The organism is Halolamina litorea (assembly GCF_026616205.1).
In the GTDB taxonomy this organism is placed as follows: domain Archaea; phylum Halobacteriota; class Halobacteria; order Halobacteriales; family Haloferacaceae; genus Halolamina; species Halolamina litorea.
In genome coordinates, this window is record NZ_JANHGR010000001.1 from 1493169 (window position 1) to 1550357 (window position 57189).

The 57189-nt window shown below is 61.0% G+C and carries 53 protein-coding genes and 1 tRNA gene (1 of these 54 cut by a window edge); 32 read left to right on the forward strand and 22 right to left on the reverse strand.

Going from position 1 to position 57189, the window contains the following annotated elements; genetic code table 11:
* Positions 1-335 precede the first annotated feature (335 nt).
* From NO998_RS07800 to NO998_RS07810, 3 genes are all read left to right on the forward strand, one after another.
* Positions 336-515 carry a hypothetical protein gene (locus tag NO998_RS07800; protein ID WP_267646545.1) on the forward strand — a complete coding sequence of 60 codons (180 nt, stop codon included), beginning with the start codon at positions 336-338 and terminating at the stop codon, positions 513-515.
* Positions 516-742: 227 nt separating this feature from the next.
* Positions 743-2527 carry a DUF7845 domain-containing protein gene (locus NO998_RS07805; RefSeq protein ID WP_267646546.1) on the forward strand — a complete coding sequence of 595 codons (1785 nt, stop codon included), beginning with the start codon at positions 743-745 and terminating at the stop codon, positions 2525-2527.
* A gap of 781 nt (positions 2528-3308) precedes the next feature.
* Entirely contained in the window at positions 3309-3923 is a 615-nt protein-coding gene (locus NO998_RS07810) for a hypothetical protein (RefSeq protein WP_267646547.1), read from the forward strand.
* Here the strand turns inward: NO998_RS07810 and NO998_RS07815 are convergent.
* The 5 genes from NO998_RS07815 to NO998_RS07835 all read right to left on the reverse strand — a co-directional run bounded on the left by NO998_RS07815 (position 3920) and on the right by NO998_RS07835 (position 15268).
* Positions 3920-7456 carry a helicase-related protein gene (locus NO998_RS07815; RefSeq protein WP_267646548.1) on the reverse strand — a complete coding sequence of 1179 codons (3537 nt, stop codon included), beginning with the start codon at positions 7454-7456 and terminating at the stop codon, positions 3920-3922. The genes NO998_RS07810 and NO998_RS07815 overlap by 4 nt on opposite strands.
* 92 nt (positions 7457-7548) lie before the next feature.
* Complete coding sequence (locus tag NO998_RS07820; protein WP_267646549.1) at positions 7549-10395, reverse strand: DUF1156 domain-containing protein; 2847 nt, start codon at positions 10393-10395, stop codon at positions 7549-7551.
* A 6-nt stretch (positions 10396-10401) separates the two neighbouring features.
* Entirely contained in the window at positions 10402-11034 is a 633-nt protein-coding gene (locus NO998_RS07825) for a DUF7680 family protein (protein ID WP_267646550.1), read from the reverse strand.
* Positions 11031-14357, reverse strand: a complete 3327-nt coding sequence (locus NO998_RS07830; RefSeq protein WP_267646551.1) for an ATP-binding protein — start codon at positions 14355-14357, stop codon at positions 11031-11033. Before NO998_RS07830 ends, NO998_RS07825 begins: the two co-directional genes overlap by 4 nt.
* Before the next feature lie 437 nt (positions 14358-14794).
* The gene (locus NO998_RS07835; RefSeq protein WP_267646552.1) at positions 14795-15268 is read right to left on the reverse strand and encodes a hypothetical protein; all 474 of its coding nucleotides are present in this window, start codon (positions 15266-15268) and stop codon (positions 14795-14797) included.
* A 266-nt stretch (positions 15269-15534) separates the two neighbouring features.
* Here NO998_RS07835 and NO998_RS07840 point away from each other — a divergent pair, with 266 nt between their 5' ends.
* The 6 genes from NO998_RS07840 to NO998_RS07865 all read left to right on the forward strand — a co-directional run bounded on the left by NO998_RS07840 (position 15535) and on the right by NO998_RS07865 (position 19120).
* Positions 15535-15918, forward strand: coding sequence for a hypothetical protein (locus NO998_RS07840; RefSeq protein ID WP_267646553.1), 384 nt, complete (start codon positions 15535-15537; stop codon positions 15916-15918).
* Positions 15919-16004: 86 nt separating this feature from the next.
* The gene (locus NO998_RS07845; protein WP_267646554.1) at positions 16005-16541 is read left to right on the forward strand and encodes a winged helix-turn-helix domain-containing protein; all 537 of its coding nucleotides are present in this window, start codon (positions 16005-16007) and stop codon (positions 16539-16541) included.
* A 250-nt stretch (positions 16542-16791) separates the two neighbouring features.
* On the forward strand, positions 16792-17046 hold the full coding sequence (locus NO998_RS07850; RefSeq protein ID WP_267646555.1) for a hypothetical protein: 255 nt from the start codon (positions 16792-16794) through the stop codon (positions 17044-17046).
* Positions 17047-17328: 282 nt separating this feature from the next.
* Positions 17329-17598, forward strand: coding sequence for a type II toxin-antitoxin system RelE family toxin (locus NO998_RS07855; RefSeq protein ID WP_267646556.1), 270 nt, complete (start codon positions 17329-17331; stop codon positions 17596-17598).
* A gap of 298 nt (positions 17599-17896) precedes the next feature.
* Entirely contained in the window at positions 17897-18532 is a 636-nt protein-coding gene (locus NO998_RS07860; protein WP_267646557.1) for a hypothetical protein, read from the forward strand.
* 12 nt (positions 18533-18544) lie between these two features.
* Positions 18545-19120 (forward strand): hypothetical protein, encoded by a 576-nt coding sequence (locus NO998_RS07865; protein WP_267646558.1) that lies wholly within the window; start codon positions 18545-18547, stop codon positions 19118-19120.
* A gap of 774 nt (positions 19121-19894) precedes the next feature.
* Here the strand turns inward: NO998_RS07865 and NO998_RS07870 are convergent.
* The 6 genes from NO998_RS07870 to NO998_RS07895 form a co-directional block, all read right to left on the reverse strand.
* Positions 19895-20596 carry a hypothetical protein gene (locus tag NO998_RS07870; RefSeq protein ID WP_267646559.1) on the reverse strand — a complete coding sequence of 234 codons (702 nt, stop codon included), beginning with the start codon at positions 20594-20596 and terminating at the stop codon, positions 19895-19897.
* Positions 20597-20808: 212 nt separating this feature from the next.
* Positions 20809-22689 (reverse strand): ATP-binding protein, encoded by a 1881-nt coding sequence (locus tag NO998_RS07875; protein WP_267646560.1) that lies wholly within the window; start codon positions 22687-22689, stop codon positions 20809-20811.
* Between the two features lie 75 nt (positions 22690-22764).
* A complete protein-coding gene (locus tag NO998_RS07880; protein ID WP_267646561.1) occupies positions 22765-24066 on the reverse strand; it encodes a DNA double-strand break repair nuclease NurA in 1302 nt (433 codons plus the stop codon).
* 39 nt (positions 24067-24105) lie between these two features.
* On the reverse strand, positions 24106-26841 hold the full coding sequence (locus NO998_RS07885; protein WP_267646562.1) for an AAA family ATPase: 2736 nt from the start codon (positions 26839-26841) through the stop codon (positions 24106-24108).
* The gene (locus NO998_RS07890; RefSeq protein ID WP_267646563.1) at positions 26842-28041 is read right to left on the reverse strand and encodes a metallophosphoesterase family protein; all 1200 of its coding nucleotides are present in this window, start codon (positions 28039-28041) and stop codon (positions 26842-26844) included. It abuts the gene before it with no gap.
* 118 nt (positions 28042-28159) lie between these two features.
* Positions 28160-28405, reverse strand: a complete 246-nt coding sequence (locus NO998_RS07895) for a hypothetical protein (RefSeq protein WP_267646564.1) — start codon at positions 28403-28405, stop codon at positions 28160-28162.
* A gap of 90 nt (positions 28406-28495) precedes the next feature.
* Here NO998_RS07895 and NO998_RS07900 point away from each other — a divergent pair, with 90 nt between their 5' ends.
* The gene (locus NO998_RS07900) at positions 28496-29320 is read left to right on the forward strand and encodes a TIR domain-containing protein (RefSeq protein WP_267646565.1); all 825 of its coding nucleotides are present in this window, start codon (positions 28496-28498) and stop codon (positions 29318-29320) included.
* A gap of 3 nt (positions 29321-29323) precedes the next feature.
* Here the strand turns inward: NO998_RS07900 and NO998_RS07905 are convergent, their stop codons facing one another.
* Together NO998_RS07905 and NO998_RS07910 are read right to left on the reverse strand one after the other, a co-directional pair.
* Positions 29324-29935 (reverse strand): RipA family octameric membrane protein, encoded by a 612-nt coding sequence (locus NO998_RS07905; RefSeq protein WP_267646566.1) that lies wholly within the window; start codon positions 29933-29935, stop codon positions 29324-29326.
* On the reverse strand, positions 29932-30390 hold the full coding sequence (locus NO998_RS07910) for a TIR domain-containing protein (protein WP_321169525.1): 459 nt from the start codon (positions 30388-30390) through the stop codon (positions 29932-29934). Before NO998_RS07910 ends, NO998_RS07905 begins: the two co-directional genes overlap by 4 nt.
* A gap of 147 nt (positions 30391-30537) precedes the next feature.
* Between NO998_RS07910 and NO998_RS07915 the strand changes: the two genes are divergently transcribed.
* Positions 30538-31281 (forward strand): hypothetical protein, encoded by a 744-nt coding sequence (locus tag NO998_RS07915; protein ID WP_267646568.1) that lies wholly within the window; start codon positions 30538-30540, stop codon positions 31279-31281.
* A gap of 216 nt (positions 31282-31497) precedes the next feature.
* Positions 31498-32100 carry a DUF7964 domain-containing protein gene (locus NO998_RS07920; protein WP_267646569.1) on the forward strand — a complete coding sequence of 201 codons (603 nt, stop codon included), beginning with the start codon at positions 31498-31500 and terminating at the stop codon, positions 32098-32100.
* 381 nt (positions 32101-32481) lie between these two features.
* Here NO998_RS07920 and NO998_RS07925 read toward each other — a convergent pair.
* Positions 32482-32556 (reverse strand) — tRNA-Arg (locus NO998_RS07925).
* Between the two features lie 214 nt (positions 32557-32770).
* Here NO998_RS07925 and NO998_RS07930 point away from each other — a divergent pair.
* On the forward strand, positions 32771-33379 hold the full coding sequence (locus NO998_RS07930; RefSeq protein WP_267646570.1) for an RAD55 family ATPase: 609 nt from the start codon (positions 32771-32773) through the stop codon (positions 33377-33379).
* A gap of 45 nt (positions 33380-33424) precedes the next feature.
* Positions 33425-33847, forward strand: coding sequence for a CoA-binding protein (locus NO998_RS07935; RefSeq protein ID WP_267646571.1), 423 nt, complete (start codon positions 33425-33427; stop codon positions 33845-33847).
* A gap of 23 nt (positions 33848-33870) precedes the next feature.
* Here the strand turns inward: NO998_RS07935 and NO998_RS07940 are convergent, their stop codons facing one another.
* Positions 33871-35262, reverse strand: coding sequence for a phosphohexomutase domain-containing protein (locus NO998_RS07940; protein WP_267646572.1), 1392 nt, complete (start codon positions 35260-35262; stop codon positions 33871-33873).
* Positions 35263-35354: 92 nt separating this feature from the next.
* Here NO998_RS07940 and NO998_RS07945 point away from each other — a divergent pair, with 92 nt between their 5' ends.
* The 4 genes from NO998_RS07945 to NO998_RS07960 all read left to right on the forward strand — a co-directional run bounded on the left by NO998_RS07945 (position 35355) and on the right by NO998_RS07960 (position 37322).
* Positions 35355-35642, forward strand: a complete 288-nt coding sequence (locus NO998_RS07945) for an acylphosphatase (RefSeq protein ID WP_267646573.1) — start codon at positions 35355-35357, stop codon at positions 35640-35642.
* A 96-nt stretch (positions 35643-35738) separates the two neighbouring features.
* Positions 35739-36467, forward strand: coding sequence for a fumarylacetoacetate hydrolase family protein (locus NO998_RS07950; protein ID WP_267646574.1), 729 nt, complete (start codon positions 35739-35741; stop codon positions 36465-36467).
* Positions 36464-36796, forward strand: a complete 333-nt coding sequence (locus NO998_RS07955) for an antibiotic biosynthesis monooxygenase (RefSeq protein WP_267646575.1) — start codon at positions 36464-36466, stop codon at positions 36794-36796. Before NO998_RS07950 ends, NO998_RS07955 begins: the two co-directional genes overlap by 4 nt.
* 82 nt (positions 36797-36878) lie before the next feature.
* The gene (locus tag NO998_RS07960) at positions 36879-37322 is read left to right on the forward strand and encodes a hypothetical protein (protein WP_267646576.1); all 444 of its coding nucleotides are present in this window, start codon (positions 36879-36881) and stop codon (positions 37320-37322) included.
* A 34-nt stretch (positions 37323-37356) separates the two neighbouring features.
* Here the strand turns inward: NO998_RS07960 and NO998_RS07965 are convergent, their stop codons facing one another.
* Positions 37357-37569 (reverse strand): DUF8007 family protein, encoded by a 213-nt coding sequence (locus NO998_RS07965; protein ID WP_267646577.1) that lies wholly within the window; start codon positions 37567-37569, stop codon positions 37357-37359.
* A gap of 82 nt (positions 37570-37651) precedes the next feature.
* Between NO998_RS07965 and NO998_RS07970 the strand changes: the two genes are divergently transcribed.
* A complete protein-coding gene (locus tag NO998_RS07970; RefSeq protein ID WP_267646578.1) occupies positions 37652-38308 on the forward strand; it encodes a DUF8052 family protein in 657 nt (218 codons plus the stop codon).
* A 47-nt stretch (positions 38309-38355) separates the two neighbouring features.
* On the opposite strand, the gene NO998_RS07975 is transcribed toward NO998_RS07970, so the two are convergent.
* The 3 genes from NO998_RS07975 to NO998_RS07985 form a co-directional block, all read right to left on the reverse strand.
* On the reverse strand, positions 38356-40230 hold the full coding sequence (locus tag NO998_RS07975) for a carbon starvation CstA family protein (protein ID WP_267646579.1): 1875 nt from the start codon (positions 40228-40230) through the stop codon (positions 38356-38358).
* Positions 40231-40329: 99 nt separating this feature from the next.
* A complete protein-coding gene (locus NO998_RS07980; RefSeq protein ID WP_267646580.1) occupies positions 40330-41304 on the reverse strand; it encodes an ArsA family ATPase in 975 nt (324 codons plus the stop codon).
* Positions 41304-41600, reverse strand: coding sequence for a DUF7990 family protein (locus NO998_RS07985; protein WP_267646581.1), 297 nt, complete (start codon positions 41598-41600; stop codon positions 41304-41306). The genes NO998_RS07980 and NO998_RS07985 overlap by 1 nt, the downstream gene beginning before the upstream one ends.
* An 88-nt stretch (positions 41601-41688) precedes the next feature.
* Here NO998_RS07985 and NO998_RS07990 point away from each other — a divergent pair, with 88 nt between their 5' ends.
* The 9 genes from NO998_RS07990 to NO998_RS08030 all read left to right on the forward strand — a co-directional run bounded on the left by NO998_RS07990 (position 41689) and on the right by NO998_RS08030 (position 51603).
* Positions 41689-42927 carry a CobW family GTP-binding protein gene (locus tag NO998_RS07990; protein WP_267646582.1) on the forward strand — a complete coding sequence of 413 codons (1239 nt, stop codon included), beginning with the start codon at positions 41689-41691 and terminating at the stop codon, positions 42925-42927.
* A 57-nt stretch (positions 42928-42984) separates the two neighbouring features.
* Positions 42985-43218 carry a DUF8107 family protein gene (locus NO998_RS07995; protein ID WP_267646583.1) on the forward strand — a complete coding sequence of 78 codons (234 nt, stop codon included), beginning with the start codon at positions 42985-42987 and terminating at the stop codon, positions 43216-43218.
* Positions 43219-43278: 60 nt separating this feature from the next.
* Positions 43279-43593 carry a DUF5798 family protein gene (locus tag NO998_RS08000; protein ID WP_267646584.1) on the forward strand — a complete coding sequence of 105 codons (315 nt, stop codon included), beginning with the start codon at positions 43279-43281 and terminating at the stop codon, positions 43591-43593.
* Between the two features lie 173 nt (positions 43594-43766).
* Positions 43767-44747: a PLP-dependent cysteine synthase family protein gene (locus tag NO998_RS08005; protein WP_267646585.1), complete on the forward strand. Its 981-nt coding sequence runs from the start codon at positions 43767-43769 to the stop codon at positions 44745-44747.
* Positions 44748-45086: 339 nt separating this feature from the next.
* Positions 45087-46163 carry a BMP family lipoprotein gene (locus tag NO998_RS08010; RefSeq protein ID WP_267647200.1) on the forward strand — a complete coding sequence of 359 codons (1077 nt, stop codon included), beginning with the start codon at positions 45087-45089 and terminating at the stop codon, positions 46161-46163.
* A 67-nt stretch (positions 46164-46230) separates the two neighbouring features.
* A complete protein-coding gene (locus NO998_RS08015) occupies positions 46231-47790 on the forward strand; it encodes an ABC transporter ATP-binding protein (protein ID WP_267646586.1) in 1560 nt (519 codons plus the stop codon).
* Positions 47787-48917 carry an ABC transporter permease gene (locus tag NO998_RS08020; RefSeq protein ID WP_267646587.1) on the forward strand — a complete coding sequence of 377 codons (1131 nt, stop codon included), beginning with the start codon at positions 47787-47789 and terminating at the stop codon, positions 48915-48917. The genes NO998_RS08015 and NO998_RS08020 overlap by 4 nt, the downstream gene beginning before the upstream one ends.
* A complete protein-coding gene (locus tag NO998_RS08025; RefSeq protein WP_267646588.1) occupies positions 48914-50143 on the forward strand; it encodes an ABC transporter permease in 1230 nt (409 codons plus the stop codon). The genes NO998_RS08020 and NO998_RS08025 overlap by 4 nt, the downstream gene beginning before the upstream one ends.
* 92 nt (positions 50144-50235) lie before the next feature.
* Positions 50236-51603: a geranylgeranyl reductase family protein gene (locus tag NO998_RS08030; RefSeq protein WP_267646589.1), complete on the forward strand. Its 1368-nt coding sequence runs from the start codon at positions 50236-50238 to the stop codon at positions 51601-51603.
* Between the two features lie 124 nt (positions 51604-51727).
* On the opposite strand, the gene NO998_RS08035 is transcribed toward NO998_RS08030, so the two are convergent.
* Positions 51728-53011, reverse strand: a complete 1284-nt coding sequence (locus NO998_RS08035) for an amidohydrolase (protein WP_267646590.1) — start codon at positions 53009-53011, stop codon at positions 51728-51730.
* Between the two features lie 130 nt (positions 53012-53141).
* On the opposite strand from NO998_RS08035, the gene NO998_RS08040 reads away from it, so the two are divergent.
* Together NO998_RS08040 and NO998_RS08045 are read left to right on the forward strand one after the other, a co-directional pair.
* Positions 53142-54677, forward strand: coding sequence for a Na+/H+ antiporter NhaC family protein (locus NO998_RS08040; RefSeq protein WP_267646591.1), 1536 nt, complete (start codon positions 53142-53144; stop codon positions 54675-54677).
* Positions 54674-54913 (forward strand): DUF7513 family protein, encoded by a 240-nt coding sequence (locus tag NO998_RS08045; protein WP_267646592.1) that lies wholly within the window; start codon positions 54674-54676, stop codon positions 54911-54913. Before NO998_RS08040 ends, NO998_RS08045 begins: the two co-directional genes overlap by 4 nt.
* 81 nt (positions 54914-54994) lie before the next feature.
* Here NO998_RS08045 and NO998_RS08050 read toward each other — a convergent pair whose 3' ends face one another.
* Positions 54995-55321, reverse strand: a complete 327-nt coding sequence (locus tag NO998_RS08050) for an uS10/mL48 family ribosomal protein (protein WP_267646593.1) — start codon at positions 55319-55321, stop codon at positions 54995-54997.
* Between the two features lie 132 nt (positions 55322-55453).
* Between NO998_RS08050 and NO998_RS08055 the strand changes: the two genes are divergently transcribed.
* On the forward strand, positions 55454-55912 hold the full coding sequence (locus NO998_RS08055) for a bis(5'-nucleosyl)-tetraphosphatase (protein WP_267646594.1): 459 nt from the start codon (positions 55454-55456) through the stop codon (positions 55910-55912).
* A 4-nt stretch (positions 55913-55916) separates the two neighbouring features.
* A complete protein-coding gene (locus NO998_RS08060; protein WP_267646595.1) occupies positions 55917-56975 on the forward strand; it encodes a DUF5787 family protein in 1059 nt (352 codons plus the stop codon).
* Positions 56976-57084: 109 nt separating this feature from the next.
* Here NO998_RS08060 and NO998_RS08065 read toward each other — a convergent pair whose 3' ends face one another.
* Positions 57085-57189, reverse strand: partial view of a hypothetical protein gene (locus NO998_RS08065; protein ID WP_267646596.1) — the end only. It continues 330 nt past the right edge of the window; only the last 105 of its 435 coding nucleotides appear in the window; its start codon lies off the right edge, out of view — the gene reads right to left on this strand; its stop codon occupies positions 57085-57087.

Consider the following 57189-nt stretch of genomic DNA (forward strand, 5'->3'; position numbering starts at 1 on the left):
GAACTGAGATGCATCGATAGGTTTGCCAGTTGCTAAGAGTAGCATGGTACTCATGTCGACGAGTCTGTCGAGTTGACGATGCTTGACAGTGGCAATAGTGAATATAGGAGGACTGTACCGATTGGTGGTTTCGCTGTACTTAGCGAGACAAGCAATATTCCTAGCAGCAGTTGGAAGATTCAATAACGATACATGTTCGGAGCTCAGGATAGCGAGGATTCACATCGAGTGAGTAGAATATTCATATGATGGGGGGTCAAGACCTCGTGTTTAAGCCGGTTCAGTACACCCTCAATCTACAAAGCACCAAAGCAGTCTAACCCCGTTTCCGTTGTATGATTCGACGGTCCCCGAACATCCGCAGCAAGCACTTCGAAGTTGACGAAGAGGAAGGCGAATACACCTGCAAGACGTGCGGTGACACCTACGAGGAAGTTGATGCCATAGTCCACCTCATGAAGGTCCATGGCTACGAGACAGTGGACATCATCCTTGATGAGCCACTGGACGACTAACACAATTTTCACCCGGCGAATTCCACCCTTTCACAGGATGCTTACTGGTTCTTTCAGATTTTTACTGGCGGCGTCGAGAAGCATCCGTGTTGACATCACGGCTTTAGTCGGACGTATCCTCGGCATAGGTTAGACCTCCCGGTCGGCAGCTCGTCGATGAGGAAGGAGAATCGAGGTATCAACTCGATTATCCCGAATCGGCACGGTCGCCGGTTGGTCAGAACAACATGAAAGAGAACGACTCGAACCCGCATAAGCGTAGCGGGAACACGCCTGAATCGCCCGAAAACAGGGAGAACACCCCAACCAAAGTTAGTGATTACACCCCCCAGACACACGGGGTGGATGTGTTTTTTCAGCTTCGGGACGACAACGAGCTCTACAACGCTCTAGCGGACTTACAGCGTCGACTCAACGAGAAGAACGGCTACCGTGGCCGAAGTGGCCACCCGCACCACGTCGGTGATATCAATCCGTCATGGACGCCCGGTGACGAAGAGCACCAAGTCGGCTTCTACTCCAGTTCGACAGGCATCGGCCACCTAAACGAGAATGGAGATTTCGTCTGTTACGAAGACCAGCGCCTGCGTCTCTTCGAGAACATCGACAACGGAAAAGCTGCGACCACCGCCGCGAAGTGTACTCTCACGCTCGAACCTCGTGGACCTCACCTTGTCAACAGGGAGAAAGAGCCCTTCGGATATCCAAAGGCCGTCGACGGTCAGCGCTACACTGGGACGTACATCAAAGCGCAAGTCTCCTACGCGACAGACCTCCGTGAGGCTCTCGGCTGGATTAGCGAATACTTCGAGCACCTCGACGATGAACTCGGAACGTCTCTCATGGCCTACTGGGACCCCATTCCGGAGACACTCTATTTCAGTGGTCTCGAACGCTACGTCCGACACGACCTCGCGTCGATGGGTCGCATCATCAGCACTCAAAGAAACACAGCGAGACTCATCCACACCGGGAACGAAGGCGAGGAGGGGACCGTCAAAGAAGACATCCGACACGGTGAACACTCGATTTTCTCCGTGAGCTCGACAGAGTTCGAGCACCTCGGATATACCGCCGGGCCTCGCGATGACAGCGGCCGACTCAGAATCAAGAAGGACAAAATCAAGACTTACAGAGCGAAGAACGCCGGCCGGTATACTGAGGAGAACTACCGCCACCACCCGAAGACCGAGTCGAAGGCAGTGAAAGGAAAACTCCATGTGAGCGTATGGGGAGAAGTCATCGACCGTCTCGACTCGATTCTCCTCCACCACCTCGAAATGGCCGCCATCGGCGAAGACGACCTCGTCTCTGACGACTACTTCCGGCCAGTCAACAAAGACGGTGAGCCCGAAGACGACGAAACCTTCGAGAGTCGCGAGTATCAAGCGCCAGAGGGTCGAATCGCTTCTCTCCGGAAGTCATGGGAGGGAGAAGATGCGCGACGCAAACTGGAAGGCTTCATTGTCCACTCGAATACTGAGTCGTATCGAGATATTCTGAACATCCTCATGTTCGACCCCGGTCACGGCGGACGGAGTGTCACATACGAGTATCTTCAAAAGAAGACTGGACTCTCCTACAGTGCCGTTCAGCGGAACGTTACCAAGCTCACTGACGCACGAATTCTCCACAAACTAAACGAAGGGTGCGTCTTCGTGAGTTGGGCCAGTCAAACTGCCTTCGAACGTGTCCGTGATTGGCTCAGAGACTACTTCGACCCGACGAGAGTCCTCAAGAAAATCGAAGAGCGCGCGGAAGAGAGAGTCTCTGCGCGCATTGGTAGGAATGGCGAGGCGGAAGAAGTCAAGCAAGAGTCTGACGAAGCAGCCGTTAAAGACGATGACATCGATGGTGACGACTTTGTCGACATCTCCGGCGGGAGCATGCTGGACGAGAATATTCAAGCCGAGCTCGACGAAGTCTTTGCCGAAGCCCGCGAGAAAATGGCGTCCGGAGAGTGGGACGACTTCGGACCCGGTCATGCTATGGCTGACGGCGGGCCCGACTAAGCCCAGCAGTCACCCACTGTGACTTCGGTCGACAGCGGTAGCTCTGGCATTTCTGGCACCTTTTCCGCGAATTGGCAGTCTCCAAGTGGGGTATCTCTCGCAAATTTCTAGACCACCCCTTAATCTCGACTGAACACTCCATTTCTCAGCCATCACCCACGACATCCCTCGCGCACAGTTGTTCAAAAATACAGTTAGCTACCTACAGTTACCTCTGGAGTCCGAGGGATATGCGCTTCCGTCTGTAGGATTCGGTCATTCTTGGGTCTATACACGGGTTCGCTCTTTTCGGTTGGGTTGCAATATCCCCTTAGTCGTTAAGCCGCTAACAGCAAAATCGGAACAGAACAATCGAGAGTCCGTTCTCAGTAAGGGAAGTGGCTATGACTCAGGTATAATCGGTGAAATTCGGGCACGTAGCGGTATTTTCTCTCCATTTAGTGATGTAGCTCCTTTCGTGACACGTTAAGATTACGTTCGGTTTGCAAAACCCTCTTAGCCACCAACACAATCTTCGAGCCGACCTACGAATCAGGATAGACAAGGTGGTCTTTCCATTGAAGAATCGCGCGACCGTACTTCTGGCCGAACGACTGACCACATCCGAGGCAGACCCAGCCGCTTGAGTGTTCTAACTGGAGTTGCGGCTTTTCGTCCTGCATTTCCGGGCAGTATGGATGCATGCCCTCTAGAGAGTACGAGACTGCAAAGGGATATCCCCGGGACGCTGGTCCAGTAACAACACGCCTACAACTATACCGGTTCCAGCAGAATAGCCGACGTGGATATCTCGCCATCAATCGACCGACTGGAACGTCGATTCGTAGAGCGACCGGCAAACTATCTCGTAGAGGCTGAGCTCACTTTCGAGCTGAAGGAGATTCTCAACGACCAACTCCAGCCAGCACGTCTCTCCGGAACTCACGATTCAGGCGGTTCCCGCGGAGACATACCGAACCATTCTGAGTACGCTGACGCAGTCATCTCCACAGAGAGTATCGACCGAGCCCACTGTGAAGTGAGCGGGACGAACTTCGGGCTCGGAAGCAGCCAAATGAAGCTTGACCTCGTACTCTTCGACGAAGAGGTCCACCTGTCCCTCGAAGGAGGGAGCAAGAAGTTCCGGGCCGAAGACCTCGTGACAGCTGTCGAAGTAAAGTTCATCAAGAACGCCAAGTACCTCCGAGAAGACTCCAAGCGGTTCAATCTCATTGCGGACGATATCGACCGGTTAGCCGGTCTCCCTGACTACGTCGACACTTACTGCCTCGCCTTTGGAAACTTCGACCTCACACGTCGGCCGGATACCGAGGAAGCTCTCACGAGCCTGCAGCAGAGGGGAGAGGGCGTCGAAGTGCGCCACACCCATCCGCGGAGTAGTGAGGGGTCGAACTAACTGTCGTATCGGCGTAACCAGTCGGTTACCTCTCTTCGGCCGACCGATTCGTCGGGGAGCGGAACGTCGAGAGTCAGTCGACGCTGGGTTTCCGTTGCGTACGTCGCAACATCAGCCTCTGAGACGGCAGACGGCTCCGTCCAAACACGCGGACCGGCTTCCCCGACTTTCCCAGCCACACGGGTCACTTCGTCCTCAATAGTCTCGCCCAGCTCGTCGATGAGGACGTTCAACAGATGGTCGAACAGTTCGTGCTGGGGAAGGGGAATGACGACCGAAGGGTACCACTCCAAGACCTCGGGGTCGAAGGAGACAAGCACCTCGTCGTCATCGGCGTACATCGACTGTACCGTGTCCTCCGGCGGGTCCGAAGATATCGGCGGGTCAGCGTTCTCAGGGATAGCCAGCCGGTAGAGCTTCTGGTAGGGGGCGTCCTCATCTTCGGTTAGCTGCCGGTCGAGCATTTCGAACGTCCAGCCCTCGTTCCGGAGAACCTGACTCTGCGTGAAGAGCCGCTTCACGACCTCCGAGTCGATGAGTGGGTCGAACGGCCGGTTCGGATAGCCAATCTCGCCAACGTCAGGGTGGGACTCGGCCCAGCCGTAGAGCTTGGCCTCTTCGATGATGTCCTCGGGCTGAATCTCGTCGAGGTCCTGTACCAACCCAACCTGCTTGGACTTCTGTTCGGCCTCCTTCGACTGTGCCTGCGCGCTGTCTGCGATGTCGGAACCGGACTTCGTCGATTCACCCATCGCGACACTCTCAACCTCTCCCTCAAGACCATCGAGAATCGGTCGGAGTGGACCCACGGCCTGCTCGAAGAGGTTGATTCGCTCACCCAGTCGCTCGTAGATGTCCTCCTCGACAGTGTCGTCGTAGATGTAGTTCCAGACGAGCACCTTCTCGTTCCGCTGGCCGATTCTGTCGATACGTCCGATTCGCTGCTCCACGACCTGCGGGTTCCATGGCATATCGTAGTTAATCATCGCGTCGCAGGTCTGGAGATTCAGTCCTTCGCTGGCGGAGTCCGTACAGACGAGGACGGAGAGGTCGCCGTCGGGGTCCGTGAACTCACGCTTGACGCGCTCTTTGCTCACGTTCTGCCACTCCCCATCGTCGGCGTCGAAGACCTCCCCACCGTCCCCGGAGTACGTGCCCACGTCGTTGTGGCTGACTTGGACTTTCTCCTTGATGGCGTCGAGCGTGTCTTTGTACTGGGTGAAGATGATGACCGTGTCACGGGCAAGGGCACTGAGTTCCGACAGGTCCTGCATCAACTGCTCCAGCTTGGGGTCCTCCGGCACGTCGTACAGCTGTGAGATGAACTCCTCCAGTTCACTCAGTTCGAACTCCCGAACACGCTCCCCATCGGAACTGTTCGCACCGATTTGGTCCACACGAAGCCCGTACTCACGCCGGAGCACTTCCTCCCGCTCGGAGATGGCCCCAGTCTGGAGGTCGCTTTCGGAGACCTCGGAAGCGTCGTTCAGCCCGCTACGGAGATTCTCGCGTCGACGTTTGAGGGACTGCTCGATTGCGTGGAGACTGGAGGTCAGACGCTGCCGATAGGTCGTCATCACAAAGCCGATGGCTGTCTTCTCCTTCCCCTCCAGCAGCTTCTTCGACTGGTCGTACACGTCGCTGATGTAGCTCTCTACTCGGTCGTAGAGCGGCTCCGCGTCCCCGAGGTCGACGGACCGAGTCTCGATATCCCTCCGGGGAATGTTCTCGTTGAGGAGCCCCGCACGCTTGCACATACGGAGAGTCTGACGCGTGTTGCGGAACACGCGGGACTTCACCGGTGTGGTCTCCTCACCGATATCGAGGAGGAAGCGCAGGCTCTCGACGGAGAGCTCCGAGAACTTGTCCTCCCATCCGCGGGTTCCGAGCTTCCCGATACCGAGAACCCGCTTGAGCCGTCTTCGTTCGCTCAGGGAGAACCCTTCGTCGTCGACGCGCTCCTCGACCCATCGGGCTACGTCGTCGTGAGACTGTACGAAGGACTGAATCATCCCTGCCCACGTCTGCAGATGTGTGATGCCCTCGTAGGGCTCGTAGTTCCACTTCGACGCGAGGTCTGGAAGAATCTCTTCGACGGTCAGTCTGTCCGCGGCGCCGATGTCGTCGAGCGCCTCGGCGAGCTCCTGCTGCATCTCGAAGTACGTATCGAACGACTCGCGCTCGTTCCAGCCCTCCGGAAGGTCGCACACTCTGAGGAGGTCGAACAGCTCGGTGATTTCGAGCTGCATCGGCGTCGCCGTCAGGACGTAGCTGCAGGCCGTATCGTTCTGGAGCTCCGTGAGCAGGTCGTAGAGGTTCGTCCCCTCGCGACCGTGGTGAGCTTCGTCGACGAGCGTCAGGTCCCACTCGAACTGGTCCTTCGGTGGGTGGCCGGGATGCTCCTCCTGCCAGTGGACGGAAGGTGAGAACATCCCCATGTTCCCCGTCCGTCGGGCCGTGTGCCACGAGGCGAGGACGACCGTCGGCTCGTCCCGGTCGTCGACGAACTCGCCGATGTGCGAGTCGTCCCACGCGTCGAGAGTCTCGTACTCCGAGAGGGAGTGCTCGACGCCGTAGGCGTCCCGCAGGACGCGCTGTGCGCCGCTGTACTCGTAGGAGTAGGCGTTGATGTTGAACTTCTCCAGCAGCTCCTCCTGCCACTGTGGCTGGACTGTCGCCGGGACGAGCAGCAGGGCGTCACTCACCTCGCCGATGGTGAGGAGTCGAGAGATGGTCAGCCCGGCCTCGATAGTCTTCCCGAGCCCGACCTCGTCACAGAACAGGAGGCTCTCGGGATAGATGCTCGCCGCGGTGTCGGCAATGACGCGCTGGTGGGGCCACGGCTCAATCGAACTGATGTCCTCGGCCATGTGCATCGCGCCGGGGAGTAGCCCGTGTTCATCGGCGATACGGGTGACCGTCGCCTCAGAGGCCGGCGGCTCGCTCGACTTCTTCAGGCGTTCGACGTGCTCTTCGACCTCGTCGTCGGATTCGGGCTGCCAGTCGAGGATGTCCTCCTCGATAGCGTCGTCGATGGCCGTAACCTCAACATCTTCGTGCTCCTCGTTCCAGAGTCGCTCGAAGGTAGCAACGTCTTCCTTGACGTACTCGTTCTCGACTTCATCCCACGAGCGGTGGACTTTGAACCGCTCGTAGTTCCGGTACCACGCGTTGTACGTCTCGTTGATGCTCCCCTCGAACGTGATTCGGTTCCCGTCGGCGTCGGTCGCGATGCCGAGCTTCGGGTGGAAGATGCCCGAGTCTGAGTTGTTCCGCGGCTCGCCGATTTTGAGCTGCAGCCGCCCCTCGTCCATCATCTGGGCGATGAGCGCGAGCCGTGACTCCCCTTCCTCCGAGAGCGGGACGTCGTCGGTGAGGACGGGTTTGTTCTCTCGGCTCAGCTGCTTCGAGGCGATGATACGGATTTCCCCGTCGGATTCGAACGCGGACTCGATGCCCTGCAGTGCATCGGCGAGATTCTGGAGACTCAGATAGCCGGCGAGGCGGTCGTACTGGACTGCCTCAGAGAGCATCGGTCGGTAGAACGACCCGACAAGCGTGTGTGTTCCCCCGAAGTCGCTCTCATACACACGATTCCAGTTACATTCACGGAGGGTCATTAAATTCAGAAATCTTGGAGCGTTGTTCTACTCTGTTCCTCTTCGTCACTGTCGCTCAGAAAGCCAACATCAATATCTAACAGCTCACCAGTCTCTCCAGAAGCCAGATTCACCAATAGCTCATAATCGTCATGCTCGTTGGGAAGAACCTGAATTAAGGTCTTGACTGTCCTCCTAAATGAAGAGTCGTTCTGGAGGTCTCTGTCTTTCAGCCAATTCCACGTGAAGTCACTTCCTTTTGTTTTCAATACGTTGAGGGTGGCGTGAACAGCATCGATATTATGGTTGAACGCTTCGTCTCGGGGGTCAATTGGGTAGCCCCGTTTCCGGCGCTTCTCGCCAGCTTCAAGCGCAGTGTAATCTCTCACACGGTACTCCTGTCCTTTCAACAATAGCTGGTCCCGACTTTTACCCCAAATCTTGGTGTCCTGTTTTATATCGTCGATTTGAACCCCGACCCCCAGACCCAATTGTCGAGCCTCGTCGTACGGGATGCTCTCGGCCTCATAAACCAGCCACGAAAGGATATACCACTTTGAGAGAGCGTCAACATTATCCAAGTTGTCACTGAGCTCTCGTTCGATTAATTCCTCCGTCACCGATTTCCTAGCCTCCTCCAATGCCTGCTTAGGCCGAACAGGATTGTCGTGTTTATCAAGAACGGGATATGCTTCTGTGAAAACTCGTAGAGTGGGTCCGAAGGCGCCAATTATCACGTCGGTTTTCGTAAGGTTCAGTCCCGAATCAAGCAGCTCTGCAGCCTTATCACGTGCGGCCTGTTGCGTTTGACTACGAATATCACTCCATAGAGTGGGCGTCGACTTCCCGTTCTCTGGCTCAGTCGGTTTACGGCAGGTTAGCAAGAGGGAGGAGTCAGCGGACGACTGCCCCTGAACCCCAATTCGACTCGGGCTCTCACTGGATATGGTATGTGTCGCTGTGATTGTGAAACCGGAGTCCATTATCGACATTGTGAGCGAATCCCAAGCTCCGATTTCCTTATCTGTGAAGTAGATAGTGATGACACCACCGGGCTCCAGTACCCGATAGGCTTCAGAGAAAATACTCCGCATCTTGTCTTCGTATCGTTGACGGGCAGACGTTTCCTCAGCGCTGCTTTGTTCGTCATCCAGTGCGGGGTTCTCTACTGCTTCGTCTTGCTTGTTCGTTTCAGACTGGGAGAATTTACCCGGGAAGATATCGTTCAGGTACTGCCGCTGCCACACGTAGAAAGCGTCCGATATCTCTGAGTAGATGATGTTATCGCCATACGGTGGGTCAATAACTACCGCCTGTATCGAGTCGGAATCCAGTGGGAGGTCACCGGCATCGCCCTGATGTAACTGAACGTCATTTCGGTCACCACGGACCGACTCCGGGTAGTATTCCACCACCCTCTCGTAATACTGTAGAACGTTCTCCGTCCAGCTCTGGTACGATTTCCCCCCCGCGAGCATATTACTCTCTCCAAATGTCCACTGGAATGAGAAATTATTGTTGCCCAGCATATTATCAACAAAGCCGAATTGAGTTCGGATAGGAGCTAGGCGTGAGTTATGATTGATTTGGCGTGAGCCGATGAGGGTCAATAAGACTAGTACGGCTTCAGCAGTCTCATCGTCATACTTGGATTTGATATCCTCTTCAACTTCTTTGAATGCATCTAGGTATGCAACATGGGAGAGGAGCTGGCGCGATGTGAAAAGGTCGCGCCACTGTGTAATGCCATAGGGGCCTGCTCTGTCATAGTAGCCAATATATCGGTCGTCACGAAGGAAGGTGCTTAGTCGAAGGTCGTTATCCACCTGACTTTCAGAGGCTTCTATTGCTTTGGCATCTTCCTCTGTCGGAGAATGATATTTCGTGCCATTCACCTTATCAACGTATTTAATCCCACATACCTCATACTCGTATTCCCCTGCTTGGAAGCGTTCAACGACTGAATCACGTTCAGTGACGACACCGCAATGAGGGCATTCAGCATCACCTCCCGAGATATTTCCGTTGTCCGGGTCAAATGAGGATTCGTCCGACGCCTCTACAATACGGTAGGATGGTTCTCCGGACTCATAGACTGGTTTAATTGCGATATCTTTGTTCTTGTCGAACCACCATCGATTCGCGAGGGGGAAACGGCTGCCACAACTTGGACAAGAGATACTGTACGTCCTAAAGTAGTAACTCGCCTCTACACCGTTCTTCGTGGGGAAGAACTCGGAGATGTTCTCGTGAACGATATCATCGATTTTCCCAGCCCACTCTTTCACTTCTGATTCCAGACTTCCGATGTTCCGTGCGTATTCTAGAATGACTTTGTTCAACAACCAAGCAACAGGGTTGAGCTCATTGGAGACTGTTGGGAACCCATATCGAGCAGATTCAAATGGGATGGTTCCTCCTCCCGCAGTCGGGTCGAGAACTGTGGGCAAATCCCCGTCCCAGTGATTCCGCAATTTATCATGCAAATCTGAAAGCTCGGACTCAGACGGGGTACGCCGGTGAGGATACTCGTATCCGAAATGTTCCTCAACAGAACCGTCACGCGAATCCTTAGTTGCTTCTTTACGAATAACGTAGTCTTCAATATCTCCTTCAATATCGGCCTTCGGCCCCACACACATCAATTTGAGAAGTTCGTTATTCGAGGTATCTGGCGGAAGAACTGATGCAAGAACAGCGAGCCGGGTGGTTGTGGTAGGCCTGCGAGCGAACCATTTGAAAATCCGCCGATGCGGAGACATGGAGTCGCTATATGACTCTTTGATACTTTCGATACCTGTGGCAGTCGAAGGGAGAGGACCTTCGATTTTCAACGGCTTGGGGGTCTTATCGGAATCCTCGTTCTGAGTCATAGTGGATTAAACGTGGTCCGCAAGCAGCACTCGCAGCGCTTTCACTCCGTTCGGACTGGATGGAGACCGGCACTTCGCGTGCCAGTAGTAGCACTCCTCCAAACTCATCCGGGCGATACTGTCCGCGACGGTCGTCAGCTTCTCGTACTTCTGAAGGCGCTTCATCGCGAGGAACGCGATGGTGAGTCGAACCCCACCACTCTCGGAGAGGACGACCGACCCCTCCCCGCGCATCACGAGGTCGGTGTCAATCCCGCTGTCGTTCAGCACGTCGCGGACCAGTCGGTGGACCGCCTGCTGACGGCTATCGGAGAGAGTGGTGATTTTCAGCGCGCACCAGTCGTCCCAGTTCCAGTCGTTGGGGGCACGGGCTGACGGTGCGCCGACGCCAGAGAGGTCGAGGACGCCGGTCGAGTCCTCCTCCGCGTCCGGAATCGCGTCGGTGATGCTGGTCCGCGTGAGCGTTCGGTTGCTGTTCGCTCGGCTGAACCGCTTCTGGCGTCCGTCGGCGAGGTCCTCGGGAATCAGCTCGTAGAGCGTGAGGCCGGCGTCGTCGCCCAGTCGACGCGTCAAGGCGAACGTCGGCCGACCGCCGTACATGCTGCTGCCGTAGGCGAACGACTCCGCCTCGACACTCATGCACTCACCTCGCCGCTCTGTTCTGACGCCTCTTTCACGATACCCGAGACCACCAGTTCGAGGTTGTTAATCCCACCGAGGGAATCGAGTGCTTCCTCCAGCGCGTTGAGGGTGGCCTCGCGGGAGTTGTCCTCCATCGACGCCGCGTCGACCATCAGGACGGCCTCGCCTTCCGAGTCGCCGCCGGCGCTGATGAAGCTCTCCGGGATGTGGTTCGTGCCGAAGTGGTTCGCGAACTCGTCGACGGAGCCCTCGAAGCCAGCCTCGAAGACGCTGCCCGCGGTGTCCGCACCTTCCGCGACGTACTCGAACACGATTGAGGTCGCGTCGCCGATACCCTCCAAGTCCTTGAGCTTGTTCGAGATGAACCACGCTCGCTCCCAGACTTGGTCGCCCTCCAGTTCGATTTCGATGGAGTCGACCTCGACGACGATGTCGCTGCTGGACACGTCGTAGTTGTCCCGAAGGCTCATCTTCCGCTGGTCGATGGCGCTGTTGACCTCCGAGAACGCCCCGGTGACAGCTTTCGGAGTATCCGTTCGAGCGTTGAACGAGAGCTCGGACCGCGTGGTCGGTTCACTGATTCCGCCGCCACCGCCGCCACCACCACCGCCCCCGCCGCCGATATCGTCTTCTTCCTCTTCTTCGCCGTCGTCGTCTTCCTCCTCCTCTACGGGGAAGGTGAGCTCCTGTGCACCGAGCAGCTTCTCACCATCGCCGTAGACGTGGTGCTCGTCGCTAATCAGGACACTCGACATCGGAAGGGACGTAGACATTTCCTCAGCATCGGCGAGTGTCTTCTCCCCTTCGGGGGTGCTGACCGTCATAATCTCCGAGCAGTACCCCTGCCTGTCGTCCTCGTCCCAGAAGACGAACGAAGACATGCTGGTCAAGTCCTCGTCGTCGCCGCCATCCTTCCCGACGGTGATGTCCCGGATGGTCGCGCGGAGCGGTCGCGGGTCGAGCAGAATACGGATGTCCGTTCGCTTGGAGACGAGCTTCCGGATTTCCAGCGTGGTCATCGAGTCCGGGTCCGACTGCCAGATTCGGGTCCGGAACCACGTCGTCCCCAGTGCGCCCTCGTCCTGCGTGATGAGCTTGTCGAGGCTTTCGAGGTTCTCGAAGACGATGTCGTGCAGGTCGGAACTGTCGTTGACGGAGTCGATGGTCTCGTTCGACAGGCCGCCGGAGTCGGGGTAGTAGAGGTGCCGGTAGGACTGCCGGACGGATTCCCCGAGGAGGGCAGACTCCTTCTGGAGACGCTCGTCAAGGTCGTCCCGCTGAGCACTGTTGAGTTCGGCCTCCCACGCTTCGCCGTTCAGAATCCGCTCCATCGCTTTCACGCGCCGGGCGTGGTTGAGCGCGCCATCCGTTTCCTGCTCGCCGGCGACGAGGAAGACGACGTTGTTGCGATAGACACGCTTCTTTTCCGAGCCCGGGGAGTTACCCGTCTTGTTGGCGAGCGTCTGCAGGAGTTCGGGCGGCTCATCGAGGTCGCCGGTGACGGTCACCGCGTCGAAGCCCATCACACAGAGCCGTACAGTGTCGTACTCATCCGGGACTTCGTACGGTGCCTGTGGGTCGTAGATTGTCTCGAAGACGCCACCGCCGAGCGCGCCCCGAATCGACTGTTCGAGTCGGTTCCGAGCGACTCCGGCCTCGATTTGCTGTGCCTCGTTCGTGATGAGCTTCGAAATCTTGGGTTCGCCCTTGAACCGGAGGAGACCGTTCTCCGTCTCGTACAGGAAGAACGCCTCCGTATCGGGGTTCGACCCCGTCTCGTTCAGGTTCTTCAGGGCGTCGCGGTAGTGGTCGAGTTCGACGCCGGGCTCCAGAATCATCTCCCAGAGCTTCCGGCGGTTCACCCCACGGCCACGATTACCCCCGGATACGATGCTCTTCCAGAGGATGCTCGTCCCGAGATGGGTCGCTATCGGGGGGTGACCCATCGGCGTCCAGTTCTCGTCCTCGTACTGGCAGGCTGCCTTGCCCTCCCTCGTGAACACGTCGGACTTGGAGGCTGTCCGGAGGTCTTGGTCGATGTGCTCGAAGAGTTCGATGAGCGTCGACCAGACGTACTCGTCGGACGGGTGCATGTCGAACGTACGGACGAAGTGACGCTGGTCGTTGGTCCCCTCGTCGTCGTTCCAAATTCGGTGGACTGCTCGTGAGACCAGCTTGAGTGCCCCGCGTGTCCGCTGGAAGTTCGGTAGCGTGTCTATCTCCTTCCCTAGCAGGTCGATGAGGGTTGGGTGGAACGGGTACGTCCGTTCGAGCTGGTCACGGAACTCTGCCTTCGTCACCCTGTCCGGGAGCTCGTCTTCGAACCGACGGTAGTAGTTCTGGTACTCCTCGGCGACCTCGGAAGCCACGCTATCGTCGACGGACTCGAATAGACGATGGCGGAGGACTGCTGCCACCTCGTCGTCTTCAGTCGGCGTGACGGAGTGCTCCGTACGCTCGGAGATGTCGTCGAGGTCGTCGATGAGCTCCTGAACTTCCTGCGCTCGCTCCTCGAACGCGGTGGCGGACACCGAGAGGATGACCGTCACTGCGTCACTGTTCTGGCTGGCACGCATCAGCGACCAGAGGAAGGAGTTCGTCTGGTCGGCCAGCGTCGACTCTTCGACGCCGACGGCCGCCGCCTGTTCGAAGTATTGCGCGACCTCGTCGATGAGGACCAGCCCCGGGTCGTCAAGCGTATCGAAGAGGTCGACGATGTCGGACTCACCGGGGGCGATTTGCTCGTCGTCGTACTCGCTGAATTTCGCGTATCCTTCTGCTCCCGCTAGCTGGTAGGCGAGCTCACCCCACATCGTCTGCGTGTTGGGGGCATTTTCGTCTTCCTTGTTGCACTTGGCGTTGGTCGCGCTGACGTAGCCCCCCTCGAACACGGCAGTCCGAACAGAGAGGTCGTCTTTGATGCTCTCGAACTCCTCCCGCACCTCTTCGTCGACGATGTACTTATCGAGGTTTTCGACTACTCCCGGGTTCCGAGAGAAGTGGTAGGCGGCTATCTGCGAGTGGGTCTTCCCCCCGCCAAACACGGTGTCAAGCGAGAGTAGCCCGTCCGCCCCGCTGAACTCACCAGCTTCCTTGCCGGCGTATCGCTTTGCGAGGAGGGTGAGCAAGTCCTGTAGACCGTCAGTCGCGTACGTTTTCGAGAAGAACGTTTCCGGGTCACCGTAGATGTCGGGTGCTTCGTCGGGCCTGAACACCACGTCCGAGAGCTTCGCAGCGAACTCGTTCTCCGAGAGCGTTCCCGAGAGCACGTCGTCGTGGGGAACACACGACTCGAAGAGGGTAGGAATTTCAGGAGCCATCTGGTGTTGGTAGTACCGATGTGGGGGGGTCAGTAAATTAGTTGCGTCTGTGAGATGAGCCCCGCCAATTACTGACCAACTTTGCTGTCAGAAATCCGTCCTACCAGTGTTGGCAGGTGGATTGCGAGGATAACCGACAGTGGGGCCCCCGTGGGACCCCCTGTAGGTAGTATACCCTCGGCTAACCGAGGTTGTGTAATAGGGAAGTACAGAGAGTGTCCGGCGTGATTGTTGCTTATTTTCTTTGTTTAGTACGCTGAACCGGGGGTCTACTACCAAAACTCCGCGAATCGGACCTGCCAACACTGGTAGGTCGGTAGTTCCCCGCAGTCGAAGGGGCCTCGGCTCCCTTTTCGGAGTCTCTACTGTGCTAATTCGTACGTTTCAGGCGTATATATCGTTCCCGGTCAAGCCAGAAGTTCCACGGTTTTAGCTTCTCAAACAGCGAGGACCTTCTCAATTCTCTTCTTCACCTCATCTGTGAGCTTTGATGTGGGAACAATCACGACGACTCCATTCTCACTTCGTCGATGAACCCTATCCCCGGGTTCCAACTCTAGCCGCTTCGCTGCGTCCGTAATAAGTATCCTGTGTCCGGCCTCTCCAAGAGGGGCCAGCGAAGTCACGCTTGACGGTCGTCGGCCGTCGTCGCCTTCGGTCGCAGCCAATAACTGGACAAGCTCAGCCGGGTTCATCTGCTCTACTGGCCTCCCCCGTGTTGCCGCGTTGTAAAGTTCAATCCACCGCTCGGTCGACATTTGCTCGTGCGTGATGAGGATGATGTCTGGGTCTACTGCCGTGATGCGGAGGGAATCTCCGTTCACCCATTTGGCGCGGTTGATGAGGGCTGCACTCATGTATACCCCGTATGAGCTTTTGGCGTTTCCTCCGACGCTGTGGATGCGTACCATCTACACCACCTCGACGTACGTGTCGGTGGGATTCTCCGGGAGGGATAGGCGACCGTCATAGCGACACGACTGGTGATACTGCATAGTAGCAGGAACTGCAGTCCCGACTTTATCCGTATGTACAGCACGGTGGTTCACGCACCTCATAGCAGATGCTGCTACGTGCCTCGCTATCTCCGAGAAGTATCGATACGGCCCAAAAGGAGAACTAATGACAGGAAAAACTAGTAATCGCTAATATACTACTAACCATCTTTTCAAGTGCAATGCTTACTGTACAAGAAGTAGATTCTGCTCTGGAAGCAGCAAGAGAGATGGCCGCTAGCAACGGAGAAACCCTTCAGGATTGGTATCGGTATGTTGGTCCGAATCAAGAACCGGTCCATCTCTACAGAGATGCTGAGGAGAAGCATCTGTTACAAGTAGCTCGTGGAGAAACACTAGTTGCACTTTGTAGACAAGTTGACGACCCAGAGAGTGATATTGGAGTGGAGGGTATCACATTCCACTACACCAAAAGAATCGAAATTCTTGAGGTCATCATCGCTTTCTTCCTCAAACCTGAAGGTGCTTTTGAGGCGCTACAGGATGCTGAGGGTGTAGAACGAATCGTGCTGTCCAAGTCAGAAGACGATGTTCCGTGGTCATAGAAGATACAGTCCAGCGAGCGACTCTCCATCCAATTATTTTGAGCAACCAAAATTATTTGAGTGGCGGCTGTCTAGCATGGCTAGAGATGGTGAAGGCACCCACCGGGTCGTGGGAGGACGACATGACCGGGCGTGAGCGGGTCCGTGCAGTCGTCGAAATACTCAACGGCGCTGCCACGGTCTCGGAAATCGCGGACCGTGCAGAGGTCTCTCCGACTACTGCGGGCGATGAGTTAGAGCAGCTCGAATCAGACAACCGGGTTCGAAAGACCCTCGTCAACGACCAGAAGGGCTACGAGTTGAATCCAACGCGGCTGTTCTTCGATGAACTGACGGAACTTATCGAGGGGAACACCCGCGACGAACTCGAAGCACGGCTTGAGCAGCTGAAGTCTGAAGAGGAGGAGCTGCACGAAGAGTTCGAAGCCGATTCACTCGGTGAGCTTCGCGAACGCTTGGCGGAGCAGGAGCTATCTGCGGACGAGACCAGAGAGATTCGAAACGTGGTCTCGACGTGGGAGGCCGTGAACACCGAGCTCACACTGGTCCGTCACGCCTTGCGGCTCTACGATGATGTAACGGAACTCGATACTGCCGCGGGGTCGTCAGCAGCGACAGTCTAACAGCAACGTGATTTTTCTCGCTAACCGCGCCAATCTCCAGCTTCGGCGACTACACAGGGAACGAATCGTCAACCGCTTCGAGTCGGACGGCCGGTTCGAGACCGTAGAGTTCTCTCGGGCGGGTATCCGCTCTCCGGGACAGTACCGAGTCATTTCGGAGGTCAACCCACGAGTCTTCCTCGATGAACCATCGTATCCGAGTGAAAATGCCCGAATCGAGGTAGGCTTCGACCGAGTCGGAAGCGCTGGTATGGAACACTACTGGATAAACTGGGTCGAACCCGAGCGGTCGTTGCTAGTTGGATGGCATCAGGACGATACCCACCCGGAGTTTGGAGAGGTGCATCTCCAAGTAAACGATGGAGACACGACGGTCGAGCATTCCGCGGCAGAGTTTATTGATTCACACCCGATGGATGTCTTGAGTCAGCGGCTGCACAAACTGGCAGACGTAGTTACTTCTGTCCAGTGGTCGGATAGCCGCCCGGTCGGGTTCGACTTGTGAAACAGGGGAGAGCCAGTTTCCAAGGTTCTAGCGTGGTTCTTTCTGAAACGACTATAGTTGGCCTGAGAGACACGGAAGCATGCTGGAAACCGTGAATCATTTCGATAGCTGATGTGTTGCTGCGGAGAAAATTATTTATATTCTGCTGATTTAGTAAAGCTCACCGAGTAGGCCATACCCAGACTCGCTCTGAAAATAGGCTGAGAGCCCAGAATCTGCGGCTTTTCAGCCTATATCCACTGGACTGGGGGGAGTCTGTCTCTCCAGTTCAGTGGAGAGAAAATGGCCTACGACATCACGTACACTGGTTCTGCGGAGGAGGCATTCGAGGGGCTTGAGAAGATAGAGCAGAGTTACATCCAGAAGAAGCTGAACCAGATTGCTACCTCAGAGTTCCGCCACCCCGCCCAGTGGGACTTCAAGCGTCTGGAAGGCCAAGCTGAAGGGCGATTCCGTATTGGGAACGGTCTCCGCGTCTTCGCGGATATCGACGACACAGAAAAGACAATCCGAATCTACCGAACCGACCGCCGGGAAAACCTGTATCGGTAGCTGAGAGAGCAGACAACACTCAGGCTTCCGTCTCAGCACTGTATTCCCCTGTATTCTCGTCTAGGAGACGAACGGCATCCCTGAATAACTCTCCCTCGGCAGTCCCTTCAAACTGCTCTAACGTTCCTTCCAGAACAACCTTCTCAGTCCCGAGCTCTTGTATTTCGTCGGTTAGAGCCCGGGCGTCATGCGGCCGCCTATAGTCCCCAACGAGACAACTCTAACGAGGAATGTTGGTTGGATATTCCGACTTCACTAAACAAACATATTCATCACGCAATGGGCCATCGTTGACGACATGATTGGCATCGAAATATGGCGCTATGAAACAGGGTGCTGGAAATGCAGCACCGATATCCCAGTAGTGTATCCACGCGGTCTCGGGGGATTCGGTGGTGGGACATGGGAACCAGCAGGAAGTATCCTCGTGGACAAGGACTACTGTAACGTTGAGCGAACGTACTCAAAGACACAAGGGCAAGAGGTCTATGGTAATATCTGTCCTTCGTGCGGGGCGTATCAGGGCAATCACTTCATACACGAACAAGTCTTTGACTCCGTCGCAGCCTACCAGAGTTGGGACCGTGCACGTGAGGACTACGAGGTAATCGACATTGTTGAGGTCCCGTATCCGTGTCAGGATTGTGGAACTGAGCTCACCTACAAACGCAGTCCACAAGTCTGTGATGAGTGTCTACATCATCGTGAGGTCGAGGACTCGCTCGGAGAGAGCGTTGAATTAGAATACTGCGAAGTCTGTGATGGCATACTTCACCCAGAGCATCGTGCTAACCACCATACTTCGTACGACCCTGAAGAGACGATGCTGGTGTGCGATACGTGCCACGCCAAGATACACCATAAGCCCGGATTCCGAGAGGACCTCGTCCCCGGAATGAGCCGGACCGAGGCTAAGCGGCAGGGTTTCATTTAACAGAAGAAACTAATGTCGATTACTGACTCCCTTTCAGAGAAAGAGGAGCAAGCAGCGGCACTCGTTCTGATTGCGTTTTTCGGTGTCATCGTACTCCGAAGCTACAGCTATTATGACGTTTCTGAGCTGATTGAGCTCCTTCTCTATGCTGTGGTTGTACAGGTCCTGACCCAGCACCTCTCGATTACTGATTTTCCGGGACTGAAAAGCCGTGTTAAGACTGTCATCGTATTTATCGCGATAAGTGCAGCTGCGGTCTTCTACGGGGAGATGCTTCGACAAGGTCTCCAAAGATTACTCGGGACGGTTTACGCTATTCAGGTACTTGGGGTGGTCTTCCTCTTGTCGAACGTGTATCTGGGCCTCATACGAAATCCCACGGGGTCAATCGGGAGTGTCCTTGGACTGGATGAAGATGTGAATTTGTATGGAATCGTCATCCCTGCAACGACGGCTGTGATTTTGCCGGCTCTGCACTATTCCCTCGGGTTGAATCTAGTGAACGTTGAGTCAATAGGGGGAATGCTCATCGTCGGTAGCCTGTGCGCTGCTACTGGCTACTTGAGTTACGATTACTGTGAAGAGTAAGACGTTCAGAGATGACTGTGGAAGTGTGGAATGTGCTTAAGATTCAAGATGATGAGTATAGGGAGATGACCAATTAAAGCTCGACGTGTCGTTCTCCAGTAAGAGGACAGTCCACCTCCACCTGTTTGACCTTGACGACCCGGGGACAGGGCCAATCTGTGGATATATTAGCTTTGATTAACCCAAAATGAGTGAGTTGGTATCCTACCGCTTCTGGAGCGGCCCTAACCCTCGAATTGGGGTCTCCACAGTGGACTAAACGGCGTTTCAAGCGTATCTAGAAACGACAACCAGTATCTGGGCTCGAGATATTCAGACCTTCTCGATTATAAGCCGGATTCACTATGTCAAAACTTCACAAATTTTGAGGTTTGTAGACTGCCCAAGAATTTCACAATAGAGTGCTTCCGTCACAGTCTACACACCAGATTGTATATCTGACGCGAGGCGGGCTGTTGTTGGCCGACCGCTCCGTCCTTCTGATGTCCACGTACGAATCATCAGGAAGGATATCAACCCCACACTTAGAACACTGAACCGCCGTTTGAGGTGCAGTAGTCTGGACAGGTCCGTAATCCCCGGTATAGACTTTTTCGCCGGGGTACCATCGAACCGAGTTGCCGTCAGAAACCAGCCATCCGTACTTTTCGATTGTACGTAGTACACGCCGTGCTGCGTGTTTCTCGCTATTGTTGAACTCAAGTTCCCCGAGTGTGAAGCTCTGTCCCCTATTAGCGAGCGAGAGAGCGGTGTCCCAGATTTGGTCTTGAAGAGTCATACTGAGTGCTCTGACTCATCGTATGGGATGATTCTCTCAGCGCCAATGATGCTCGGGACGTGGTCGGCCAGAATTACTGTAGGGATTCCGAAATGACGGAGAACGTCCTCCGGGCGGATAGTCCCCTCCACCGCACGAATTGACCAGCCTGATGGTATGATTTCGTCATCTTCCCACTCAGATAGCGTCTCGTGGGGGAATCCGCGTTCTGTATTTGAGAAGCCATCCCTGTCATGGTTTATAGCAATAATGACATTTGCTTTGTCGTCCTGTGGTTCCGAATTCAGGGCGTCGTCGATATGGCTCCACCTGTGACCCTTCTCACCGGACTTCTCTCTGATTGGTTTGAGATGCTGCAGAGCTACCGATGGCGTCGAATCGAGCTCGATAGTAACCCGTGAACCCGAATTGGTGGGGATGTCCGCACCGGGATGCTCTGGAAGACCGATTTCTACCAGCGTAGAGTTGACCAGTCGTACTCGGTAATCGCAGCGAAGGTCTTCACACTCTCCCTCTCGGAAATCGTCGATGCTCTCTAGCCAGTGAATCCCGAGGTTCTGCAGGTTCTCTGTCACAATCAGATGGCCAGCTAGCGTGTTGAGAGAGTAGTTACCCATCTTGCTTACCGGCTTCCTGAAACCAGTAAATGTGGAGGGGCAGTCTTCTGGTTGGTCAAGAAGGTAGTCGGGACTCATCATGAGTCAGCTTTCACCTCCGTTAATCGGTGAGCATCGTTGCATATTCGGGTATCGTAGCGCATACTCAATCTACGTTGTACGTTAACAAGAATATGTCGTCTTCCTTACTGTATTGTGAGGCCACTACTGCCCGTATATTCGATTAGGCCTTAACAAGCCAAATCCGAGAAGGAAGAGACCAAATAGGTCTGTTTGCGGGTGTGTAACCCCCCTCAGCTATCGTGCCGAGTCAAACAGACAGGTAGACCTACGAGCTCGACAGGCCGCACGTCAGGCTGTTTCACCACCATCTGCCCCTTGTTGAACTGGGTAACGGATTCTTGGAACTCCTTTGGAACGTACACGTCGTGGCTCTCGACCACGTCCCGTTCCAAGCCGAGATAGATTCGCGTGTTCATCTGCTTGCGAATCTCGCCGTTGATGTCCTGTGGCGTCTGCGTGATGATGTAGAGGCCGAATTTGTCTTTCCGACCTCGCTTCGCGGCCTGTTGGAAGTTGGAGACGAGGTAGCGTTCCCGCGGGTCACTTGCCTCCGAGATGTATTCGTGTGCCTCGTCCAGCGCCAGCAGCATCGGCGTTCCCTTGATGTGGGGGTAATCGACGTTGCTGCCGATTTTGTTCTGGACGATGTGTGCGAGCAGGCAGGACACGACGATTCGGTCCGTACTCCCGCGGAGATGGTCCGTCGGTATGACGGTAACCTGCCCCGGGGCGAACATCTGCTGAGTGAGGTCTGTCAGGCTGTCCGTCCCGTGGTCGAAGATTCGGTTGTACTCGTACTGGTCGACGATGCGCTCCCGGGCGGCAATCAAGACGCTCTCGTTCTGAGTGATGGGGGAACTGTCGGCGTCGGCGAGCAGCCTTTCGGCATACTGTGAGAACTCTCGGTAGGTTGGCTGAGGGTTTCCGTAGCTCGACTGGGGGTCGTTGCACTCTCGGAAGTACCGAGAGATGGTCTGGTTGATTGCTGACCGCGTTCGCTCCGGAGGTTCAGACGAGTAGAGGAGCTGGCGATTCGTTCGGACAATTTCGAACGGGATACCGAACGACCGAGCGTTGTTGTGCGTGATATTCGTGTCCTCAATCTGGGGCACGAAGACCTCGAAGTCGACATCAGGGTCCGGCTGAATACCTCCGTGGCGAATGTTCTGCGCGTCGAGGTCTTCTCGGAAATCGACCGTGTACCCGTCGTCTTCCGGGTCGTCACCCATCTCAACATACTCCCCTTCTGGGTCGATGATGGTGGTGTTGAGCCCGCGGACTCGTTCGTCCTGCACGTCGACGTTCTCCTCTTCTCGCTCCTCCGGTGGGACCTCGATAGTGTACTGCTTCTCGGTCGCTAGCTGCCGAAGGATGTTCTTCGAGGCGTGAGTCTTGCCCGACCCGGTACTCCCTGCGACCTGCGCGTGGCGGAAGATAGCGGGCTCGCCGAGGTCTTCGTTGCCGTCCGTGGCGTTCGGGTTGAACAGGTAGTAGGGAAGCGGTGACTCCTCACTCGGAATCCGGTCGCCGCTAACAGCCATGTGGCCGAGGAACGCTCCCTCGTGCGGGATACGGAGTGCTGTTCGGAGGAACTCCTCGTCCTCGACAAGATACACGTCACACCCGGGTTTGGGGGGTTTGTCGACGGTCACCTGCTCGAACGACGCATCGTCGTCTTCCGGGTCGAAGGTCACCGTGCTAATCGGCTCGATTTGGGCGACGTAGGAGAATGACTGCTCGCCCGGTTCGTGCCGATACCCACCGTCCTGTTTGTCGGTGATGTTCGCGACTGTCGCGTACTCCAGTCGATTGATGACGCCGACGAGCATCGAGGTCGGGTAGTCAGCCTCCTGTTCCTCACTCACGGGGTACGGGATTCGCAGATAGTTCCCGAGACGAACATCGTCACGGAAGTTGGAGTCGATGAACGCCCGGATGTAGGAGTCCTCCCTGTCGACGACAATTGGCTCGTCCTGCGCGGTGATGTGGCCTACACGGTGACCGTCATAGTCACCGAATGGTGCAGGAATCGTCCATGCGTCCGTCTCGTTCTGTTCGTCCTGTCCTCCATCGCGTTCCTGCCGGACTTCGTCGAGGATATCGTCGGTCATGTGTTGAGTGTCGAGGTCGTCTGTGAGTGGTGGTCGGGGTCGGTTCGCTGCTTGTTCGAAGGGTGGGTAGCCACGCTAGTCCTCCATATCTCGGAACCCCCGCTTCTCGTTGTAGTCCTCTATCGCCCGGACGGACCCGATGACTTGGCGGAGCTTGTTTCGGTCTACGCGAGTGATTCGGGCCATCTCGTCGGCATGAGTGATTGCCCGGGGTTCATTCTGCTGCTGGGCGAGCTCGACGAGGACCTTTCGCTGAATCTGGTCGCGTCGGTCAGCGTCGTCGACCAGTAAGTACGGAACTTCAATTCGCATCACGTTGTCTGTCATCGGCGTCCGCACGTAGAAGAACACGCGCTGGTACTCGCTGGCGTCACCGTGTTCGAGGTCGACATCGAACGACTCGAACGGAACTACGGGGTTGCTGCGGACGGTCTGTTTGGTCTGGCGCAGCCACGGAGTGTAGCTGATGATTGACCCGCGGTCACCGTGCTTGTCCTCCATAGTGAACAGGGCGTCGTCGAACAGTTGGTGGTCGTTCGTCCACGGGAGCGGAACGGACACGTCGACATCCGCGTCCTCTATCTTCGTTTCCAGCGCGTCGAGAGCGACTGCCGAGCCACTAGTTTTCGTGATGCCCACGACGGGCAGGTCGCGTCGGTGCATCGTCTCGACGGTATTGACGTAGTTCTGGAGAATGTCCGAGACCATCTCGGGCCAAATCTCGGTCATCCGTCGCGGTCCTTCGCCGACCTGCTCGAAGAGCATCCAGCCGAACGCGGGGTTCGGGTATATCGGACCGTCGATGAACAGCGGACCGTCGATTTCGCCCGCCATCTCGTACGCGTGCCGCCCTTCCGCGTACGTGCGCGAGACACCCACGACGTACTCCTCTAGCCGGCTCGTTCGCTCACACTGGGGAAACTGGAAGACGTGAGCCTCGATTCCGTCCGGTGTGTCGAACGCTGAGTCGTCAATATCGCCCAGCGAGAACTCGTCTTCGTTCAGGTGAGCGACGAGCGTCGTCGTCGCTCGGTTGGCGAGCCCAGCGTGTTCCGAGTCACCCGAGACACCGAGCTTGGCCACGCTGGCACCAGCCAGTAGACCGTTGCTGAACTGCAGCGAGCGAGTGGTCGAGCCGTCGATACCGTAGGAAACGGGCCACGGGTCGTCCCACTCGTACACGTCGGCGGTCGGTTCGTGGATGACCCCGAACTCCTCGTCGTCTGGAAGTAGTGGTTCGATGTATCCTCCCGGGAGACCAAAGTAGCTCAAGGCTTCTTCCGCCGTTATTCGGGACTCTTCTTCGAACTCGCTGACCGCGTGGTTGAGTTCGGTGAACATCCCTTCGAGGGCGGCGTAAGCCCCGAGGTCAGTCATCGACGACCACCTCGGAGTAGTGCTGTCTGGCCCCTCACGTCAGACCACCTGTTCCGCTTCATCAGGTCGGATGATTTTGCTCGTCTCCGTCGACGGGTTCTTCGCGACCTGAATCGCCCTGTCGCTGTTCTCGATGAGGTGTTCATCGTGGCTCACCACGAGGACCTGCGGAACGTCCCACTCGCTGATGGTGTCAATCATGGTCTGGAGTTCGCCGACGTGGTCTTCGTCGAGGAACGTCGTTGGCTCGTCAAGGATGAACGGCGGGAGCGCTGCACCGGCCACACCTTCGCGTTCGGCGATGATGCGATAGACGCCTGCGCGGAGGGCGAGGTTGAGGATTGTCGACTCTCCCCCGCTGGAGAGCTCTGGTTCGAGAAGTTCGTTATCCGAGGTCACGAGATGGATGTTGTACTTCTTGTCAATCCGAACCCCGCGGTACGACTGGCTCTGGTAGAGTTCGGAGAACATCTCGTTGGTGTACTTGTTGAGCTTCGCAAGGTTGCGTTTGCGAAGCTTGCCTCGAACCGTCTTGTAGGCCTCCTGCAACTGCTCGGCCTCTTCGACGTGTTCTGCGGCCCACGTGACCTGTTCGTCGAGCATTGCCTTGCGTTCCTTCTCCTCTCGTACCTGTTCCTTGGTCTGGCGATGCTCGACGATTTCTCCCTTCACGTCTTCGAGCCGCTCTTCAGCATCGGCTTTGTCGGACTCGTACTCATCGATGTATCCCTCGATTTCCGAAATCTCTTCCCGGAGTTCCTCCCCATCGAGGTCACCGAGTTCGTCTTCGAGCTCTTCTTTGTCTTCTTCGAGTTCATCCACCCGCTCCTCCGCCTGTTCAAGGAGCTTTGAGAGGTTCCCGATGTTCTCGTCGCACTGCTGGATATCATCACGGAGCTCCGAGACTTCCTCGAACCACTCAACTACCGTCTCTACCGCTGCTTCCTTCTCTTCTGCCTCATCGACGTGCTCCTCGGCTTCGCGGAGCCGCTCTTTCGCGTCACGAAGTTCGCTCTCTTTCTCCTCGCGTTCTGCCTTGTGCTTCGCGAGGTCCTCGCTGAGTGATTGAAGCTCTTCCTGCGCATCTTCGATATCCGCTTCAGCCTCTGCTACTGCGGATTCGCCGTCTTCTACCGCTTGCCGAGCATCATCGAGGTCGTTGTCTCTGAGTTCTCGTGCATCGTTGACTTTGGTTTCCAATTCCTCTAGAGAATCCTTTGTGGCGTCGAGTTCGGCAAGTTCGTCCTTCGCATCCTGCAGTTCGCTGCGGTGCTCTTCAGCTACGGATTCGGCATCGATGTCGTGTGCTTCCTCGTTGGCCTTGCACACGGGACAGCGACCAGATACAGTGAGTTGGTCTACCTGCTCTTCCAGCGTCTCAAGTTCCCCGATGGTCTGACGTACCTCTTCGCGCCGGTTACTCAGTTCCTCACGTTTCCCCGGTATACGGTCTTCCGCCACCGTATCGAGAGATTCGTCCGAAGGAATGTCGAGCTCTGACGCGAGTTCACCGATAGTCGCGCGCATCTCAGCCAGTTCGGCTTCGAGCTCGTCGACACGCTCCTCGGCTTCCTCGCGTTCCTCTTCGGCGTTCTCCTTCTCGTTCTGGCCCTTATTGATGGCTGACCAGCTTTCGCGAATTTCTCCGACGGTGCTTTCGATGTCCCGTTCGAGATGGTCGAGGTCGTTCTCAATATTGGATATCTCTCCCTGTTCAATCGACTGGACGGTAGAACGGGCATCCTCTGCCTCCTCACGAGCCTGCTGGAGTTGTTCTTCCGCAGACTCGTGGTCGGATAGGTCGATATCATCGACGACCTCGACGCTCCGGGCATCGACGAGTGACCCCTCCGCTTCGTCGAGTTTCGATTCTAACTCGGACCTCGTCGATTTCTCCTCAGTAAGGTCTCCCTCGTACTCGTCACGGTCGTCACGCGCTTGGCCGAGTTTTTTCTCTACTTCGTCGATTTCGCCTTCGAGTTCCTCGATACGCTCCAGTTTTTCTTCGTTATCCTCCTTCCTATCCTCTAGGCGTTCGAGCGTATCTTCGAGGTCCGCGATTTCGTCCTCCCGCTCGGACTCCTCCTCTTGCAGGTCTCCGATTTGTTCTTCGAGGTCATCGATGGCAGGGAGGTCGTCCAAGCGGTTCTGCGTCTCTTCTCTCCGAGACTTTGCGTGCCTCTTCGCCCGACCGTATTCGAGTCGAACGTCATCGGCTCTCTCGATGAGTTCGTCCATCCGGTCGAGGCCGAGCAGCCCATCGAGGATTCCTCGACGGGTCTCTGTATCGGCATGGATGAGGCGTGTAATGTCCCCTTGCTGGACGTAGACCGAGTTGACGAAGGAGATAGCATCCATCCCGACAATCTCCTGAATATCGCTCTGGACTGCCCTAAACCCAGAGATTGTCTCTTCCATTGCTGGAGAGGAGAGCTTCGGATAGCCACTTTTCGTCTTCGCGCCATCAACCTCTCCGTCATCGTCGTACGTCTTTTCGATGACCCACTCGACGGTGTACTCCTCACCGCCGACGACGAACGTGAGCTCGATACGGCCAGAATCTTCCTGCTTACGGACGAGTTCATCGAGGTTGAACTCACTATTCACCTTCTTCTTGGTTATGTTCGTCTGGAAAAGGCCGCCGAACAGGCCCTGCAGGATGGTTGACTTTCCCGCCCCATTGGGTCCAAAGATGAGGTTCTCCCCATCCGAGAATTCGACTGTTTCGTCGTCGTAACTCCGTATGTCTTCCAGCGTGAGTGACTTGAAGTGCATCTATCGTTCCTCCAGCGTAGCTTCCCCGAACTCCTCTTCCTGTGCCGCACGGATTCGATGGTTCATCTCGGTTCGGATGTCGCCGTCGTCGACGGATTCGTCGCGGACGAGGTCTTCCGCTTCAGTAGAGATTGAAGAGAGGGAGAGCTCCGAAAGTTCGTCGTCAATCATCTGGTCGATGTCGTCGATGTCCCCCTCGTCAAACTCGAAGTCGAACTCGGCATCGACCTGCCGCCTGTCGTCGACGTGCGGGACGGACACGTCTCTTTGGGAGAGTAGATTGTACACGTCGTTGGTCGTGACCGGAACGTCGACGCCACGGAGACGGACGACGATGACCTTCTCAGCGATGTCCTCCCCACCTGCCTCCTCGTTGATTCGGCGCTCAACGTGGTCGATTCCGTGCCCCTCCTCGAACTCCACGTTCACGACGAGGAAGTCTCTGGGGACGTTGTCTCGGCCTGCACTCTCTATCGTTCGCGTTCGGAGTTGGATGTCCTCATCCGCTATTTCCAGCACGTAGACACAGGGGTCGGTGCTTTCGGAGACCTTCGTCCGCTCGGTTGCCCCGGGATAGAACGCTTTCACACCGTTCACCTCGGTGTTGCAGGTCGAATGGTAGTCACCCAACGCTAGCCCGTCTGGCAGGAAGTTCAGGCGGTCGAGAAATTCATCGAGATGGTAGGGCTGTCCCCTGTGAGGGGGAACCAACGGTTCGAACAGCTCGTGCATGCAGAGGAGGTTTACCGCGTCTTCGTCGGCTCGCTCTTCTAGAGTGAAGTCGTAATTATCCCACTGCGGGTTACGAACCGCGTCGAACCCGAACACGTTGACAGGGTTGTCCCCCTCCGCTTCGGAGACTCGGGTTGGGGACGGCGAGAGACGCTCCGTGTTCCCGAACCGTTTGACGATATCCATCCACTGCTCGTCCCGCTTGCGCTCGTGATTCCCCACGATGGCGAGAAACGGGATGTCCTCAGAGTCCAAGCGCGAGACAGCGTCGAGACAGCGATTTACCGTTGGAACATTCGGAGAGGGGTCGTCGAAGAGGTCGCCAGTATGAACGACGGCTTCCACTTCTTCGTCGATGGCGATATCCACGGCGGCGTCGAACGCGTCCGCGAAATCGGACCGCCTGACGTTGCTTCTGTACTGTCGCAGTCCGAGATGGGTGTCGCTGACGTGGAGTATCTTGGTCATCTTTTCGTAGAAACCAGCACGGGATATTCTGGCATAAGTGTTGTTAAAGAGATAGTTGACTCACAATACCGTATTTTGGATGGGGAGCCGGAGCGGGGTTCTTTGAGTATCAGTTCCTTCAGTCGTTGACTGGCGAACCTTCCTTTCGATGGGTAACGTGGATGCCTCCATCGTCCGTTACGGTGAGGTCGTAGTGATGGTCTGGTTCGTTGGGGTCATCTGTGTATGCACAAATCCAGAGCCCATCGGAATTCATTCGCTCAATTCGGAAGTTACAGTCCTCGATGTACTGGTCAATGTCAGTATCTGGGGGGTGCTCGGTTACACGGTCCGTGTCTATATCAAGGTCATCGAAGTCGGTCATGTTCAAGAAATGGGAATTTTCTGAATGACTGTATTGAGGCTCTTTCTCTTCTTACCAAACTATACATCACCCGACGACAAGGATTAATATATGGACTTACCGGACCGCCCCGGTGATAGATGGCGGGACTTGCGTCAGGATGTTATACACAATAACTCCATTAAGTGGGTTCAACAGGATGAGGTTTCCCCTCTACCCCCAAATCTCGACGCCTACACAGATGTACTACCCGGCGTGCGAGTACATCACTCCAGTTGGGCTAACAAGGATGATATCGCAGTCTGGGAGCCCGGAAATACTAATCTATACTTGGTCACTCGATACGAACTCGTAGAGAAATTACTCGAAAGCAAGAGTGAAATCCCACAGAGGGTCATTGCGGTCCTTATTCTGGCGGGCGGCGCCGTTGTTTTCAAAGTTCTACTTGACCTTCTACAGGGACTGGCAGACAGTTCCACTAGCGAAACAACCTCGAAAACCGGAAGGCAATCTCAGCAGCGCCCAAACCCGAGGAATCGTCAGTATAATATATTCATCAGTCACGCTTGGGACTACACCGCAGAGTATGAGAGAGTGGTCGAATTCCTTGATGGGTTTGAAGAATTAGAATGGCAGAACCATAGTGTCCCTCTCGCTGACCCTCTCGATGTCGTGAACGGAGCTCACCTCCGGTCACGGCTCAAAGACCAAATTCGAACTACATCAATTGTTCTCGTACTTGCCGGAATGTATAGCGCTCATCGAAAGTGGATTCAAAACGAGATTGAGCTCGCTGAAGAATTCGATAAGCCGATTGTCGGCATCGAGCCTTATGGGTCGGAACAAACGCCAAACGTGGTTGAGGATGTAGCAGACGAGATGGTCGGATGGCGGCGGAACTCGATAGTACGAGCGATTGTGGACAACGCAGAATAACAGTCAGTTTCCCTCCCCCGTATAGTCCCAGTATTTTTGCGTGGGGCTTTTTCCTTTAATGACCAGCACAGCATACCCACTCCAGAGTAGAGATAGAGCGATTACCGCCGGCCAATAGAGGTTCAACCCTCCGATGAGGGAAAGTCCACCATATAGAATCAAAACTGCATAAAAGAACCCGAACACACGAGGCCACCACACTTCTACGGTTGTATGCTTGATATAAACCTCTGCTTCGGAACCTTGCTTAAGCCGGTCCCATTCCATACGAAATGGGTCATACGGTAGGTCTTCGGCTATTTCCCGTAGAACACGGTACTTCCCACTGTTCAACTGTTTATAAGAGAGGATGTGGAACACCCACAAGACGCAGAACGGTAGGCCTATCGCACCGATGAAGAATATCCCGATGGGGGTGATGAAGTCTAGCTTACTCCCAATCCCAGCTAGTCCAAGAAGAGCGATGAGCAGTCGCAGGTAGAATCGATTATTCTTGAGACGCCGGTTACTCACCTGTTGGGTTGACTGCCCGTAGAACTTCCATTGTTCAAGAGCTGGATTTCCGTCGGCTTTCGAGCCTGATTCTCCGTCCCCGCTATCGCCGTCATCACTCATGGTGACAATTCACGGATTGCTGAGACGATAGAATCAGTGTTCCACCCGACCATTTCATCCGCATGTCTTTCGACGTAATCAGAGGTATTGTCGCTCCCCCATGGCTCGACACCGATTATGGGCTTGTTCTCTTCTTCAGCGATTCGTACTTCGCGACCAATCCAGTCACTGTACGATGAATAAAGACCGGCAAGAACGACTACAACGGATGACGGTTTTATTTGGCCCTCACGAATTTCCTCTTTCAATTCTTCTACTGAATTGGCATCAATCGCATCTTCTTCCGGAACACTATAATTGCGATATTCGAAGTAATTCGCATCGTCAAGGAGTTCCTCCATTCGCTCGTATTCTTGGCTGTAATCCCACGAGTGGGAGATGAACAGACGGTACTCACTCCGGTCGTTCGTGCCCAATGATATCGTCCTGTTACTACTAAAGGACATACCAACCATTGGTGTAGTTCTAAACATGAAAGTTACCGATGCAGGTTACTACGGAGACTTAGTGACAGCAGGTAGTGGAATTTCACCAGTTCGAACACCGGCAAAATAGTTAAACCTTCCCACAAGTTATCGAACTCTGTTAAGCAGAGGTCGTGTATGGATTACCTCGCAAAAGCCCTCCACAGAGCAACATACGACCGTGTTGCGTATGAACCAATTAGGGAGGATTTCATCTCGTGGTACGTCTCCGCCTACAGAGATTTGGGGATTGAAGAGCAGATAGATTGGGATAACGGCAGAATTGTTGAAAAAGCGATTGAAGCGAGAACGGAAGCACAGAGCTATGAACCAGATACGACTCTGAACACGGCTATCAAGGTGACAAGTGAGGTAGATGCTTTCATCAAATCCGTCTCCGCACTTCTGACTCTTGTTGGTTTCCTGTTGGGTGGGGTGCTGGCAATGTTCGGCCTCTATAATCCCTACTCTACAAGCATATCAGTGCTTAGTTGGGCTTTCAGTAGCGGTGCCCTCATCTTCCCGGGCGGTGCACTACCGTTCTACGCTCTGCTAAAATACACAGTTCAGACGAATTCCGAATTAATTCGTCAGTACAACGCCGACTTAGTGGTCTCTATCGGCCGGATAACAAGGGCAGAGCGCCGCCGGGAGCTTACTACGGCTTTCTACATCCATCACTCTAGCCTTTGCTCAACTAAGCAAGTTCCAGTAATCGTTTTTCTAGGGCTTTTGAGGGCTATATCACCGGGAATGTACGGCTTAGTATCATACCGTTTGAAACAGGACATCTCGGAATACGAAGGTTCCAACTTCTGGAAGATAGCAGGGAAAGAATATAGTAGACTGAAGAGAGGACGATACCCAAGAATTTCTGAGTAGCCTGTGCAGCTTTGCTATCACTCCATATCATTAATCAGGTGAAGAGAGAAGGGGCTGGCAGGTTGCTCTTGTCCCGTCCAGAGGACCCGTAGCTCAGCTGGAGAACAAATCGATTCACGCGTGTCATAATAATCTAGAGCAGGTATGTGAAGGTCATTTCTAGCATATTCTTATCAGATAGAAACTGTGTACTCACGGGAAGATACACGGTTGTGTATGGTACGGGAATGCGAGGCCTGCGGGGAGGAGTTCGCAACGCTCTCTCGCCTTCGACTTCATGACTGTCCGGAACAAGAAAAGGAGGAGCTGTTGGTTGGGCTTTCGGGCGAGCCTGACGTGGATGCCCTACCCGACCGGCCGCTCACTGAGGAAGAGTTCCAAGTGTTACAGAACGACGAGCGAATCGGACGGGTCAAAGAGGTGTTGTCCGCTCCCGGGACGGGAAGCAAGGTCATCTCGTTCATCTACGAGGCTGAAGAGATGGTCTTCGGGATGCATTCAGACCACGACACGGGTGATTGGATAGTGACGACGCGGGGCGGGGCTTCGGAGTTCGAGCGTGTGGAAGACCGACACGACGAATGGGTGTCAAAAGACATTGAGCGCGTGACCGGCGGCTCGGTCGATATGGATAACGTCGGTCCCGTCAAAGACGAGTTGACAATCAACTGCGGATTGTGCGGAGACGAACATGTGTTGAAGGCTGACCCCAACAAGCAGATGGCCGAGATAGGGTTGATGGAGTATACGGGATACTGCGAAGGTGAGGGGGAACCACTGGTGCGGACGTATTCGCTGGATGAGGTTGTGAAGGACTGAAAGAGTGTTGCGAGCACGGCTACGACGCTGGAATGGACTATGACCTTGGTCAGATAGGGAACCTTCTCATCGGTTCTTGACCCAAATGGATGGATGTCACGCGCGGTCGTGGTTGTGGTTCTCAGATGACCCGACCAGCCACCAGAATCTCTACTCGCTTGGACGCAGGTGACGCGCGCTGGCTCAAAGTGAGAGCCACTCTTTGTCAATTTTCTCAAACAACGGCACAGTTAAGATGGAATAGGCCCATGTTAGCTCTAGTGAATCGCACGACGGAGGAGAGGAGGATGACGTGGCATCATGAACTCGACGCTGAGAGCGGCAGAGGGTTTATATACACGTCGACGCCGTCTGTTGACTCCTAAGTGTCACGCAGAATGATGGGCGCTGCAGGATTTGAACCCGCGGCAGCTTGGTCCGAAGCCAAGTACTCTGTCCAGGCTGAGCTAAGCGCCCTGTACCAAATCATATCGCCGACCTACACTTAAGCCCCTCGATTCCCTCTCCGGGTTCTGTTCCGCTCCGTGGACGTCGACGGCGGGGTCGAGGACCAACCACTAATCACAAAGAATAATAGCGCGTCAAGGGTACCTACCAACCGTCCGATGACTCTGGGGCTGAAGCTGTATCGTGCGACTACAGGAACCCATCCGGCCCCATCTGTCGCGTGATGTATGACCTCCACCCACATCTCGATGCGGAGGTCGAGCCCGGGAGCAACATCCTGTTCACCGGGCCCCCGCTCTCCGGGAAGCGAGCCCTCTGTCTGGATCTGCTGGCAAACGGCACCGAGCAGGGCGAGGGGTCGATCATCGTCACCACCAAAGACAGCGGCGACCGCATGCTCGAGGCGTTCGCCCAACGAACCTCCTACGAGAGCCGTCCCGTCGCCGTCGTCGACTGCGTCACCAAACAGCAGGGTGACGACGTACCCGAACGCGACCGAGTGAAGTACGCCTCCTCGCCGGTGGACATGACCGGCATCGGGATCCAGCTCTCCGAGTTCCTGCAGGCGTTCCACCAGGACCGGAACATCACCCACAACCGCGTCATGCTGCACTCGTTGACGACGCTGCTGATGTACTCGGACCTCCAGACGGTGTTTCGCTTCCTCCACGTGTTCACCGGCCGCGTCCAGAGCGTCGACGGCCTCGGGCTCTACTGCATCGACTCGACGGCCCACGACGAGCAGGCCCTCAACACCCTCAAACAGCTGTTCGACGGCGTCGTCGAAGTCGGCGAGGACGGCGAGCCGGTCGTCCGCCTGGCCGAGGCCTGAGCCGTAGTCGGCTCCTTTTTGCGGGCACCGACCCAATCGCCGACCATGCCCATCACCGACGACGACGGCCTGCGGTCCCTGCTCGACGCCGACACCATCGCGGTCGTCGGCTGCTCGACCAGTGCGGGGAAGCCGGCCCACGACGTGCCGAAGTACCTCCAGGACCACGGCTACCGAGTCATCCCGATCAACCCCTTCGCGGACGAGATCCTCGGCGAGAAAGCCTACGACTCACTCGACGAGGTCGATGAGGAGATCGACCTCGTCGACGTGTTCCGGCCGAGCGAGGAGACGCCGGGCGTCGTTGAGAACGTGATCGCGCGCCACGAGGCCCGCAGCGACGCCGGCGCAGTCTGGCTCCAATTGGGAATCGCGAGCGACGAGGCCGCCGAACTGGCCGAGGAAGCCGGGCTGGAGTTCGTGCAGGATCGCTGTATCAAGGTCGAACACGACCGGCTGGTCGCGTAGCGGCGAGGTCCGCGGTTCCCCGTTTAGGCTGTGTTCTCGGGGGCGTTCCCGCTAGCGTCCTCGATGGCGTCCTCGACGACCGTCTCCGCAGCCCCCGCGAGCGTCTCCACGTCGTCGCTCTCGGCGTAGATCCGGAGGTACGGCTCCGTCCCGCTCGGGCGGACGAGGACCCACGAGGCGTCGGGAAGCTCCAGTCGAACGCCGTACTCGTCGTCGACGCTCGCCTCGGGGAAGCGTTCGGGTAGCGTCTCCGCCAGCCGAGCCATCGCGCCGACCTTGGCGTGGTCGGCACACGGCACGCTGACCTTCGTGTACGGGCGTTCGCGGATCGGCTCGCGGCGCTCCGCGAGGGGGGTCTCGGCGACGAGTCGGGCCAGCACGGCCGCGGAGGCGACGCCGTCGATCCAGCCGCCAAAGCGGGTGTGGACGTGCTTCCAGGGCTCGGCGGCGAAGGCGACGTCGGCGCCGCCCTCGCGGGCGTCCGCGATGCCGTCGTGGAGGTAGCCGAGCGCGACGCGCTCGACACGACCGCCGGCGGCGCGCACCCGCTCGTCGATCCGAGCGGAGGCGTTGGGCGTCGTCACGGTAGCCGGGTCCTCCGAGTCGGCGGCCGCGACGTACTCTTCGGCGAGCATCGCCAGTACGGTGTCCTCGTGGACGACGTCGCCGTCGCCGGTGAGGACGACGATCCGGTCGGCGTCGCCGTCGTGGGCGATGCCGAGGTCGAACTCGCCGTCGTCGAGGAAGTCGATACAGTCGCCGAGCGTCGCTTCCGTCGGCTTGCTCCCTCGGCCCGGGAAGTGGCCGTCGACGTTCCCGTTGAGGGTGACGACTTCCGCGCCCAGTTCGCGGAGCACGGCGGGCGTTGCCAGACCGGCCATCCCGTTCCCGCAGTCGACGACGACGCGGAGACCGTCGAGGTCGGCGCCGAAGCGCTCGGCGTAGTCGACGACGGCCTCGCGGTACTCGGGCAGCACCGCGGCACTCTCGCGGGTGCCCCAGTCCTCCCACGCGGTCGGTTCGGTGCCGGCCTCGATGCGATCCTCGATCCGGGCCTCGGCCTTGCCGCCGTACTCCTCGCCGTCGACGAACAGTTTGATCCCGTTGTCCTCAGGCGGGTTGTGCGACGCCGTGATGGCGACGCCGTAGCGCCCCTGGCTCGCGTAGGCGAGCGCTGGCGTTGGTGCCTGCCCGATCTCGATCACGTCGGCGCCGGCCGAGGTCAGCCCGGAGGCCATCGCGTCGACCAGCGCCTCGCCGGTGACGCGGCCGTCGCGGGCGACCACGAACTCCACCGCGCCGTTCTCCTCCTCGATCGCGTCGGCGGCGGCCGCCTGCCCCACACGCTGGGCGAGCGACGGCGTCACCGTCTCGCGGGCGTCGCCGCGGATACCGGCGGTTCCGAACAAGTCCATATCCGCCCGGTCGGTACGGGGCTACTTTGCCTGCCCGGTTCGGGGCGCGGCCGGGCGTCGCAGTTAAGTATCGCTCCCCCCACCGAATCGACATGAGCGAGGAGTACGTCAGGGCCCGGGTCCACATCAGCGGCAACGTACAGGGGGTGGCCTACCGGGCCAACACGGAGGAAACGGCCAAACAGCGGGGCGTGAGTGGCTGGGTCCGGAACACCGACGACGGGCGTGTGGAGGCAGTGTTCGAGGGGGACCCCCGGACGGTGGAGTCGATGATCGGCTGGTGTCACACCGGCAGCCCCCGTGCCGAGGTCGAGACCGTCGACGTGGAGTACGAGGAGCCACGCAGCGCCGACGGCTTCCACGTCCGCTGGTCGGGCTGAGCGCGGCGTCCGAGCTGTTCGTTCGTCAGCCGCCGTCGATGTCGTCGATGGCCGAAGCCGGAACGACTTAGCCGCGTGCGAACGACCCCCAGAGCGATGCGACATGCACGCTTCCGAGACCCCAGCGGCGCGGTACGACACGGCGAGTGGCACGGCGACGCCGTCTCCTTCGCCGGCGAACGCTACGACCTCGAGGAGGTCGACCTGCTCGCCCCCACCGAACCGAGCAAGGTCGTCTGCGTCGGGCGCAACTACGTCGCCCACGCCGAGGAACACGACGCCGACGTTCCGGATCGCCCACTCCTGTTCCTGAAGGGCCCGAACACCGTCGCCGGTCACGGCGACACCGTCACGCTCCCGGCGGGGAAAGAGCGCGTCGAGTGGGAGGCCGAACTCGGCGTCGTCATCGGCGAACAGGCGAAGAACGTCGACGCCGACGAGGCGATGGAGTACGTCGCCGGCTACACCTGCGTCGACGACGTGTCGAACCGCGACGACCAGCGCAGCGAGTCCCAGTGGGTCCGTGGCAAGGCGTTCGACGGCGCGGCACCGATCGGCCCCTGCGTCGCCGACCCCGGGCACGTCGCCGACGACGCCACGGTCCGGACCATCGTCAACGGCGAGGTCGAACAGGAGGCCACCATCGACCAGATGGTGTTCGACGTGCCGACGCTGATCGAGGAGATCACGACCTACCTCACGCTCGAACCGGGCGACGTGATCGCCACCGGTACGCCGGAGGGCGTCGGCCCCTTCGAGGACGGTGACCACGCCGAAATCGAGGTCGAGGGCGTCGGCACGCTCGAACACGGGGTCACCCGGTGAGCGAGGACGACACCGTCGTCCGCGTCTGGCACGGCTGGACCGATCCGGCGGACGCCGACGCCTACGAGGCGTTCCTCACCGATCCCGACGACGGACTGCTCGCGACGATGTCGGGCGAGGGGTATCTGGGCTACGACCTGCTCCGACGCGACGACGGCGACGAGGTGGAGTTCGTGACCCAGATCCGTTTCGCGGATTACGACGCCGTGGCCGCGTTCGCCGGCGAGAACTACGAGAGCGCCCACATCCCGGAGCCGGCGCAGGAGCTACTGGCTCGGTGGGCAGACGAAGCGAAACACTACGAACGACGGGCGATCGGACGGCCTTGAGCAGGCAGGGCTGATCGGAGTCGACCGCGCTCGCCCCCTTCTGTTGCCCAAACGATTTGTTCTCCCGCTCCGCAGCGCCCGTATGGTCCCCTCCACCCGAGACGTGCTGTTCGGTGATCGCTTCCAGCGGAACCTCGGCGTGCTCACCGCCGCTGCACTGTTCCTGGGCACGTTCGTCGCCTACGCGACCGACGTGTTCGCCGTCTCGGGCGGTATCGTCGTGATTCCGGGCGAGGCAACCCTCGCAGGCGCCGTCGTTGCCAGCCTGATCGGCTACGAACGCGGCGCATTGCTGCCCGCGTGGCTCTCGCTCTTCGGGGCCTATCTCGGCTTCAGCGCGGAGTGGGCGTTCCTCGGCCTCTCGCCCAGTCACTCGCTCGCGGGACGGCTGGCGTTCCTGTTCGACCCGGTCGGGCTGGCGGTGTACGCGGTCGCGTCGGTGCTCCTCGGAAGCGCGGCGTTCGGCGCGGGCTACCTCCTCGGCCTCGTCGCAGACCGGGTTCGCGGTACTCTGGAAGAAGTGTAGCCGGCGACAGAAAGCAGCGTCGACGGCTCCGCTCTCAGCGGCCGTACGTCAGTCGCTGCACGGCCTCGTTCAGCCGCTCGGTGACGGTCCGGGTCCACGCGACCGGTGAGACCCGCCGGATCGAGGACTCCTCGACCTCGATGCGCTCGTCGCCGAAGGGGTCCCGCGAGCCGTCGCCGTCCACGGCATCGACGACGGTGGTCATCGAACAGCGCCCACACGCCTCCTTCGGTCCCTCTTCAGCCATACCCTGTCGTTGCGGGGCAACGCGTATAGTTCTCACGGCGCACACACGACGGGCTTTTCACCCCGGTGTGGTAACTACGCTCATGACCAGCGAACCGCCCGACGCCGAGCCAGCGAGCGGCGGCGCGGCCGAGGGGAGCGGACCGGCCCCGGAGGAGCTTCCCGCCGAGATCCGTGAGGAGGTCCCGTCCTGGGAGGACAAGTACTTCGACCGGGTGAGCGACCGGTTGATGTACAGCTACGACCTCGAACGGGACTACGCCGTCGGGGACGAGCGCTTCGACCTCTACGGGAAGTACCGGGTCCGCACCCAGAAGCAGTTCTTCCACCCGGCGCTGAGCTACGCCGACCACGACACCGAGGAGTACCTGTTCGCCCGGCGGATCGACCGCCCGACCGTCGCCGACCTGGAGCGGCTGGTGGATCTGGGACACGACCTCGCCGACGACTGGATCGTCCCGAGCGAGGAGCACTTCGAGACGACGTTCACGTTCGTCGTCGTCGCCGAGGACCTCACCGACGAGGTAGAGTCGTTCGTCGACGGGTTCCGGGACCGAACGCTGCTGCGCTACGGCTACTACGGCCACTACGAGGTGACGCTGGTCGTCCTCGCGCCCGAGGACGAACGGATCGCCGCGGGCCAGGAGGCCGACGTAGCCGACGCATTCGCGCTCTGGGGTGACGTCGAACCGCCCTCCGAGGGGCTGCTCTCGCGGGTCGCTAAGCGCTTCTGGCAGTAAGTCGGTCGACGGAGGAAAGTGGACGCGGGGGACCGGGGTACGGCCGGTCAGTCGTCGCTCGGTTCGGCGGCGGGCTGGCTCCCACCGCGGACGCTACTGATGTTCTGGTAGCCGATCTGGACCAGCGAGAGTGCGAGGTACATGAGTACCAACGCGAGCACGATCCGGACCGACGCCGAAACTTGGGCTCCGAGCCCGCCGGCGCCGCCCTGGATCAGCTGGTCGTAGAGCTGCTCTTTGAACGCGACCCACGAGAGCCCGAGGATCGTGATGGTGACCATCACGGCCATCGGGACGCCCGTGCTGATCAGCTGCTTGGAGTCGTCCCAGTTGGCGAGCCAGACCGTCGCGGTCAGCAGCGCCAGCGCCGCGAGCAGCTGGTTCGCGCCGCCGAACAGGGTCCACAGCGTCGCCCACTCGCCGGAGATGACGAGCACGTAGGCGATCCCACACTGGATCACCGGATTGGTGTACCGACCGCGGGCGAACGAGCTGACGCCGCCCGAGAGGCCGGTATCGGTGCCGCTGCCGGGCATGCCGATGATCTCTTCCATCATGTAGCGACCCAGGCGCGCGGCGGTGTCCGTCGACGTGAGCAGGAAGCTCACGAGGACGAGCGCCATGAACGGGGCGCCGTACTCCACCGGGAGCCCGAGGCTGGTGAGGATGACCCCACCGCCGGAGGCGAAGTTCGGGAGCGCGCCGCCGATCCCGCCGCCCGCGGCGGCGGATGCCCCGCCGGCGACGGCAAGCGTCGACAGCGCGACCGCGGCGAGCAGCCCTTCACCGAGCATTCCGCCGTAGCCGATCAGGCGGGCGTCGCTCTCCTGATTGAGCTGTTTGGCCGTCGTGCCCGAGGAGACCAGCGAGTGGAACCCGCTGATCGTCCCGCAGGCGATCGTGACGAACAACATCGGGAACAGCGGGAACGGCGCCACCGCGTCGACGCCGAGGAACCCCTCGAACGCCGCGATGCTGCTGTCGACCACGAGCGGTTCACTCGACGTGCCGAACACCGTGCCCACGATGATCGCGAGCAGCGCGCCGCCGACGCCAGCGTACAGCAGGAACGACGAGAGGTAGTCACGCGGCTGGAGCAGCGTCCAGACCGGGAGCGCGCTCGCGATCGCGGCGTAGATCAGGATCGTCGGGACCCACGCGGCGACGTTGGGCGTGAGGATGGCACTCGGGTCCATCGACGCCCCCGGGAGCCACGCACCGTTGCCCAGGAAGCCGAGCAGCACGATCGTTCCCTCGGGGTAGGTGCCGGCCTCGACGGCCGGGAACAGCGCCATCGGGTTGTTGATACCGAACCAGACGCCCGCGAACACGCCGGCGACGAACACGACCGTGCCGGGGATGAACGGGGCGTCGAACTGGTAGAGGTAGATACCGAACACCACTGCCAGCGCGATGTAGACGAAACTCGCCGTCGCCGCCGACGGGAACGCGTTGAGCACGATGCCCACGACGAGGGCAAACACCCCGACAACGAGGATGATCGTCAGGAACGCGAACCACAGCAGGAGGTTCTTCCCGCGTTCACCGACGTACTCGCCGATGATGTAACCGATCGACTTCCCCTCGTGTCGCATCGAGCCCGACAGCGAAATGAAGTCGTGGACCGCACCCATCAGGGGGTTCCCGATGGCGATCCACGCGAGCGCCGGGACCCACCCCCAGATGGCGCCCGCGGTGATCGGACCGACGATGGGCGCCCCGCCCGCGATGCTCGAGAAGTGGTGCCCGAGCAGCACTGGTTTCTTCGACGGTACGTACTCCTGGCCGTCTTCGTACTTGTGGGCTGGCGTCTCACGTTCGTCGCTGAGGCCGACGAACTGCGAGAGGTACCGTGAGTACCCGACGTACCCCACGGAGAACGTGATCAACACCGCGGCCACAATCCAAATGACTTGAGTCATTTTGAAATGTACCTTCGTGATAGAGATTGTCGTACATGACTTAAGCGTTCGGTGTTCTTCTCAGAGACGTTCGTGGGAAACTACGTCGGCGGCCGAGAATCAGACGAACGTCGGCTCCTCGGCGTCGACGGGGACGGCGAGTTCCTCGGCGACCGCGCCGAGCAGGTCCCCCTTCACCTCCCGCGTTCTGGTCTCGATTTCGGCGAGCAGCGGCGGCGAGAGCGACCCCCGGACGTGGTCGAGGCGCTGCTGCTCGGTCTCGATCCGGTCCCGGAGGTAGCGCGCGCCGCGGCCGTCCTCGTCGTCGTCGGGGGCGGGTGTGAGCTTGTTGGCGATCAGCCCGCGCACGCCGAGGTCCTGCTGGTTCATGTCGGCGATGGCGCGTTCGGTCTCGTTGACCGAGAGTTGGTCCGGGTTGAGCACGAGGAAGAAGGCGGCGTCCTCCCGGAGCGCGCCGCCGGCGAACTCGAAGAACTCCTTTCGCTCCTGCAGGCGCTGGAGCACCGGGTCGCCGTCCATCACGCGCCGAGGTTCGTTGTTGCCGATGGCGGCCTTCTCGAACAGGTCGATGCTCTGTCGACGCTTGTACATCAGGCGCTCGACCCACGACTCGAGGAACTCCGGCAGGCCGAGCAGCCGCAGGGTGGAGCCGGTCGGGGCGGTGTCGAAGACGATGCGGTCGTAGGGGTCGCTGTCGCGCATTACGTCGACGAAGCGGTCGAACAGCGCCGACTCGTAGGCGCCGGGCGTCTGGTGGGCCATCTCGAGTTGTTTGTTGATCTCGTTGACCATCGACGCCGAGACCTGATCGGAGAGCCGGGTCCGGATCTCGTCCAGATGAGCCGTCACCTCGTCGTCGGGGTCGATCTCCAGAGCCGACAGGCCGTCGATCCCCGCGACGGGTTCGGGGCTGTCGCCGAACTGCTGGTCGAACACGTCCGAGACGGAGTGGGCCGGGTCGGTCGAGACAACGAGCGTCTCCACGCCCGCATCGGCGCATTTGCGCGCGTACGCACACGAGACCGTGGTCTTGCCGACACCACCCTTGCCGCCGAAGAAGACGAACGGCTCCATCAGAAGTGGTACTGCTGGCCCTTGCGTTCGAGCATGGTGTTACGGTCCCAGAGGCGGCGCTCCCACGACTCGAACTCGGCTTCGAGGTAGGGGAGCAACTCGGCGGTGTAGTACGACACCGGCGAGGGGATGCCGAAGGCGTCGGGGAAGCAGGCGAGCATGAACGCGTCCTCCAGGTCTTCGGCCTCCTTCTCGATCTTCTCGTAGGCCGGGTGACTGATCATGCCGTGGTAGAGCCCCCGGAGCCATTCGTCGAGGGTGTCGAGGTAGCGGTCGATCCGTTCTGCGAGCTCCATACAGCGCGGTACTTCTTCACGCGGTAAAAGCTGACGTGGTGTTTCCGGTGGCCGGGGGACTGAAGTCCGGTGACAGCAACCCCCACACATGAGCGATCGCATCCCGGTGACCGTGCTGTCGGGAAGCCTCGGCGCGGGGAAGACCACGCTGTTGAACCACCTCCTCGGCTCTGCGGGGGACCGCGACATCGCCGTCCTCGTCAACGACATGGGCGACGTGAACGTCGACGCCGAACTGGTCGCGGAGGGCTCAGACATCGACGTGGCCGGCGGCGTCGAGGAGCTCTCGAACGGCTGTATCTGCTGTGAGCTACAGGACGACCTCGAAGCCGCCGTGGCGCGGTTGGCCCGCGAGTACGAGTTCGACCACCTCGTCGTGGAGTCCTCGGGCATCTCCGAGCCCGCGCCGGTGGCACGGCTGTTCACTACCGAGTCCCGCGCGGCCGCGCGCTACCGCGTGAACGGCCTCGTGACCGTCGTCGACGCGCGGCTGTTCGTCGACACCTTCGGCGGCGAGGGGACCCCGGAGCGGACCGCGGCCGCTGAGGACGACCGCCCGCTCTCGGACCTCCTCGTCGAACAGATCGAGGTGTCGAACGCGGTCGTGTTGAACAAGGCCGACCTCTGTAGCGACGCGGAACTCGAGGAGGTCGAGGCGCTGGTGGGCGCACTCCAGCCCGACGCCGAGACCGTCCGCAGCAGCTTCTCGGAGGTCGATCCCGCGTGGCTGCTCGACACCGAGCGCTTCGACGAGGCCGAGGTGAGTGACCTCCCGGGGTGGAAACGCGCGCTGGCGGACGATCACGACGACGAAGATCACGGTGACGACGACGACCACGACCACTACGGCCACCGCCACCCGGACGAGGTGTACGGCGTCTCCTCGTTCACCTACCGGCAACGGCGGCCGTTCCACCCCGAGCGGATCGCCGACGTGCTCCGGGACCTCCCCGACGGCGTCGTCCGGTCGAAGGGCACGCTCTGGATCGCCGGCAACGACCTCCGACAGACCGTGGGACAAGCTGGATCGTCCGTGCGCGTGAACGCGCGCGGGCCGTGGGTCGCGTCGCTCCCGGAGATCGAACAGGAGCTCTACCGCTCCAACCGTCCCAGTCTTGAGTGGGACGAGGAGCACGGCGACCGCCGAACCGAGTACGTGGTCATCGGGACCGGGTTCGACGAGCAATCGCTCCGCGAGCGCATCGACGACGCGCTGGTCACCGACGCCGAGTGGGACGCGGTCGGGGACCTGCCGGCCGGCCCGTTCCCGACGGAGAACGAAGCCGAGACCGCGCTCCGGGAACCCACGCCGACGGCCAGCGAGTAGGGCGGCCCACACGGCGCCGTCGCCAATAGCTAAGTGGTAGCGTCCCCGCGCCCCGGTATGAGCGACGACGACACCGAACCGGCTGGCCGGGAGGGGTTCGACGCCGCGACGGAGCACTCACCCGGGAACCCGCTGGTGGTCCACGGGCTGAACGCCGTGCTGTCGACGCTGTTCGCCGCGACCATCGTTTGGGGGCTGGACTACGTCGGGAGCGTCGCCTACACCCCGATCAACGTCGCAACCGGGGCGGTGCTCATCTTCACCGCGGCGTACCTGATGTCGGTTCGCTAACGACGGTATCCGACCCCTGCCACCGGAAGGGACACAAACCCCCGCCCCCATCTCCCCGGCATGGTTGGACTCGGAAGCACCGCACAGAAGTTGCAGACTGTCGCGGAGAAAGCCGAAAAGGTGTACAAGCGGATGAACGAACTCCGCGAGGAGGTCGAGGAGACCCAACAGAGCGTCGAGGAGACGAACTCCCGCGTCGGCACCGTCGAGGAGGAACTGGCCGAACAGCGCGCCGTCCTCGACGCCATCGCGGAGAAACACGACATCGACGTGGAGGCCGTCGCCGCCGAGGTCCACATCAACGAGGCCGAGAACGGCGCCGATGAGGGCGCTGATGAGGGCACCGAGGAGGAGGCAGCGACCGGCGGGGACTGAACCCACGGCGGACAGTCGTGGTTCTGTGACGACCGAATTCACGGCGGGGTGGCCGTCGGTTCGTTCGGCCTGATTTGGGGTGCCGACACGCCGCAATTTCTCGACGACCGACCGACGGCGGACCCCTTCGGCGAGATGGTAAGCTACACAAACACCACCCCCGAGGTTCGAGTATGACAACTCATCGGGAACCTCTCGACTCGGTTCTCGACGCCATCGGCGAGACGCCGTTGGTCCGCGTCCACGACGGTCCCGACGCGGTCCCGGTGTACGCCAAACTCGAGTCGTTCAACCCCGGCGCGAGCATCAAAGACCGCATCGGGAAGTACATGCTCGAAGGCATGTTGGAGCGGGGCGACGTGGCGCCGGGCGGGACGGTGATCGAGCCGACCGCCGGCAACACCGGCATCGGCATCGCCGTCGCCGCGGGACAACTGGACCTGAACGCGGTGTTCGTCGTCCCCGAGCGCTTCTCCGTCGAGAAACAGACGCTGATGCGCGCGCTGGGGGCCGAGGTGATCAACACGCCCAGCGAGGACGGGATGCCCCGCGCCATCGAGCGCGCCCACGAACTCGCGGAGGAACTCGACAACGCTGCCGTCCCCCAGCAGTTCTCGAACCCGCTCAACGCCGAGGCCCACTACGAGACGACCGCCCCGGAGATCTACGACGCCCTCGACGGCGAGGTCGGGGCGCTGGTCGCCGGCTGTGGCACCGCGGGCACGCTGATGGGGATGGCCCGCTACGGCCGCGAACAGCACCCCGACACCCACGTCGTCGCCGTCGAACCCGAGGGCTCGCTCTACGGCACCCTCGTCGGCGAGGACCGCGAGGAGGGCGAGTACAAGACCGAGGGGATCGGCACCCACGACACCTCGACCAACGAACTGTTCGACCCGGAACTGGTGGACGCAGTCCACGCGGTTCCCGACGAGGACTCCCACGCCGAAGTCCAGCGCCTCGCCGCCGAGGAAGCCCACCTCGTCGCCTCCAGCGCCGGCGCCAACGCGGTGGCCGCCAAGAAGGTCGCCCGAGGGATCGCCGACGGCGAGATCGACGCCCCCTACGACGCCGTCGTGACGGTGTTCCCCGACTCCAGCGAGCGCTACCTCTCGAAGGGGATCTACGGCGAGTACGAGGAGTGGGAAGGGTAGCTGCCGCCGGTCGAAGGCTGTTGATTGGGGCCCTGTACCACGCTAATTCGTGACTTGCGCGCGCGAGACGCGAGCGTGACTACTGGACCGACCTGTCCGGCGCCGGCACGGCTCACGCGGGCGAGAAGGACCGGACATCTGCCGAAACCCGGAAGGGATCCGCCCACGGATAGACACGTTCGTGCATCGTCCACTCTCGATAGTGTCGTCGTTCTTTCCCGTTCCGTCCGAAACGGGGTTCTGACGGAGAATATCCTGTCAACTGGCCGTTCCCCCCTCCCCGAAGCGACGGGCTTAAGCTTGGCTCATGGAGAGAAACCCACAACGATGCGCGAGCACATCGACCGGCGGACGTTCATCGGCGGCGCAACCGGCGCAGCACTGACCGGGCTGACTGGCTGTCTCGGCGGTGGCGAGGGCGGCAGCAGTGCCGCGGCCAACGTCGGAATGGTGTACGCACTGGGCGGCCTCGGCGACGAGGCGTTCAACGACATGGCTCACTCGGGGATCCAGCGCGCGGAATCCGAACTGGACATCTCCTTTTCGAACACCGAACCCACCGAACAGAGCGAGTTCGGGACGCTTCAGAGCCAGTTCGCGAGTTCGACGAGCCCCGACTACGACCTGGTCGCCTGTATCGGCTTCGCCCAGCTGAGCGCGCTCCAGACCAACGCCTCCGAGTACCCCGACCAGAACTTCATGCTGGTCGACTCCACGCTCGACGCGGACAACGTCGCGTCCTACACGTTCCGCGAACACGAGGGATCGTTCCAGGTCGGCCACTTGGCCGGTCTGCTCAGCACGCGGGAGTTCAGCCACGAGGGGAGCTACAGCGGGAGCGACAAGACGTTCTCCACCGACCCCGAGGCCAAGACGGTCGGCTTCGTCGGCGGGAAGGAGAACCCCCTGATCAGGAAGTTCGAGGCCGGCTTCATCGCGGGTGTCAACCACGCCGACTCGGATATCGAGGTCCGAAGCGCCTACGCCGGCTCGTGGAACGACCCGGGCCGTGGCCAGGAGATCGCGGGCTCGATGTACGACGCCGGGGCCGACATCGTCTACCACGCCGCGGGTGCGACCGGCGGCGGAGTCTTCAGCGCGGCCGCGGAGCGCGGCCGCCTCGCCATCGGCGTCGACAGCGACCAGTCGCTCACGAGCGACGCGAGCCACGCCATCGTGGCCAGCATGGTCAAGCACGTCGACACCGCCGTGTTCAACGCGACCCAGGACGTCGTCAACGACGAGTTCCAGGGCGGTTCCAACATCGCCCTCGGCCTCGAGAAGGACGGCGTCGAGGCGGTCATCGGCACCGAGTACGAGGGTGAACTCCCGAGCGAGGTGACCGACGCGCTGGCCTCCTCGCAGGAAGCCATCCAGAACGGCGACATCGACGTGCCGACCGAGCCCGAGAACTGAGCCGCCCGCCGTGGCCGCCGCTCCCGGCCCCGCCGGGACGAACCACCCTCCAACCCACTATCACTAGATGAGCGCGCCAGCGGTCGACCTGAGACGGATCACCAAACGATTCCCGGGCGTCATCGCCAACGACGAGGTGGACCTTACCGTCGAACGCGGGAGCGTCCACGCCCTCCTCGGCGAGAACGGGGCCGGCAAGACGACGTTGATGAACGTCCTCTACGGCCTCTACCAGCCCACCGCCGGCACCGTCGTCATCGACGGCGAGGAGCGGGCGTTCGACTCACCCCGGGACGCGATAGACGCCGGTGTCGGCATGATCCACCAGCACTTCATGCTCGTGGAGCCGATGACCGTGACCCAGAACGTCGTCCTCGGCAACGAGCCCCGGAAGTGGGGCGGCCTCGCCGTCGACCGCCAGCGCGCCCGCGAGGAGGTCGCGGCGCTCGCCGACCGCTACGGCTTCGACGTCGACCCGACGGCGACCGTCGAGGACCTCTCGGTCGGCGAACAGCAGCGGATCGAGATCCTGAAGGCCCTCTACCGGGGGGCCGACGTGCTGATCCTGGACGAGCCGACCGCGGTTCTCACCCCACAGGAGGTCGAGGAACTGTTCGGCGTGTTCGAGGAACTGACCGACGCCGGCAAGACGATCATCTTCATCAGCCACAAGCTGAGCGAGGTGACCACCGCCGCAGACGAGGTGACCGTCCTCCGGGACGGGAAGAACGTCGGGTCCGTCGAGACCGACGACGTGACCGACACCGAACTCGCGGAGATGATGGTCGGCCGCGAGGTGCTGTTCGACACCGACAAACCGCCCGTCGAGGTCGGCTCGATCGGGCTCGCGGCGCGTGACCTCGTCGTCGAGGACGACCGCGGGGTCAGCGCCGTCGACGGCGTCGACCTCCAGGTCGCCGAGGGCGAGGTGTTCGGGATCGCCGGCGTCGACGGCAACGGGCAGTCGGAGCTCGTCGACGCTCTCACGGGGCTTCGAGCCCCCGCCGCCGGCCGGGTGTATCTCGGCGACGCGGACGTGACCGACGCCCCGCGGCGCCAGCGCATCGACGACGGGATGGCGTTCATCCCGGAGGACCGCCAAGCCCGCGGGCTGGTGATGAGCTACGACCTCACCGAGAACGGCCTGCTTGGCAGTCAGCGCGACCCACAGTTCGGGTCCGCAGGACGCATCCGGTGGGACGACGCCGAGGCCCACGCCGAGGAGATCATCGAGGAGTACGACGTCCGTCCCGCCGACACGGAAGCGTCGGCGGAATCGCTCTCGGGCGGGAACCAACAGAAGTTCATCGTCGGTCGGGAGTTCGCCCGCGACCCCGAGGCCGTCATCGCCTCCCACCCGACACGCGGCGTCGACGTGGGCAGCGTGGAGTTCATCCACGAGCGACTACTCGCCCTCCGGCAGGCGGGGACCGCGGTGCTGTTGGTCTCCTCGAAGCTCGACGAGGTCCGGAGCCTCTCGGACCGACTCGGCGTGATGCACGACGGGGAACTGGTGGACGTCGTCGACCCCGAGACCGTCACCGAGGAGCAGTTGGGCCTGTTGATGGCCGGCGAACGGCCGCCGGACGTGCCACGGGCTGTGACCCGCGCCGGGGGTGACCAATGAGTCCCGACTGGCTCCCGAAACCGATCGAGGGCGTGATCGACCGGCTCGTCGACGCTTCCGCCGGTGAACGCCTGCTCGTCAGCGTCGCCGCGCTGGTGACCGCGATCCTCCTCGGCGGGGTCGTGACGCTGGTCGCCGGCGTGTTCGCGGCGTGTGAGTCGCCGGCCGTCGGGGTGTTCTGTTACAACCCCCTCGCGGTGTACCGCTACCTGTTCCTCGCGCCGCTGTCGGACCCGTTCATCCTGCAGGAGACGCTGAAGAACTCCGCGCTGTTGCTGCTGACGGGGCTGGCCGTCGCCGTCTCGTTCCGCGCGGGGCTGTTCAACATCGGGACGCAGGGACAGCTCGTGCTGGGCGCACTCGCGGCCGCGCTGGTGGCGGTGCGGGTCGGACCCGCCGCGCCGGCAGGCCCGGTCGGCGGCGTGCTGATCGCCGTCACCGCCATGCTCGCCGGATCCATCGTCGGCGGGCTCTACGCCGCCATCCCGGGCGCGCTGAAAGCCTACGCCGACGCGAACGAGGTCATCACGACGATCATGCTCAACTTCATCGCCAGCGACGTGGCGTTCTTCCTGGTCTCGGCGTACTTCCAGAAGCCCGGATCGGGCAGTGTCGAGACGCGTGACGTGCCCGCGGCGGCCCGGTTCGGCCCGGAGATCGCGCTCGTGCTGGCGGTCGCGCTCGTGCTGGCGACCACCTACCTGCTCTGGGGAACGGCGTTCGGCTACGACCTCCGGACGGCGGGGATTCAGCCCGAAGCCGCCGACTACGCCGGCGTCGACGCCAAGCGGATGATCGTCACCAGCATGACCCTGTCGGGGGCCATCGGCGGCCTCGGCGGGGCGGTGTGGGTGTTGATGTCCGTCGGCCGCTGGGTCAACGGCGTCCCCGCGCTCGGCTTCGACGGCATCACCGTCTCGGTGCTCGCGAGCAACAACCCACTCGGGGTGCTGTTCGCCGGACCGCTGTTCGGTTCGATGCAGGCCGGGAGCCTCTCTATCGACTTCCAACTGGGCGTGCCCAGACAGCTCGTCGGAGTGATCCGGGGCCTGGTGATCCTGCTGGTCGCCATGCCGGAGTTCTTCCGGACACTCGGGGTTCGCTGGAACATGGGGGAGGGCCAATGAGGTCCCTCGTCCGCTTCGCGCTGTTCGCGGTGGCCGCGCTCGGTCTGGGTGTGCTGCTGGTCGTCGGCCGGCTGTTCCCCGGGACCGCCGTCGGCGAGTTCGCGGCGGTCCTCGACGCCAGCTACGCCGCCTCCGCGCTGCGGCTCTCGGTCCCCATCGCGTTCGCCGCGCTCGGGGGCATCTTCGCCGAACGCAGCGGCGTCATCAACATCGGGCTGGAGGGGCTGCTGATCGTCTCGGCGTTTACCGGCGTCGCCGTTGCCCACTGGCTGACCGGCGACGGGCCGGTCGCCGTCGGCGCGGGCGTGATCCTGCTGCTGCTGCTCGCGCTGCTGCTCGTAATCGCCGGCGCTGCCCTCGGCCTGCTCGGCGACGATCGCTCGGAGATCGCGGTCCGTGGCGGCGGCGGCCTGCTGGCGACGGCCGTCCTCGCCGGACTCACCGTCGTGCTCGCGGGGCCGACGCTGGCGGCGACGTGGCTGGCGTTCTACGCCGCCGTGCTCGTCAGTACCGGCTTCGCGCTGCTGTTCGCGGTGGTCACCATCGAGTACCGCGCCGATCAGGTGATCGCCGGGCTGGCGGTCTGGCTGATCGCGCTCGGCGCGGCGCCCTTTGCCAGCAACGTCATCTGGGGCGCGGTGAACTCCCCGGGCGTCGACACCCTCGGGACGTGGACGACGCCGGTGCTCTCGGAGCTACCGGTGGTCGGCTCGGTGCTGTTCGACGCCGAACCCATCGTCTACTTCCTCCTGCTGGCGACGCCGCTCTCGTGGTACACGCTCGCCCACACCTCCTTTGGCTACTGGGTGCGGGCAAGCGGGGAGAACCCGAAGGCGCTCGACACCGCCGGCGTCGACGTGCGCCGGGTCCGCTACGCCGCCGTCCTGCTCTCCGGGGTCTTCTCGGGGATCGGCGGCGCGGGCCTCTCGCTGGGCCGCGTCGGGAGCTTCGTCGGCAGCGGGTCGACGATGATCGACGGCCGTGGCTGGATCGGCATCACGGCGATGCTGTTCGGCAACTACAACCCCTTCGGCGCGTTCGGCGCGTCGCTGCTGTTCGCGTCGCTCGACGCGCTGCAGTTCCGCCTGCAGCAGTTGGACTACGCCGTGCCGGACTCGCTGATGCAGACGGTGCCGTACGTCACCGTCATCCTCGTGCTCGCGCTGGTCGGTCGGACCCGCACGCCCGACGCCGCCGGTGAGCACTACGAGGCCGACGAGGACTGACCGGGCGATCCGGACGGCGTTTTTTCGAAGGCGCAGCGCCCCCCCGCCTTCGTGATAAAGAGTTTTGCACCCTCCCACCCGAGGGTTCCCAAATGAGTACCCACGAGTACGACATCGTCGTCGTCGGTTCCGGCACCTCGGGTTGCTACGCGGCCGCGACGGCGGCCCGCGAGGGCCTCGACGTGGCGGTCGTCGAGCGGAAGGACGCCGAGGAGGCGGGCCACATCGCCTGCGGCGACGCGCTGAAGGGGGCCGACACGTTCCCGGACGCGATCCCCAAATCGAAGATCGAGTCCTCTTTCACCAACACCGCCGTCGACCACGGCCGCTTCGAGATCCCCTCGGAGGACACGGTCCTGAACATCCCCGTGCCCGGCGAACTCGCGGTCATCGACCGCTGGGAGTTCGGTCGCAAGATCATCGAGGCCACCGAGGCCGCCGGCGCGGAGTTCCACTACGACACCGTCGTCACGGACGTGCTGCAGGACGCCTCGGGGCGCGTACAGGGCGTTCGAGGCAAGCGCAAGGGCGAGGTCGAGGAGTTCCACGCCGAGATCACCATCGACGCCGCCGGGGCGCTCTCGGTGATCCAGGACAACGCGGACCTCTCCGGGGCGACCTTCGACACGAACGTCTCCTACTCGCAGTTCTGCTCTGCCTACCGCGAGATCGTCGAGGTACCCGAGCCCGTCGACTGGGACGACGCGCTCGTGTTCAAGCCGACCGACCGCGCCTCGGGCTACCTCTGGTACTTCCCGCGCACACCGACGACGATCAACGTCGGCCTCGGCTTCCAGATGACCGAGGAGCCGATGAAGCTGGTTCAGGACCTCCGGAAGGACATGCAGAACCGCGCCGAGTTCGAGGGCGCGGAGGTCGTCGACAAACTCGGCGCCGCACTCCCGACCCGCCGACCGTACGACTCGGCGACGGCGCCGGGGATGGTCGCCGTTGGCGACGCCGCCGGCCTCGTCAACCCCACCACCGGCGGCGGGATCGCCGGTGCCGCCTACTCCGGCCAGTACGCCGCCGAGGAGGCCATCGCGGCCATCTCGGGCGGTCGCGCCGGCGAGGAACTCTGGCGCTACAACGAGCGCGTGATGGAGCACTTCGGCGCGCGCTACGCCGCACTCGACGTGTACAACGTGCTCTCGACGGCCGTCGAGGTCGACGAACTCACGTCGATGCTCGCCTCGCTGCCGGGCGAACCGATCGCCGAGGCGCTCTACTCCGGGAAGGCCTCGATCGGTCCGCGAACCGCACTCCAGACGCTCCGTGGGGCGATCGGCCACCTCGACCAGCTTTGGGAGATCTATCAGGTCCGCAACCTGGCGGAGGAACTGCTGAGCCACTACGAGTCCTACCCCGATCGGCCGTCGGCGCTGCCGCGCTGGCAGGACCAGCGCGACTCGATCATGGAGCGCGTCTACGAGCGGACGGGCGCCGATCCGAAGTACTAGACCACGACTTTTTGCTGCGGTCGCTCGGTCGCCGGATACAGAGCAGTCGTTTCGTCGGACTGAACGCATCCGAGCGGCCAAAAGGGCGTTTACCGGTTCGGTACCGCTGGGGGCTTTCGCAGGGTCAGTCCTCGCTTTCGCTCAGGGACTCGATGGCGCCCGCAAGCGTCTCGACGCCGATGGTCAGCGAGTCCTCGTCCACGTCGAACTCGGAGGTGTGGTGGCCGCCCGGGTGGTCCGTCCCGAGGCCGACGTAGCAGGCCTTCCCGCCCTGCTCTTGTACACGGTTCATCAGGAAGGTCGCGTCCTCGCTGCCGCCGAGTTCGTCGTGCTCGACGATGGAGTCCACGCCCTCGACGCTCCCGGCGGCGTCGCCGATCAACGCTGCGAGTTCGTCGTCGCTCTCCGCGGAGGGGGCTCGGGAGTTCAGGCTCCGTTCGGCGCTCACGTCGTGCATGTCGGCGGCGGCGTCGACGACGCGGCCGGTCTCGTCCCACATGTACTCCATCAGTTCGGTCGTCTGGCCGCGGACCTCACACTCCATGGCGGCCTCGGCGGCGACGATGTTCGAGGCGGTGCCGCCCTCGACGACGCCGGCGTTGACCCGAGTGGGGCCGTCGGCGTGGCGCGGGATCGCGTACATGTTCGTGATCGCCGCCGCCATCGCCTGAATCGCGTTGTCGCCCTCCTCGGGGTGGGCACCGGCGTGGGCCGGCGATCCCTCGAACTCGACTTCGAAGCCCGAAACGGCGAGGAACCCGCCCATTCCCGTGACGATCTCGCCGGTCGGGTGGTCGAGGCCGATGTGGACCGCGTAGAGGAAGTCCACGTCGTCGAGGTGGCCCGATCGGGACATCGGGCCGCCGCCGGCGACGCGCTCCTCTGCGGGCTGGAAGAAGACTTTGAGCGTCCCCGAGAAGTCGCTGTGGCGCACGGCGTCGAGCACGCCGAGGCCGACCGTCGCGTGGGCGTCGTGGCCGCAGGCGTGCATGTAGCCCTCGTTCTCCGAGCGGAAGCCCGCCGCGGCGGGGGCGTGGGACTCCTCGTCGCTCTCCGGGATCGGGAGGCCGTCGATGTCGACGCGGAGGCCGACGGTCGGCCCCTCGCCCTGTTCGATGACGGCGACGGCGCCGGTGTTGCCGCCGTCGAGGCGTTCGACGAGGTCGGCGTCGGCGCCGGCGTCGACGGCGCGGTCCTTCCATTCGTCGCGGGTGGCTTGGTCGGGAAGCGACATGCGGGGCTCGTCGCTCTCCTCCAGCGCGTCCGGGCCGACGTGGAGTTCGTCCACGTCGCGGGCCCGGAGCTCCTCGACGATTCGGGCGGTCGTGTAGAACTCACACCACGCGGGCTCGGGGTGGCGGTGGAGGTCACGGCGGGTCTCTGTCAGGGCGTCGGCGTCTACGTTCACAGCCGACCGGTGGGCTGGCGGGCGCTTAAACCTCGGCGTGTCGGCAGCGGCCGCCCGGCGCACAGGCGGTGGAAAACCGACACTTCGACAGGACGGGCCGTTTATCAGGCCGCCCCTCCGCAGCAATTCCATGAGCGATACGACCACCGAGGAATCGCCGCTCCGGTTCCGTGGGGGGCCGGCAGCAAGCACCATCCCGATCGGGGTGTTCGTCCTCTGGGCCGTCTTCCAGTCGGGCGTGCTCGGGATCGGTGACACGGCCGGCCTCGTCGTCGGGATGCTCGTCGGGCTGATCGCCGGACTGCCGTTCGTCCGCGGGGACTGGAAGACCTACGCCGACGCGATCTTCGAGGGGATGACCCAGAAAGTCGCCGCTACCGCCGCCGTCGCGTGGCTCTGGGCGGGCATGTTCGCGAACACCATCCAAGCCGGCGGGTTCGTCGACGGCCTCGTCTGGGCGGCCAACGCCGCCGACGTCGGGGCGGCGCTGTTCCCCGCCGTGACGTTCCTGCTCGCGGGGCTGCTCGCGACGGGTATTGGGACGGGCTACGGGACGACCATCGCCTTCGTGACGCTGGTGTTCCCGGCAGGGCTCCTGCTCGGTACGAACCCGATCCTCCTGTTCGGGGCCATCCTCTCGGGGGCGGTGTTCGGTGACAACCTCGCGCCCGTCTCGGACACGACCATCGTGAGCGCGGTGACCCAGGACGCCGACATCGGCGGCGTCGTCGCCTCGCGGATCAAGTACGCCGCCGTCGCGGCGGTACTCGCGTTCGTCTCCTACCTCGCCGCGGGCGTGCTGCTGCCGACCGGGAGCGCGCCCGCCGGGACCACCCCCGGATCGGGGGCCGTCTTCGGCCTGCTCCACCTGATCCCGGTGACCATCGTCATCGTCACCGCCGTCCGGGGCCGCCACATCGTCGAGGCGGTCTCCTGGGGGATCGCCAGCGCGTTCGTGTTGAACGTCCTGCTCGGCTACTTCGGCCGGGTCGACGTTGGCGTCAGCGACATGCTGGTGTTCGCCGCGTCCGAGGGCTCGAACCTCGCCACGACCCTCGACACCGCGCCGCTCGTCGGCGCCGTCGTCGAGACGGTTCCGGCGGGTGAGACGGGCGTCGGCGGCAGCCTCTACAACGGCGCCGTCGGCTTCTTCCCGCTGATCGTCCTGACGCTGCTGATCGTCGCCGGCGCACAGATCATGCGCCGTGGCGGCGGCTTCGAGGCGCTCCAGACCTGGCTGCTCGACACCGTGGCGACGAGCGTCCGCCGGGCGGAGGTGACGATGGTGTTCGGCACCGCGCTGGTCAACGCGATGGTGACGATCAACACCGCCGCCGAGATCGCTATCGCGCCGTACGTCCGCACGCTGGGCCGACGGTTCAACATCAACGGCTACCGTCGGGCCAACATCCTTGACGCCAACACGTCGGCGCTCGGCTACATCTTCCCGTGGGGCGGCGGCGTGCTCGCGGGCTACTCGGCGATGCAGTCGCTCCCGGCCGAGTACGACTGGTTCACCGTCGAGATGCTGGTCAACCCCGCCGCCGTGTTCCCGTACGTGTTCCACGGCTGGTTCCTCGTCGCGGTGTTCATCGTCGCCGCGGTGACCGGCTTCGGCAGGGAGTACGTTAGCGACCGGTCGAGCGAGGAGGTGAGTCGCGTATGAGCCGCTTCGACGCCTTCGTCGCCGGCCTCGGCTTCCGAACGGCGACGCCACGCTACGAGGCGGGCGACGAACTCGACGTGATCGTCACCGGCCGCGACGGCGACGACGCGCTGGTCCGGATCGGCGACACGGTGCTTCGGCTGCCGGGCGCCGACGTGGCCGTCGACGACGAGGTCAGGATCCGGGTGACCGAGTTCGACGCCTACTCCTCGACGGGCACAGCGGAACTGGCCTGAACCGGGCCGGTTCCACGTAACGAACGGGAGAGAACGCGACGGAGAAGCGGAGAGAACGCGACGGGAAAGCGGAGGGCGGGGTTAGCGGTAGGCCTGACTGGCGCGTCGCTCCACGTCGACCTCGATGTGGATCGAGTCGGGGAGGTCGGTGCCGGCGACCTCGCGGGCGATGTGGTTCGAGCCGTGGATCTCGAGCCAGCGGGTGTAGACGGTGTAGTTCCAAGAGTCCGAGCGGTCCCCGAGCTGGCACTGGCTGTACAGCGGCACCGCGTGGTGTTCGGGCTGTTCCTGATGGGGGCCCTTACACTCGGCACCTTTGCGTTCGACTTGCTGTTTGAGTGAGGTCACCGTTTCGTCGAGCGTGGCCCGGTCCCCGCTCCGAAAGGTGAGGGTCGTGACGAAGGTCATACTCCGAGATTGTGTTCGAGGGTGAAAAACGCATCTACCGCCGGTCGCGGGGTGTGAGAGTCTCCCCACCACCCGGCGGCGCGGTTCCGGTCACCGAAGCCAATTTAAGAGCAGGTCGCTTACCCGAATGCAATGACGGTCGAAGCGACGTCCGCTGGAGCCATCCTCTTCCGCGACACCCGCGGCGAACGGGAGTACCTGCTCCTGAAGAGCCGACCCGGGGACTGGGAGTTCCCCAAGGGCGGGGTCGAGGGGGAAGAGGAGCTCCAGCAGACCGCGATCAGAGAAGTGACTGAGGAGGCCGGGATCGAGGACTTCAGACTCATCGACGGCTTCCGCAAGGAGTACGACTACGTGTTCGAGGCCAACGGGAACACCATCCACAAGACGGTCCACCTGTTCATCGCCCGGTCGTTCGAGGCGAGCGCGGAGCTCTCCTCGGAACACCGCGACATGCAGTGGCGCGACTACGAGCAGGCGCTCAACACGATCACGCAGGACGGCCCTCGCGACATCCTGGAGGACGCCCACGAGTACCTCGATGCCGTGAAAGAGGCCGAGGGCGACGGCTACGTCGGCACGCCGGCGTAGGCCGGTGCCCGACCCCGCTATCAGTTCGGAGTTCACCTTCGAGCTACTGGTCTGTCGCTGGGCCGAACTCGACTGGCCACCCGACGACGCCGCTCGTGGCGTCGACGGCGAGAGCGCCGACGCCGCACCACCCGTGATCGTCTCACGCCAACTCGGCACCCAGAAGCGTCGCTGGGACACCATCGTGATCGAGTGCGATCCCGAGGGGCTCGCGGCGCGCCGGGAGTTCGGCGACCGAACGATCGACGGCGACCTGCTGCCCCTCGTCCGCCACGCACCGGCGGAGTGGGCCTACTACCGTGACGCGCTCCCGGACCCGGGGTACCCGTGGCGCTACGTCCGCGAGGCGATCCACCGCGGCGCCGCCCGCGGCCTGATCGAGAAACGGAAGAACGGGCGCCGTATCGAGATCCGGCGGAATCGACCGTACCCCGACTGGGTGCGCCGCATCGTCGCCATCGAGAACAAGCCGGATCTCGACGCCAGCGCCGCCGCCGCGCTGTCGGACCAACTCGAACACGACGTCGAGACGGCACTCGCCGACGAGGTGTGGCTGGCGACCGGTCGAACCGGCGAGCGGGTCGAGCCGGCACTCCTGCGTGAGTTCCCGGTCGAAGCCGGGGTTCTGACGATGGACTTCGGCGACGGGGGGGACCGACCCCGGGTCGACGCCGACGCGGCGACGGTCGACTGGCTCCCGTCGACGCTCGAGCCACAGAGTGACGGCGAGCGCTTCGACTCGGCGGAGAAGGCCCGGCGGCGACGCCTCATCGCCGAGCGGGCGTACGGCAAGGGCTGGCGGTCGTTCACCGAGACGACTCGCCCGGACTGCCGCTGGTTCGACCTCGAACGGATGGGCCGCGGGCTGGTGCCGGTCTGTGGGGCGAAGAGACGCTGTCAGAGCGAGGCCGAGTGTGGCAGTCGCTGTGGGTCGTTCGAGCCGGAACCGCCACAGTGGCGGACGAAGGGCTGGCCCATCGAAGGCGGGCCGGGGAAGGGGGTTCGGGCGCTGTTGGAGCGACGGCGCGAGCGCGCGCGGGATCCACCGTCGAAATCTTCGTGAGGAAAGGACCGCTCGTTAGAGAGTCGTTCTTCGTGAGGAAAGGAACGCTCGTTAGAGAGTCCAGCGAACTGCCCCCGGCCGCTCCATCTCGATACCGCCGTGAGGGCGGTCAGACCAGATCGGCTAGCGTGTACGAATCGTTGATCCGTTCCTTGAGTCGGTACTCGTTGCGAAGGACTAGCGCGCCACCAACGAGTAACAGCAGCGCCAGCAG

Bases quoted from the DNA above. Each gene is read 5' to 3' on its own strand.
- NO998_RS07965 (WP_267646577.1), bottom strand. From the start codon at position 37,569: ATGGCTGAAGAGGGACCGAAGGAGGCGTGTGGGCGCTGTTCGATGACC.
- NO998_RS08015 (WP_267646586.1), top strand. From the start codon at position 46,231: ATGAGCGCGCCAGCGGTCGACCTGAGACGGATCACCAAACGATTCCCG.
- NO998_RS07855 (WP_267646556.1), top strand. From the start codon at position 17,329: ATGGCCTACGACATCACGTACACTGGTTCTGCGGAGGAGGCATTCGAG.
- NO998_RS07960 (WP_267646576.1), top strand. From the start codon at position 36,879: ATGGTCCCCTCCACCCGAGACGTGCTGTTCGGTGATCGCTTCCAGCGG.
- NO998_RS07950 (WP_267646574.1), top strand. From the start codon at position 35,739: ATGCGACATGCACGCTTCCGAGACCCCAGCGGCGCGGTACGACACGGC.
- NO998_RS07905 (WP_267646566.1), bottom strand. From the start codon at position 29,935: ATGAGTGATGACGGCGATAGCGGGGACGGAGAATCAGGCTCGAAAGCC.
- NO998_RS07935 (WP_267646571.1), top strand. From the start codon at position 33,425: ATGCCCATCACCGACGACGACGGCCTGCGGTCCCTGCTCGACGCCGAC.
- NO998_RS07995 (WP_267646583.1), top strand. From the start codon at position 42,985: ATGAGCGACGACGACACCGAACCGGCTGGCCGGGAGGGGTTCGACGCC.
- NO998_RS07845 (WP_267646554.1), top strand. From the start codon at position 16,005: ATGGTGAAGGCACCCACCGGGTCGTGGGAGGACGACATGACCGGGCGT.
- NO998_RS07820 (WP_267646549.1), bottom strand. From the start codon at position 10,395: ATGACTCAGAACGAGGATTCCGATAAGACCCCCAAGCCGTTGAAAATC.
- NO998_RS07800 (WP_267646545.1), top strand. From the start codon at position 336: ATGATTCGACGGTCCCCGAACATCCGCAGCAAGCACTTCGAAGTTGAC.
- NO998_RS07930 (WP_267646570.1), top strand. From the start codon at position 32,771: ATGTATGACCTCCACCCACATCTCGATGCGGAGGTCGAGCCCGGGAGC.
- NO998_RS07895 (WP_267646564.1), bottom strand. From the start codon at position 28,405: ATGACCGACTTCGATGACCTTGATATAGACACGGACCGTGTAACCGAG.
- NO998_RS08045 (WP_267646592.1), top strand. From the start codon at position 54,674: ATGAGCCGCTTCGACGCCTTCGTCGCCGGCCTCGGCTTCCGAACGGCG.
- NO998_RS07920 (WP_267646569.1), top strand. From the start codon at position 31,498: ATGGTACGGGAATGCGAGGCCTGCGGGGAGGAGTTCGCAACGCTCTCT.
- NO998_RS07975 (WP_267646579.1), bottom strand. From the start codon at position 40,230: ATGACTCAAGTCATTTGGATTGTGGCCGCGGTGTTGATCACGTTCTCC.
- NO998_RS07805 (WP_267646546.1), top strand. From the start codon at position 743: ATGAAAGAGAACGACTCGAACCCGCATAAGCGTAGCGGGAACACGCCT.
- NO998_RS07830 (WP_267646551.1), bottom strand. From the start codon at position 14,357: ATGGCTCCTGAAATTCCTACCCTCTTCGAGTCGTGTGTTCCCCACGAC.
- NO998_RS07910 (WP_321169525.1), bottom strand. From the start codon at position 30,390: ATGGTTGGTATGTCCTTTAGTAGTAACAGGACGATATCATTGGGCACG.
- NO998_RS07875 (WP_267646560.1), bottom strand. From the start codon at position 22,689: ATGACCGACGATATCCTCGACGAAGTCCGGCAGGAACGCGATGGAGGA.
- NO998_RS08050 (WP_267646593.1), bottom strand. From the start codon at position 55,321: ATGACCTTCGTCACGACCCTCACCTTTCGGAGCGGGGACCGGGCCACG.
- NO998_RS07815 (WP_267646548.1), bottom strand. From the start codon at position 7,456: ATGCTCTCTGAGGCAGTCCAGTACGACCGCCTCGCCGGCTATCTGAGT.
- NO998_RS07880 (WP_267646561.1), bottom strand. From the start codon at position 24,066: ATGACTGACCTCGGGGCTTACGCCGCCCTCGAAGGGATGTTCACCGAA.
- NO998_RS07885 (WP_267646562.1), bottom strand. From the start codon at position 26,841: ATGCACTTCAAGTCACTCACGCTGGAAGACATACGGAGTTACGACGAC.
- NO998_RS07980 (WP_267646580.1), bottom strand. From the start codon at position 41,304: ATGGAGCCGTTCGTCTTCTTCGGCGGCAAGGGTGGTGTCGGCAAGACC.
- NO998_RS08020 (WP_267646587.1), top strand. From the start codon at position 47,787: ATGAGTCCCGACTGGCTCCCGAAACCGATCGAGGGCGTGATCGACCGG.
- NO998_RS07825 (WP_267646550.1), bottom strand. From the start codon at position 11,034: ATGAGTGTCGAGGCGGAGTCGTTCGCCTACGGCAGCAGCATGTACGGC.
- NO998_RS07940 (WP_267646572.1), bottom strand. From the start codon at position 35,262: ATGGACTTGTTCGGAACCGCCGGTATCCGCGGCGACGCCCGCGAGACG.
- NO998_RS07865 (WP_267646558.1), top strand. From the start codon at position 18,545: ATGTCGATTACTGACTCCCTTTCAGAGAAAGAGGAGCAAGCAGCGGCA.
- NO998_RS07900 (WP_267646565.1), top strand. From the start codon at position 28,496: ATGGACTTACCGGACCGCCCCGGTGATAGATGGCGGGACTTGCGTCAG.
- NO998_RS07945 (WP_267646573.1), top strand. From the start codon at position 35,355: ATGAGCGAGGAGTACGTCAGGGCCCGGGTCCACATCAGCGGCAACGTA.
- NO998_RS07985 (WP_267646581.1), bottom strand. From the start codon at position 41,600: ATGGAGCTCGCAGAACGGATCGACCGCTACCTCGACACCCTCGACGAA.
- NO998_RS07970 (WP_267646578.1), top strand. From the start codon at position 37,652: ATGACCAGCGAACCGCCCGACGCCGAGCCAGCGAGCGGCGGCGCGGCC.
- NO998_RS07840 (WP_267646553.1), top strand. From the start codon at position 15,535: ATGCTTACTGTACAAGAAGTAGATTCTGCTCTGGAAGCAGCAAGAGAG.
- NO998_RS07890 (WP_267646563.1), bottom strand. From the start codon at position 28,041: ATGACCAAGATACTCCACGTCAGCGACACCCATCTCGGACTGCGACAG.
- NO998_RS08030 (WP_267646589.1), top strand. From the start codon at position 50,236: ATGAGTACCCACGAGTACGACATCGTCGTCGTCGGTTCCGGCACCTCG.
- NO998_RS08005 (WP_267646585.1), top strand. From the start codon at position 43,767: ATGACAACTCATCGGGAACCTCTCGACTCGGTTCTCGACGCCATCGGC.
- NO998_RS08000 (WP_267646584.1), top strand. From the start codon at position 43,279: ATGGTTGGACTCGGAAGCACCGCACAGAAGTTGCAGACTGTCGCGGAG.
- NO998_RS08055 (WP_267646594.1), top strand. From the start codon at position 55,454: ATGACGGTCGAAGCGACGTCCGCTGGAGCCATCCTCTTCCGCGACACC.
- NO998_RS07870 (WP_267646559.1), bottom strand. From the start codon at position 20,596: ATGATGAGTCCCGACTACCTTCTTGACCAACCAGAAGACTGCCCCTCC.
- NO998_RS07835 (WP_267646552.1), bottom strand. From the start codon at position 15,268: ATGGTACGCATCCACAGCGTCGGAGGAAACGCCAAAAGCTCATACGGG.
- NO998_RS07915 (WP_267646568.1), top strand. From the start codon at position 30,538: ATGGATTACCTCGCAAAAGCCCTCCACAGAGCAACATACGACCGTGTT.
- NO998_RS08040 (WP_267646591.1), top strand. From the start codon at position 53,142: ATGAGCGATACGACCACCGAGGAATCGCCGCTCCGGTTCCGTGGGGGG.
- NO998_RS08025 (WP_267646588.1), top strand. From the start codon at position 48,914: ATGAGGTCCCTCGTCCGCTTCGCGCTGTTCGCGGTGGCCGCGCTCGGT.
- NO998_RS07860 (WP_267646557.1), top strand. From the start codon at position 17,897: ATGATTGGCATCGAAATATGGCGCTATGAAACAGGGTGCTGGAAATGC.
- NO998_RS07850 (WP_267646555.1), top strand. From the start codon at position 16,792: ATGGAACACTACTGGATAAACTGGGTCGAACCCGAGCGGTCGTTGCTA.
- NO998_RS07990 (WP_267646582.1), top strand. From the start codon at position 41,689: ATGAGCGATCGCATCCCGGTGACCGTGCTGTCGGGAAGCCTCGGCGCG.